The sequence below is a fragment of the Rheinheimera texasensis genome (genome assembly GCF_964031785.1).
GTDB classification, from domain to species: Bacteria; Pseudomonadota; Gammaproteobacteria; order Enterobacterales; family Alteromonadaceae; genus Pararheinheimera; species Pararheinheimera texasensis_A.
Window position 1 is genome coordinate 54,928 of the sequence record NZ_CAXIRE010000014.1, and the last position, 57,671, is coordinate 112,598.

Annotated in this window: 46 protein-coding genes (2 of these 46 only partly in view); 29 read left to right on the plus strand and 17 right to left on the minus strand. The window is 52.6% G+C overall.

The features are described 5' to 3' along the window. Positions 1-252, plus strand: partial view of a UDP-N-acetylglucosamine 1-carboxyvinyltransferase gene (gene murA, locus ABNT34_RS04025; protein ID WP_348729027.1) — the 3' end only. It extends 1,011 nt beyond the left edge of the window; 252 of the gene's 1,263 nt are visible here — the last part of the coding sequence; its start codon lies off the left edge, out of view; the stop codon is at positions 250-252. Positions 253-318: 66 nt separating this feature from the next. Here the strand turns inward: murA and ABNT34_RS04030 are convergent, their stop codons facing one another. The 3 genes from ABNT34_RS04030 to ABNT34_RS04040 form a co-directional block, all read right to left on the minus strand. Further along, positions 319-1,404 carry a trypsin-like peptidase domain-containing protein gene (locus tag ABNT34_RS04030; protein WP_348729029.1) on the minus strand — a complete coding sequence of 362 codons (1,086 nt, stop codon included), beginning with the start codon at positions 1,402-1,404 and terminating at the stop codon, positions 319-321. Between the two features lie 179 nt (positions 1,405-1,583). Further along, positions 1,584-2,945 carry a Do family serine endopeptidase gene (locus ABNT34_RS04035; RefSeq protein WP_348729031.1) on the minus strand — a complete coding sequence of 454 codons (1,362 nt, stop codon included), beginning with the start codon at positions 2,943-2,945 and terminating at the stop codon, positions 1,584-1,586. Between the two features lie 58 nt (positions 2,946-3,003). Further along, entirely contained in the window at positions 3,004-3,447 is a 444-nt protein-coding gene (locus tag ABNT34_RS04040) for a YhcB family protein (RefSeq protein ID WP_348729033.1), read from the minus strand. Positions 3,448-3,577: 130 nt separating this feature from the next. Here ABNT34_RS04040 and zapE (ABNT34_RS04045) point away from each other — a divergent pair, with 130 nt between their 5' ends. The 8 genes from zapE (ABNT34_RS04045) to ABNT34_RS04080 all read left to right on the plus strand — a co-directional run bounded on the left by zapE (ABNT34_RS04045) (position 3,578) and on the right by ABNT34_RS04080 (position 9,840). Beyond that, entirely contained in the window at positions 3,578-4,669 is a 1,092-nt protein-coding gene (gene zapE, locus ABNT34_RS04045) for a cell division protein ZapE (protein WP_348729034.1), read from the plus strand. Positions 4,670-4,866: 197 nt separating this feature from the next. Further along, complete coding sequence (gene rplM / locus ABNT34_RS04050; protein WP_348729036.1) at positions 4,867-5,295, plus strand: 50S ribosomal protein L13; 429 nt, start codon at positions 4,867-4,869, stop codon at positions 5,293-5,295. Between the two features lie 13 nt (positions 5,296-5,308). Beyond that, on the plus strand, positions 5,309-5,701 hold the full coding sequence (gene rpsI / locus ABNT34_RS04055) for a 30S ribosomal protein S9 (RefSeq protein WP_348729038.1): 393 nt from the start codon (positions 5,309-5,311) through the stop codon (positions 5,699-5,701). 380 nt (positions 5,702-6,081) lie between these two features. After that, positions 6,082-6,672 carry a ubiquinol-cytochrome c reductase iron-sulfur subunit gene (gene petA / locus ABNT34_RS04060; protein WP_348729040.1) on the plus strand — a complete coding sequence of 197 codons (591 nt, stop codon included), beginning with the start codon at positions 6,082-6,084 and terminating at the stop codon, positions 6,670-6,672. Further along, the gene (locus tag ABNT34_RS04065; protein WP_348729042.1) at positions 6,672-7,946 is read left to right on the plus strand and encodes a cytochrome bc complex cytochrome b subunit; all 1,275 of its coding nucleotides are present in this window, start codon (positions 6,672-6,674) and stop codon (positions 7,944-7,946) included. The genes petA and ABNT34_RS04065 overlap by 1 nt, the downstream gene beginning before the upstream one ends. Next, positions 7,946-8,686 carry a cytochrome c1 gene (locus ABNT34_RS04070; RefSeq protein WP_348729044.1) on the plus strand — a complete coding sequence of 247 codons (741 nt, stop codon included), beginning with the start codon at positions 7,946-7,948 and terminating at the stop codon, positions 8,684-8,686. The genes ABNT34_RS04065 and ABNT34_RS04070 overlap by 1 nt, the downstream gene beginning before the upstream one ends. Positions 8,687-8,746: 60 nt before the next feature. Continuing rightward, the gene (sspA, locus tag ABNT34_RS04075) at positions 8,747-9,382 is read left to right on the plus strand and encodes a stringent starvation protein SspA (protein WP_348729046.1); all 636 of its coding nucleotides are present in this window, start codon (positions 8,747-8,749) and stop codon (positions 9,380-9,382) included. 23 nt (positions 9,383-9,405) lie between these two features. Next, complete coding sequence (locus ABNT34_RS04080) at positions 9,406-9,840, plus strand: ClpXP protease specificity-enhancing factor (RefSeq protein WP_031566834.1); 435 nt, start codon at positions 9,406-9,408, stop codon at positions 9,838-9,840. A gap of 101 nt (positions 9,841-9,941) precedes the next feature. Here the strand turns inward: ABNT34_RS04080 and ABNT34_RS04085 are convergent, their stop codons facing one another. After that, positions 9,942-10,139, minus strand: coding sequence for a hypothetical protein (locus ABNT34_RS04085; RefSeq protein ID WP_348729048.1), 198 nt, complete (start codon positions 10,137-10,139; stop codon positions 9,942-9,944). Between the two features lie 304 nt (positions 10,140-10,443). Between ABNT34_RS04085 and ABNT34_RS04090 the strand changes: the two genes are divergently transcribed. The 3 genes from ABNT34_RS04090 to ABNT34_RS04100 are packed head-to-tail and all read left to right on the plus strand — an operon-like array spanning position 10,444 to position 14,892. Further along, positions 10,444-11,706: an HlyD family efflux transporter periplasmic adaptor subunit gene (locus ABNT34_RS04090; RefSeq protein ID WP_348729050.1), complete on the plus strand. Its 1,263-nt coding sequence runs from the start codon at positions 10,444-10,446 to the stop codon at positions 11,704-11,706. Next, positions 11,699-12,481 carry an ABC transporter ATP-binding protein gene (locus ABNT34_RS04095; RefSeq protein ID WP_348729052.1) on the plus strand — a complete coding sequence of 261 codons (783 nt, stop codon included), beginning with the start codon at positions 11,699-11,701 and terminating at the stop codon, positions 12,479-12,481. The genes ABNT34_RS04090 and ABNT34_RS04095 overlap by 8 nt, the downstream gene beginning before the upstream one ends. A 5-nt stretch (positions 12,482-12,486) precedes the next feature. Further along, the gene (locus ABNT34_RS04100; protein ID WP_348729054.1) at positions 12,487-14,892 is read left to right on the plus strand and encodes an FtsX-like permease family protein; all 2,406 of its coding nucleotides are present in this window, start codon (positions 12,487-12,489) and stop codon (positions 14,890-14,892) included. Here ABNT34_RS04100 and ilvY read toward each other — a convergent pair. Next, positions 14,866-15,762 (minus strand): HTH-type transcriptional activator IlvY, encoded by an 897-nt coding sequence (gene ilvY, locus ABNT34_RS04105; RefSeq protein ID WP_348729056.1) that lies wholly within the window; start codon positions 15,760-15,762, stop codon positions 14,866-14,868. The genes ABNT34_RS04100 and ilvY overlap by 27 nt on opposite strands. Positions 15,763-15,967: 205 nt before the next feature. On the opposite strand from ilvY, the gene ilvC reads away from it, so the two are divergent. After that, entirely contained in the window at positions 15,968-17,449 is a 1,482-nt protein-coding gene (gene ilvC / locus ABNT34_RS04110; RefSeq protein ID WP_348729058.1) for a ketol-acid reductoisomerase, read from the plus strand. Positions 17,450-17,736: 287 nt separating this feature from the next. Continuing rightward, complete coding sequence (locus ABNT34_RS04115; protein ID WP_031566851.1) at positions 17,737-18,174, plus strand: methylglyoxal synthase; 438 nt, start codon at positions 17,737-17,739, stop codon at positions 18,172-18,174. A gap of 3 nt (positions 18,175-18,177) precedes the next feature. Here the strand turns inward: ABNT34_RS04115 and cueR are convergent, their stop codons facing one another. Together cueR and ABNT34_RS04125 are read right to left on the minus strand one after the other, a co-directional pair. Then, positions 18,178-18,582: a Cu(I)-responsive transcriptional regulator gene (gene cueR / locus ABNT34_RS04120; protein ID WP_348729060.1), complete on the minus strand. Its 405-nt coding sequence runs from the start codon at positions 18,580-18,582 to the stop codon at positions 18,178-18,180. Between the two features lie 13 nt (positions 18,583-18,595). Further along, positions 18,596-20,998 carry a heavy metal translocating P-type ATPase gene (locus ABNT34_RS04125; RefSeq protein ID WP_348729062.1) on the minus strand — a complete coding sequence of 801 codons (2,403 nt, stop codon included), beginning with the start codon at positions 20,996-20,998 and terminating at the stop codon, positions 18,596-18,598. A 158-nt stretch (positions 20,999-21,156) separates the two neighbouring features. Between ABNT34_RS04125 and ABNT34_RS04130 the strand changes: the two genes are divergently transcribed. Further along, on the plus strand, positions 21,157-21,393 hold the full coding sequence (locus ABNT34_RS04130) for a heavy-metal-associated domain-containing protein (protein WP_348729064.1): 237 nt from the start codon (positions 21,157-21,159) through the stop codon (positions 21,391-21,393). Positions 21,394-21,477: 84 nt separating this feature from the next. On the opposite strand, the gene ABNT34_RS04135 is transcribed toward ABNT34_RS04130, so the two are convergent. The 6 genes from ABNT34_RS04135 to ABNT34_RS04160 all read right to left on the minus strand — a co-directional run bounded on the left by ABNT34_RS04135 (position 21,478) and on the right by ABNT34_RS04160 (position 29,587). After that, on the minus strand, positions 21,478-22,464 hold the full coding sequence (locus ABNT34_RS04135) for a TerC family protein (protein WP_348729066.1): 987 nt from the start codon (positions 22,462-22,464) through the stop codon (positions 21,478-21,480). Between the two features lie 233 nt (positions 22,465-22,697). Next, positions 22,698-23,861, minus strand: a complete 1,164-nt coding sequence (zapE, locus tag ABNT34_RS04140) for a cell division protein ZapE (protein ID WP_348729068.1) — start codon at positions 23,859-23,861, stop codon at positions 22,698-22,700. Positions 23,862-23,885: 24 nt separating this feature from the next. After that, positions 23,886-25,916: a S9 family peptidase gene (locus tag ABNT34_RS04145; protein WP_348729070.1), complete on the minus strand. Its 2,031-nt coding sequence runs from the start codon at positions 25,914-25,916 to the stop codon at positions 23,886-23,888. Between the two features lie 123 nt (positions 25,917-26,039). Next, positions 26,040-26,888: an amino acid ABC transporter gene (locus ABNT34_RS04150; RefSeq protein WP_348729072.1), complete on the minus strand. Its 849-nt coding sequence runs from the start codon at positions 26,886-26,888 to the stop codon at positions 26,040-26,042. Positions 26,889-27,041: 153 nt separating this feature from the next. Further along, the gene (locus ABNT34_RS04155; RefSeq protein ID WP_348729074.1) at positions 27,042-28,259 is read right to left on the minus strand and encodes a homoserine O-acetyltransferase; all 1,218 of its coding nucleotides are present in this window, start codon (positions 28,257-28,259) and stop codon (positions 27,042-27,044) included. A gap of 26 nt (positions 28,260-28,285) precedes the next feature. Continuing rightward, a complete protein-coding gene (locus ABNT34_RS04160) occupies positions 28,286-29,587 on the minus strand; it encodes a GntP family permease (protein WP_348729075.1) in 1,302 nt (433 codons plus the stop codon). A 270-nt stretch (positions 29,588-29,857) separates the two neighbouring features. On the opposite strand from ABNT34_RS04160, the gene ABNT34_RS04165 reads away from it, so the two are divergent. From ABNT34_RS04165 to ABNT34_RS04185, 5 genes are all read left to right on the plus strand, one after another. Next, complete coding sequence (locus tag ABNT34_RS04165; RefSeq protein ID WP_348729077.1) at positions 29,858-32,095, plus strand: TonB-dependent receptor; 2,238 nt, start codon at positions 29,858-29,860, stop codon at positions 32,093-32,095. A 154-nt stretch (positions 32,096-32,249) separates the two neighbouring features. Beyond that, positions 32,250-32,897 carry a response regulator transcription factor gene (locus ABNT34_RS04170; RefSeq protein WP_348729079.1) on the plus strand — a complete coding sequence of 216 codons (648 nt, stop codon included), beginning with the start codon at positions 32,250-32,252 and terminating at the stop codon, positions 32,895-32,897. Positions 32,898-32,937: 40 nt separating this feature from the next. After that, positions 32,938-33,516, plus strand: a complete 579-nt coding sequence (locus ABNT34_RS04175; protein ID WP_348729081.1) for a DUF3617 family protein — start codon at positions 32,938-32,940, stop codon at positions 33,514-33,516. 89 nt (positions 33,517-33,605) lie between these two features. Next, a complete protein-coding gene (locus tag ABNT34_RS04180) occupies positions 33,606-34,832 on the plus strand; it encodes a WD40 repeat domain-containing protein (RefSeq protein WP_348729083.1) in 1,227 nt (408 codons plus the stop codon). Beyond that, positions 34,833-36,302 (plus strand): diguanylate cyclase, encoded by a 1,470-nt coding sequence (locus ABNT34_RS04185; RefSeq protein WP_348729085.1) that lies wholly within the window; start codon positions 34,833-34,835, stop codon positions 36,300-36,302. 17 nt (positions 36,303-36,319) lie between these two features. Here ABNT34_RS04185 and ABNT34_RS04190 read toward each other — a convergent pair whose 3' ends face one another. Together ABNT34_RS04190 and ABNT34_RS04195 are read right to left on the minus strand one after the other, a co-directional pair. Then, on the minus strand, positions 36,320-39,811 hold the full coding sequence (locus tag ABNT34_RS04190; protein ID WP_348729087.1) for a PAS domain-containing hybrid sensor histidine kinase/response regulator: 3,492 nt from the start codon (positions 39,809-39,811) through the stop codon (positions 36,320-36,322). A 68-nt stretch (positions 39,812-39,879) separates the two neighbouring features. Further along, positions 39,880-40,632, minus strand: a complete 753-nt coding sequence (locus tag ABNT34_RS04195; RefSeq protein WP_348729089.1) for a 3-hydroxybutyrate dehydrogenase — start codon at positions 40,630-40,632, stop codon at positions 39,880-39,882. 414 nt (positions 40,633-41,046) lie between these two features. Here ABNT34_RS04195 and ABNT34_RS04200 point away from each other — a divergent pair, with 414 nt between their 5' ends. Continuing rightward, positions 41,047-42,297 carry a DUF819 family protein gene (locus tag ABNT34_RS04200; protein WP_348729091.1) on the plus strand — a complete coding sequence of 417 codons (1,251 nt, stop codon included), beginning with the start codon at positions 41,047-41,049 and terminating at the stop codon, positions 42,295-42,297. Positions 42,298-42,382: 85 nt separating this feature from the next. Here ABNT34_RS04200 and ABNT34_RS04205 read toward each other — a convergent pair whose 3' ends face one another. Continuing rightward, positions 42,383-43,411 (minus strand): LacI family DNA-binding transcriptional regulator, encoded by a 1,029-nt coding sequence (locus tag ABNT34_RS04205; RefSeq protein WP_348729093.1) that lies wholly within the window; start codon positions 43,409-43,411, stop codon positions 42,383-42,385. A 456-nt stretch (positions 43,412-43,867) separates the two neighbouring features. On the opposite strand from ABNT34_RS04205, the gene ABNT34_RS04210 reads away from it, so the two are divergent. The 5 genes from ABNT34_RS04210 to ABNT34_RS04230 all read left to right on the plus strand — a co-directional run bounded on the left by ABNT34_RS04210 (position 43,868) and on the right by ABNT34_RS04230 (position 51,954). Continuing rightward, a complete protein-coding gene (locus ABNT34_RS04210) occupies positions 43,868-46,471 on the plus strand; it encodes a TonB-dependent receptor (RefSeq protein ID WP_348729095.1) in 2,604 nt (867 codons plus the stop codon). Between the two features lie 191 nt (positions 46,472-46,662). Then, the gene (locus tag ABNT34_RS04215; protein ID WP_348729097.1) at positions 46,663-47,367 is read left to right on the plus strand and encodes a SapC family protein; all 705 of its coding nucleotides are present in this window, start codon (positions 46,663-46,665) and stop codon (positions 47,365-47,367) included. Positions 47,368-47,378: 11 nt separating this feature from the next. Further along, positions 47,379-48,929, plus strand: a complete 1,551-nt coding sequence (locus tag ABNT34_RS04220; RefSeq protein WP_348729098.1) for a tryptophan halogenase family protein — start codon at positions 47,379-47,381, stop codon at positions 48,927-48,929. A gap of 14 nt (positions 48,930-48,943) precedes the next feature. After that, positions 48,944-50,455 carry a tryptophan halogenase family protein gene (locus ABNT34_RS04225; RefSeq protein WP_348729100.1) on the plus strand — a complete coding sequence of 504 codons (1,512 nt, stop codon included), beginning with the start codon at positions 48,944-48,946 and terminating at the stop codon, positions 50,453-50,455. Between the two features lie 488 nt (positions 50,456-50,943). Beyond that, a complete protein-coding gene (locus ABNT34_RS04230) occupies positions 50,944-51,954 on the plus strand; it encodes a Gfo/Idh/MocA family oxidoreductase (RefSeq protein WP_348729102.1) in 1,011 nt (336 codons plus the stop codon). A 24-nt stretch (positions 51,955-51,978) separates the two neighbouring features. Here the strand turns inward: ABNT34_RS04230 and ABNT34_RS04235 are convergent, their stop codons facing one another. Further along, positions 51,979-54,591: a family 20 glycosylhydrolase gene (locus ABNT34_RS04235; RefSeq protein WP_348729104.1), complete on the minus strand. Its 2,613-nt coding sequence runs from the start codon at positions 54,589-54,591 to the stop codon at positions 51,979-51,981. 313 nt (positions 54,592-54,904) lie between these two features. Here ABNT34_RS04235 and ABNT34_RS04240 point away from each other — a divergent pair, with 313 nt between their 5' ends. The 3 genes from ABNT34_RS04240 to nagA form a co-directional block, all read left to right on the plus strand. Then, positions 54,905-55,831, plus strand: coding sequence for a BadF/BadG/BcrA/BcrD ATPase family protein (locus ABNT34_RS04240; protein ID WP_348729106.1), 927 nt, complete (start codon positions 54,905-54,907; stop codon positions 55,829-55,831). Between the two features lie 12 nt (positions 55,832-55,843). After that, positions 55,844-56,842: an SIS domain-containing protein gene (locus tag ABNT34_RS04245; RefSeq protein WP_348729108.1), complete on the plus strand. Its 999-nt coding sequence runs from the start codon at positions 55,844-55,846 to the stop codon at positions 56,840-56,842. A gap of 110 nt (positions 56,843-56,952) precedes the next feature. Then, positions 56,953-57,671 carry the 5' portion of an N-acetylglucosamine-6-phosphate deacetylase gene (gene nagA, locus ABNT34_RS04250; RefSeq protein WP_348729110.1) on the plus strand. The gene runs 403 nt beyond the window's last position, so the window shows 719 of its 1,122 coding nt (coding positions 1-719); its start codon is at positions 56,953-56,955; its stop codon lies beyond the right edge, outside the window.

The following is a 57,671-nucleotide window of genomic DNA, read 5'->3' on the forward strand; positions in this document are numbered from 1 at the left end:
TTGCAACGGATGGGTGCTTTGATCCAGCTTGAAGGCAACACGGCGGTGTGTCAGCACACGCCACAACTGAATGCTGCTCAGGTGATGGCGACCGACTTACGCGCCTCTGCCAGTCTGGTGATTGCAGGTCTGGTGGCTGAAGGGGATACGGTCGTGGACCGGATTTATCACATTGACCGTGGTTATGAGCAAATCGAATTTAAACTGCAGAATCTGGGCGCCCAGATCTCGCGGATCAATGCACCGGCCTGATAGTGTCCTAGGTATATAGAATGAAAAAGGCCCGCAGTGCGGGCCTTTTGTTTTGCGGTATGGTCATCAATCAGATTCAGGACGCAGGCCGATCTTACATTTCAGCGTTAGCTTTTGGCCCTGACGTTCAATCAGCAGATCTATCTCAGAACCGGGTTCGGTTTCAGCAACAATATCAAGAGCCTGACTGACGCTGGTCAGCACTTTGTTATCCACTTGCAGCAAGACGTCGCCTTGCAGGACACCGGCACTGTCTGCCGGGCCAAAGGGTTCTACCTGATCAATCAACACACCGTAAAACGGCTGGCCGGTAGACACCTGGCGCTCGCCGGCGGCATTAACGACCGGGATGCCGTTCATGCCTAAAGCACCGCGCACCACCCGGCCATGTTTAATCAATTTTTGCATCACAGTCGCGGCCAGGCGATAGGGCACGGCAAAGAAAATACCCTGAACTTCTAAATTCCGCTGGCGCTGAAAAGCTGCGGTATTAATGCCAACTAAGACGCCGTTACTGTTGACCAGTGCACCGCCGGAGTTGCCTTCGTTGATCGCGGCATCCATTTGCATAAAGTCAGTATAAGAATTAGTACTCAGGCCAGCGCGGCCGGTGGCGCTGATGATGCCTTGGGTGATCGATTGCCCCAGATTCAATGGGTTGCCAATCGCCAGCACCAAATCACCTACTTGCGGTGCGATTTCCGGATTTTGTGGGATCACCGGCAAGTCTTCTGCTTCGACTTTCAGTACGGCAAGGTCAGTCATCTGATCCTGGCCAATCAACAGCGCATCCAGCTGACGGCCATCCTGCAACGCGACTACAATTTGGTCCGCGCCATGCACCACATGGTAGTTGGTGACGATGTAACCATCACTACGCATGATCACACCTGAACCTAAAGATTGATTCTGGATCACCCGACGCTCGTATGAACGCTCATCAAGCTGGGTGCTGCGGGTATAGACATTCACCACGGCCGGCGCCGCCGCCCTTACAGCCCGGGCATAGGACACTGCAGCTGGTTCCGCTTCGGTCGGCTGCAATAAATGTGACAGCTGCAACTGCCCGGCCGGGGCGAGTAACAAATACAGCAATGCCAGTGCCAGCCCGTAAGCCACACCTTTTGCAATCATCAGCAGGAAATTAGTCACAGCGGTTTTATCTGAACTGAGGAATGCTTCAGCATAGCATTGAAGCAGCAAAATCTGCAGCAGAAAAAACGTTACTGATCATGAAATTGGCGACAGGGATATCGGTCTGTCGCTGTGAAAAATGGTATTTTGACAGATCAAAAAGGCCGGGTTGCCCCGGCCGGTTTTTTTAAGATGGTTTAGCGGATCAGTGTATAGAACACTGTGTTATCGCGTTGAATTTGCAGCGCAATGACACCACGCGCCTGTTCCAGCACAGATCTGAGCTGGGCAATATTTTCAATGCGGGTCCGGCCGACACCGATAATGACGTCGTTTTTACTGAGGCCAAGGCGGGCAGCTGGTGAACCGTCAGCGACTTCACTGATCAGAACACCTGGTTCGCCATCGGCGGTTTTGCCGTTGGCGAAGTTCGCACCGGCCAACATTTCGTGTAAATTCTCAGCGGTGACATTGGCCTGGTCTGCGGCTGTCAGTTTGACGTCCAGCGTCACTTGTTTGTCTTCGCGCAGAATGCCTATTTTTATCGATTTGCCAACGCCAAGTGTGCCTACTTTGGCGCGCAGCTCAGACATACTCTGGATAGGTTTGCCGTTGACGCTGACGATAGTATCACCGGCTTTGACACCTGCTTTTTGGGCGCCGGAATCTGGCACGACCTTGCCAACAAAGACCCCTTTGTTGGTTTTCACGTTCATATTCTTCGCCAGATCTGCATTGAGATCGCTACCTTCGATACCCAACACACCGCGTTTGACTTCACCAAATTCGATGATTTGACTCACCAGATTTTTCATCATCGTCGATGGGATGGCAAAGCCGATGCCGATATTGCCACCATTTGGCCCCAGGATCGCCGTATTGATACCAATCAGCTCACCTTTTAAGTTCACCAGCGCGCCACCGGAGTTGCCGCTGTTGATAGCTGCATCGGTTTGAATGAAATCTTCATATTTTTCAATGTCGAGGCCGCCGCGCCCCAGCGCGCTGACAATACCAGAGGTAACAGTCTGGCCTAAGCCAAATGGGTTACCGATCGCCACAGTGAAATCGCCGACCCGCAGCGTGTCAGAGTCCGATACGGTAATGGCAGTCAGATTGTCGGCTTTGATTTGTAACAGCGCGATATCGCTGTCTGGGTCTTCACCGATTTTTTTCGCCTCAAAAGTCCGGCCATCTTTTAAAGTGACCTGAATTTCGTCGGCCTGATTAATCACGTGGGAGTTGGTGACGACATAACCTTTGGCCGCATCAATAATGACGCCTGAACCTAAGCCACGGAACGGCTGCGAGCGGCGCATTTCGCCCTGACCAAAAAATTGCTGGAAAGCGTCCGGTACACGCTGTCGCACTTCCCGGTTGCCGGCGACATTGATATTCACAACTGCCGGAGTGACTTTGTCCAGCATCGGCGCCAGGCTCGGCATCTCTGTGCCGGCTTCAGCGCCGAAAAAAGGCAGTTTGGCCGCTGCTGGGGTCGGTTGAGCTAACAAAAAAGCAGCAAGAATGCTTGCGGTGACAACGGATAACTTCATTTTCATAACGCACTTGTCTCCATCGGGTAACTGCCTCTGAAGACCCGTGCGTTTTTAAAAAGTTTCAGGCACCCGAATTTTTTTCTGTTGGAAAGGTTTTCATCAGACCACTGGAATGGCCCGCATAATCAAGTGGTTGCTGAGAATGTGACACTTGTTTGCGCCGGCGTTCGTCAATTTGGCCTAAAGATTTACGAATATGTTCTGCGGTATCGGTCGACAGATAATTCAGATTGGTCGCGCGTTGTACCGGCGCTTTGTCAACCAGTGTCATCTTGGTACTGGCCATGTGCCGGACTATCTGTTCGTAATTGTCTTGTAGCTGGCTCATCAGGCGTTGTGTGGTTTCCAGATGGTCAGACACTTCAGTACGGTAATTTTGTAACTGGGTTTTACTCTCTTCGAGTTCTACCTGTAGTTTGTTCTGATTAAATTGCCGGATACTGAATAAACGCGCAGCGACAGCACCGATCACTAAACCGGCAATCAGCCAAAGGATAGAAGACATCAACATAACAACTCCTGGAACTACGATTTACTGCCAAGTGTAACCGATCTTCTTATCGGTAGTGGTAAGGCATGTTACTATAAGCGCTAACTTTTTCCGGCCCTAACCTGCGCCTGCACTGCATTGTATGATGACGCCACAGCAAAAATATCAACTCGATTTACAACGCCCGGACTTTCAGTTTGATGCTGCCCAGCAACATGCCGTGGAGCAACTGCAGCGTTTGTATGATGACTTTGTCCGTCGTCCGACGCAGAAAGCCTCAATATTCAGTAAGTTATTTAGTAAAAAAACCGAATCAACGCCGCTGCGCGGCCTGTATTTCTGGGGCGGTGTGGGCCGCGGTAAAACCTATCTGGTGGATACTTTCTACGAATGCCTGCCGACCGAGCGCAAGCTGCGGGTGCATTTCCACCGTTTTATGCACAAAGTGCATGATGAATTAAAAGCACTGGCTGGCGCAGCAGATCCGCTGGAAAAAGTCGCCGACCATTTTAAACGGGATTACGACATCATCTGTTTTGATGAGTTCTTTGTCTCGGACATCACTGATGCGATGATTCTCGGCACGCTGATGCAGGCGTTGTTTGCCAGGGGCATCACACTGGTCGCAACTTCGAATATCGAACCGGATGGTTTGTACCGGAACGGTCTGCAACGGGCCCGGTTTTTGCCTGCGATCACGCTGATTAAAGAACATACCGAGGTGGTCAATGTCGACAGTGGCATTGATTACCGTCTGCGGACCTTGCAACAAGCCGAAATCTATCACGCCCCGCTGGATGACAAAGCTGAGCAGAACCTGCAGCAATATTTTCTGGCCTTGTCGGTCGAACCACGTCAGCGGGAGGGCCAGATAGAAATTGCCAGCCGTAAGCTGCAGTACCGCGCGGAAGCAGACGGCATTATCTGGTTTGATTTCAGTGAATTATGCGAGACGATGCGCAGTCAGTATGACTATATGGAACTGTCCAAAATCTATCATACGTTGCTACTCAGTGGCGCGCGACAGATGGGGCAGGGCAACGATGATGTGGCGCGAAGATTTATCGCTTTGGTTGATGAATTTTATGAGCGTAAAGTGAAGCTGATTATCTCGGCCGAAGTACCGATGGAGCAGCTTTATACACAAGGCATTTTGTCGTTTGAGTTCAGGCGTTGTCTGAGCCGGTTACAGGAAATGCAGTCGCAGGATTATCTGGCCCTGGCGCATCTGCCATAAAGCGCTGATTTGATCGAAAAATTCTGCACAAAAATGCTGTTTTTTGTGCAGCCTTCCTTTATAATCCGCCGCCGGCCCACGTTACAGCCTGATACTGCCGTAGCCTGGCAGTTTGCAGTACTCGAAGGGGTACGATAAACGACACAGCCTGAAGGGGTTGTGTAAGGTGTAACAAATTTATTTTTGGGTAGTTTTTGATGAAAACTTTTACTGCTAAACCAGAAAGCGTACAACGCGACTGGTTCGTTGTTGATGCCGCAGGTAAAACCCTGGGTCGTCTTTCAACTGAAATCGCTAGCCGTCTGCGCGGCAAGCACAAGCCAGAATACACACCTCACGTTGACACCGGCGACTACATCATCGTAGTTAACGCTGACAAAGTGACTGTCACTGGCAACAAAGCGAAAAACAAAATGTACTACTCTCACTCTGGTTTCCCAGGTGGCATCAAAGAAATTAACTTTGAAAAGCTGTTGGATAAAAAACCTGAGATGGTACTGGAAGCTGCGATCAAAGGCATGCTGCCAAAAGGTCCACTGGGTCGCGCTATGTTCCGTAAGTTAAAAGTGTATGCAGGCGCCGAGCATCAGCACGCTGCCCAGCAACCACAAGTTTTAGACATCTAACGGGAGCATAGACATGGCACAGAATCAATATTACGGTACTGGTCGTCGCAAGACCTCTACTGCACGTGTATTCCTGAAAGCTGGTGCTGGTAACATCGTTATCAACCAACGCTCAATCACTGAATACTTCGGTCGTGAAACTGCTCGTATGGTTGTAATGCAGCCATTAGAGTTAGTTGAAATGGTTGGCAAGTTTGACATGTACATCACTGTAAAAGGTGGTGGTATTTCTGGTCAGGCTGGCGCAATCCGTCACGGTATCACTCGTGCACTGATGGAATTCGACGAATCTCTGCGTCCTGCACTGCGTAAAGCTGGTTTCGTTACCCGCGACGCTCGTCAGGTTGAACGTAAGAAAGTCGGTCTGCACAAAGCGCGTAAGCGTCCACAGTACTCTAAACGTTAATTCGTTTTACCGAAAAACCCGGCATTTGCCGGGTTTTTTTTATCCGTTACTGTACCGGCAGCGGTGGCAATTCATAAAAGCCCGACAATACTTGTCTGCAACCAGCTGGAAACCGAACTCCGACCTCAGGCTGATGTGGCTGAAATTGTCACTTCATTCCCGTTACTAATTTGTAAAGTAAATTCAGTCTGTTGAATGCGTTGTCCGGGATCAAAAAATTGCGAAAAAAAAGCTGCAGCTGGTCGCAGAGAATCATGGTAAATCCTTGTAACACGCAGGGCTTTTCATTATGATCCGCCGTATTTTTCAACTTATAATAATCGCTGTAATTCAGCCGCTTAAACCGTTCAGGTTTTAAGCGTAAACGTGGAGATGAGTGGATGAGCAATGCGCCAGTTGATCATGGTCGCCGTCGCTTCCTGACCATCGCTACCTCAGTTGTGGGTGGTGTTGGTGCTGTTGGAGCAGCCGTTCCCTTTATTGCGTCCTGGAATCCGAGTGAGAAAGCAAAACAAGCGGGTGCGCCTGTTACTGCGAATATCGGTAAACTCGAGCCAGGCCAGTTAATTCGGGTGGAATGGCGTGGTAAACCGGTATGGGTCGTCAATCGCACACCGGATATGTTAAAAAGTCTGGCGGCCGTAGAAGACAAACTGCGGGATCCGAATTCTGATGAAGAACAGCAGCCGGCTTATGCAAAGAACCAGCATCGTTCTAAAAAGCCAGAAGTTTTTGTTGCTGTCGGGATTTGTACTCACCTCGGTTGTTCTCCGACTTACAAAATGGCTGACTTTGACGCCCACGTTGAAGGCATCGCATCTGGTTTCTTCTGTCCTTGCCATGGTTCTACGTACGACATGGCCGGTCGGGTATTCCAGGGTGTTCCGGCACCAAAAAACCTGATGATCCCACCATATATGTTCACTGATGACACGACGCTGGTGATCGGTGTTGACGAGGGGACTGCCTGATGTTTAAAAATTTCATGAACTGGATTGAATACCGCATGCCATTTATGGAGAAAATGAATCTCCATGTCATGCAGTATCCTGCGCCAAAAAACTTCAACTTCTGGTACTTCTTCGGCTCGCTGGCGATGCTGGTACTGGTAAACCAAATCGTCACTGGTATCTGGCTGACGATGAACTTCGAACCTTCTGCTGAACGTGCTTTCGCCTCAGTTGAATACATCATGCGTGATGTTGACTACGGCTGGTTGCTGCGTTACATGCACTCTACCGGTGCTTCTGCTTTCTTCGTCGTGGTCTATCTGCATATGTTCCGCGGCATGATGTATGGCTCATATCAGAAGCCACGTGAATTGCTGTGGATCTTCGGTATGCTGATTTTTGTCGTGCTGATGGCCGAAGCTTTCATGGGTTACCTGCTGCCTTGGGGCCAGATGTCATTCTGGGGTGCTCAGGTTATTATCTCGATTTTCGGTGTTATTCCGGGCATTGGTGATGATTTAACACTGTGGATCCGTGGTGACTACGTTATCTCCGGCGCTACGCTGAACCGTTTCTTCGCCTTGCACGTCATTGCACTGCCGCTGGTACTGGTGATTCTGGTGTTCCTGCACATCATCGCACTGCATGAAGTAGGTTCGAACAACCCGGATGGTATCGACGTCAAAGTGCCAAACGAAGGTCAGAAGTTCGAAAACAACGTGTCTGACAAATTCACTTTCCATGAATACTTCACCAAAGGCGGTAAGAAAATTATCGTTGATGCGATCCCATTCCATCCGTATTACACGGTGAAAGATATCGTTGGTGTGGTTGGTTTCCTGATTATCTTCTGTGCGGTGATTTTCTTCGCACCTGAAGGTGGTGGTTACCTGCTGGAAGCGCCGAACTTTGAACCGGCTAACCCAATGAAGACCCCTGATCATATTGCACCAGTGTGGTATTTCACACCGTTCTACGCCATTCTGCGCGCGGTACCGGATCAACTGTGGGGCGCGATTTTCATGTTCGCCGCTATTATCCTGCTGGCATTGTTGCCTTGGTTAGATCGTTGCAAAGTGCGTTCAGTGCGTTACCGTTCTACTTTACACAAACTGAATCTGGTCAACTTTGTGATTAGCTTCTCGGTGTTGGGTGTGTTGGGTGTATTACCTGCAACACCAACCTATACGCTGTTTGCGCAAATTGCATCCGTTGCTTATTTCGGCTTCTTCGGTTTGCTGTGGTGGTATAGCAAAAACGAAAAAACCAAGCCATTGCCTGTGAGGTTGTCATAATGCTGAAAAAGTTATTCTCAGTACTGGCACTGGTAACGTCTGCTTCAGTGCTGGCGGCAGGTGGACATGCAGTCCACCTGGATAAAGCGCCAATTAACCTGCATGACAAAGAGTCACTGCAGCGTGGTGCCAAGATGTTCCAGAACTACTGTCTGGGTTGTCACCAGATGGAATATCAGCGCTATTCACGGACTTTCCGTGACCTGGGTATCCCGGATGAAGTCGGCATGAAAGAGCTGGCCTTCACCGCGAACAAAGTCGGTGATTTTATTAAAAATGCCGCACCAAAAGCTGATCTGGCCAGATGGTTTGGTGCACCGCCACCAGATTTAACTAACGTTGCACGGGTGCGTGGTCCGGACTGGATTTACACCTATCTGCGTTCGTTTTATGTCGACCCAACCCGTCCATTTGGCGTGAACAATGAAGTGTTCCCGCTGGTCGGTATGCCGCATGTGTTACAGGAACTGCAAGGTATCCCGTACAAAAAACACGAAACGCAGATGGTCGATGGTGAATCTAAAGAAGTTTATGTAGGTATCGTTGCTGATGGTTCAGGTGAGTTAAGCCCGGATGAATATGACCGTGCTGTGGCTGATCTGGTGAACTATCTGGAATACACCGGTGAACCTTCGAAGTTAGAATCTCATAGCATTGGCATTAAGGTCATGATCTTCCTGTTTATTTTCTTCATCCTGGCATTCCTGTTGAAGAAAGAATACTGGAAAGACGTCCATTAAGCGTCAGCCGCTGTTTGTTTAAGGGGCCGCAAGGCCCCTTTGCCTTTTCCGGAGGAAGCTATGGCGAGCAACGCCAGCAGACGAAATACCATGACTTTATTTAGTGCCGCCGCTGAGATGGACAGTCATCATGTCCGTATCGTGCTGGCAGAAAAGGGCATTACCGCTGATATTCTGATCGCACATCCGGGCAATCTGCCGGAAGATGTCTACGAAGTGAATCCTTATGGCAGCCTGCCGACTTTGATTGACCGTGATCTGGCGCTGTACCAGGCCGACATCATCATGGAATATCTGGACGAGCGTTTCCCACACCCGCCGTTGTTGCCGGTTTATCCGGTGGCCCGTGCCCAGACTCGTCTGATGATGTATCGCATCAAACATGATTGGTATGGTCTGGCGACGAAGATTTTGGCTGATGGCGAAGATGCCGCCGACGCCCGGCATGATTTACGCGAAAGTTTATTATCGACCGCGCCAATTTTTGCAGATACCGCATTTTTCATGAGTGATGAATACAGTCTGCAGGATGTGTATTTGTCGGTGCTGTTATGGCGTTTGCCGCTGCTTGGTATTGAACTGAGCGGCCCTGGCAGCAAACCTATTAAAAACTATATGCTGCGGATGTTCGAACGCGATGCGTTTCAACAGTCGTTGACTGACGCCGAGCGCCGGATCCATCCCGGTATGTATTGAGAGCTGGAGACCAAAAGATGCAAATGACCCCCAATCGGCCTTATCTGTTACGCGCCTTTTATGAATGGATTGTGGACAACAATTGCACACCCTATCTGGTCGTGGACGCAACTATGCCTGGCGTGAAAGTGCCGCTGCAACATGTTAAAGACGGTCAGATAGTGCTGAATATCAGCCCGGGCGCTGTCGGTAACTTGTTGCTGGGTAATGATGCGGTGACCTTTAATGCCCGTTTCAGCGGTAACCCGTTTGCGCTGTATATTCCGCAGCGTTCTGTGCTGGCGATTTATGCCCGCGAAAATGGCGCCGGCACTATGTTTACGCCGGAAGAAGAGTGGCAGGAAGATGAGCTGGACGACACAGAGCTTGAGCTGGATGTGCCGGCCGCAGACCCGACCGAGCCAGGCCCGGACGATGACAAACCGAAAAAAGGCAGTCATTTACGCGTCGTGAAATAATCTGTCCAATTTATCTGTCCAGGTTATCTGCCCAAGCCAATCTACAAAGTTCCAAAGCAAAAAGCCGCATGATGCGGCTTTTTCGTTTTCAGCCCAATCTATTAATGCACCACGACTTTTCGCACCACCACAGGTTTTTTCACCACGACTGCCTGTTTGACCACCACAGTTTTTGTCACCGGTTTTGCTACCACCACATGCCGATGATGTGCCGGATGCACCACACAACCGGACAGCATCAGCAGCGCTATCAAAGCCGTTAATCCAATTTTTAGAGATGAGTCAGCAACCTTGTTCATATGGGCACCTTTTGCGGTTTGGTATCAGATACCACTCAGTCTAGTCATTGCTGCGTCAACACGGCGAAAAGGCAGGTAAAGGTTGGGTAAAGCTTTGGGCAACTCTTTGCTTGGCTGAACAATTTTTCGCGGTACTCCTTCAAATTATCAATTTTTCATTAGGTTTTCGGCGGCATTTTTCTTTAACTTGCGTTAAATATTTACCGCTATATTGCTACAAATATACATTAAAGTTACATTCGTCTTTAAATAACATACTGATCATGCTCAGTTTGTGCAGTTTTTCACAGAGGATGTGACATCAATGCAAATCCCCGCAGAACGTCAGCCATATTGGCAAAGTCGTAATTTATTGCTGCTAGTTGCATGCGTCGTCCTGGTCACCGTCTTGGGTTTGTTGAGCTCAGGCGCGGTGCGGGGTTCCAGTGCCCAGATTTCACAGAGTAGCCCGGTGACACGAGGCAATTTAGACCATCAAATCAGCGCATTTGGCGTTTTAGTGCCACAAAAAGTCCAAAGTCTGATCGCAATGACTGAAGGCCGGGTGCTGCAGCTGGCGCAACGACCCGGTGCTATGCTCGAGGCCGGCCAGCCGATTTTGCAGCTGGTGAATCCAAAATTACAGCGTCAGCTGGAAGAGCAGGAACTGGCATTACAAGCACAACAAGCCGAATTTTTATTGTTGCAGCAGCAGTTAGAACAAGAACAGTTGCAACTGAGGCATGATTTACAGCTGGCCAAGGCTGAACAGCAGTTGTTGCAAAGCCAGCTGGCAGCCAAACAAGAGCTGTTTCGCCAGCAGATTATTTCAGCGCTCGATTTTGCCCAAAGCGAGGCGCTGCTGATGCAAGCCAAACAAAAAGTGCTGCTGGCCGAAGAGAAACTCAAAGGCTTTGCTAAATCCAGCCAAAACCGGCTGGCAGCGGCAGAACTCAACCGGCAACGGGCAGAAAAACAACGTGATATTGCCAAGCAAGATGTGCTGGCGTTGGCCGTCAGCAGTGAGATCAGCGGCCAGCTGATTGCGCTGGATGAAAGTTTAAAACCGGGTAGCCAGGTGGTGGCAGGGCAGGCGCTCGGGCAAGTGGCTGAGCCAGGGCAATTGTTAGCGGATCTGAAAATCGGTGCGGTCGATGCCGCTTTAGTGAAGCCCGGCCAGGCAGTGACGCTGAATATCAAAGGCAAACCCATGCTCGGTGAAGTCAGCTGGGTGTCGCCAAATGTGGTAGACAACTTTTTACGCGTCGATGTGGCGTTATTAAGTGAATTGCCGGATACCGCCCGCGCCAATATTGAAGTCAAAGCCGATATCAATGTCGGGACCCAGGAGCAGACGCTACTCAGTGACCGCGCTTCCTACATTCAAAAACCACAACAACGCCAGGCGCTGTTTGTCTGGGATGCTGCTACTGAACAATATCAGCGCCGCGAAGTGCTGATCGGCAGCCTGACGCCAAAACAAATGCAGCTGTTAGATGGCGTGAAAGCCGGTGAACAGATTTTATTGCAGGTGCCGGCGGCACTGTTAAACAACGAAGTAATTGCACCGGAGGACCTCAATGGCTGAAGCACATAACCCGCAATCCAATCTGGCTGAAACCCTCATCGACATCCGGCAGGCCTCAAAGGTGTTTACTCAGGGCAAGCTGCAACTGCCGGTATTACAGGCTTTAGATTTTAGCGTGACGCGCGGTGAGTTTGTCGCGATTGAAGGCCGCTCCGGTAGTGGTAAATCGACCTTGTTATCGATTATCGGTTTACTCGACAGCTTTTCTGCCGGCCAGTATTTGCTGCTTGGCCAGTCGGTGCCGGGCTTGTCGGCTTATCAGCATAGTGTGCTGCGTAACCGCCATATTGGCTGGATTTTTCAGAACTTTAACCTGATTAGCAGCATGACTGTGGCGGAGAATGTCAGTTTACCACTGCGTTATTTAGCCGGCGTCAAAGCAGCCGACTACCGCAGCCGCGCAGCGCAAGTGCTGGCACAGGTGGAGCTTTCAGACAAGCTGGATGCATATCCCGAGCAGTTATCCGGTGGTCAGCAACAACGGGTAGCGATAGCGCGGGCGCTTATTACTAACCCGAGTTTGTTATTGGCAGATGAACCGACCGGTAACCTGGATTCGCAAAGCGCCGAGATTGTGATGAACCTGCTGAGCAAATTACACCAGGATGGCGCAACCGTGCTGATGGTGACACATGACCCGCAGCTGGCCGCCAGGGCACAGCGCCGTTTGTATCTGGCTGATGGTCAGTTTGTCGCAACAGCGCCAGTCACAGCAAGACAGCCAACTTGTGTTGCGCCAGTAAACTCGTCACTGGCCGAACAGAGGGCAGGCTGATGCAGATGCTGTTCACACTTAAGTTTAGCTGGCGCTTATGGCGCGGACAGCGCCTGCAATGGAGTTTGCTAGCGCTTGGCCTAGGTTGTTTCAGTGCTTTATTGCTGTTACTACTGCAATTAGGGCCACAGCTGCGCACACCGTTGCCGGGCTGGGCGCAGCCGGCAGATTTAGTGGCGACTGTGCACCGCACCGACCCACAAGGCCGTTATCAACCCGTCAGTCATGCTGAGCTGTACCGGTTAAAGCAGCAGCCTGAAGTGAAGGCGCTGGCCATCGCGCAGTTTAGGTCCAGTGAGCTGCGGATTGCCGAACAGAATATCGACCGCACTAAGCTGGTGTATTACAGCGAAAATTTGCCAGCAGTGTTGGGGCTGCAAGCACCTTTTACCCGGCCGGAAGCAGGGCAGGCGCAGCCGGTGTACCTGAGTCATTGGCTCTGGCAGTTATTGGGTAAGCCGGAAGTTCAAGGTTTAGATGTATTGGTCCGTGAAAATGACAAACGTTATGTGATTGCAGCGGTATTACCGCCGGCGCTGGACCGCTTTAGTGAGAAACGTCCGGGTCTGTGGCTGCCGTGGGAAGACCGGTTTATGCCTTTATTGGATATTGACGAAGGCCATGACACCAGCAAAGGCCCTGGCCCCGAAGCATTAGCGATGACTGAAAACCTTCCTGATAGTATTGGTTTTATTCAGCATAAAGCGGAGGCGGATCTCACTGCGCTAGCCAAGAACTATGATGCGACACCGGTTGAATGGCTCGGTCTGCAAGCTTTTAAAATGCTGGAAGATAAACATCAGGCCGATATTATTCCGGGTATTGAGCTGTTTCCTGAGCAACGCGCTGACTTATTGCAGCAATTCTGGTTGCTGTGTTGCCTGACGCTGTTATGCGGCGCCGTGGTTGCTATTAACCTGGTATTTTGCCTGATCGGTCAGTTGGTGCAACGCCAGCATGAAATGGGGATGCGCCAGGTGTTGGGTGCCCGCAGCCTGCAGTTAAGCCGGCAGCTGGCGCTGGAGCAGTTGCCACTTTGGTGCGCAGCTTTGGCCATAGGTGGGATGCTGTATTGGCAGGGGACGACGTTATTATCCGGTTTGCGGGTCTATCAGCAATATTTTGGCAGCGCCGGTGTGCCCTTTGCCTGGGGTTATGCCGCCGTTGCCGTGTTGGGGCTGACTTTGTTTTTGCTGCTGTGCAGCCAGTTGCCCCTGCTGTGGTTGTTGCGCCGCGCCCGGATGTTCCGCAATCGTCAGGGCCAGCGTAACTTGTTACAGCAAAGGCTGGCGTGGGCGCAACAAGTGCTGCAACTGAGTTTTGCTGGTCTGGCGCTGGTATTGGCTTTGTCGTTACAGTTCCAATTACTGCAACAGGAAAAAACCATCAGCCGCTGGTTGCCATTCGAGGAGCTGCAGTTGCGATTAAACCCAGGCATTCAACCTGATGCGAAGCTGCAACATGGTGAATTTGGTCAGTATTCAGCAGCACAAGTGGCGTTTGCCAGCGAATTCACGGAGCCGGTGGAACGTAAACTCACTACCACTGTAGATGGTCACTCGTTGGAGTTGTTTGTCCACAGTACTGAAATGAGCAGCAATTATCTGCAATTTATCGGTGCCGATGTTATTGCAGGCAGTGCCGAAACAGACAGTGACGGCATTGTGATCAACCGGGCGCTGGCCGACCGTTTGCTGGAGCCGGGCCAAACCTATGCGGATTTGCCTGGCAAGACTTTGAGCTACATAGCCCCATTTCCCTTGCAGACACAAATCCGTGGCGTGATTCAAAACCTGCCGCATCGCGGCGTTGCTGCAGCGCCAATGCTGATGATGTATACCCAGCTGAAAGTCAACGGCTGGGGCCCGCATGATGTTCTAACCCTAACCACAAATCCGGCGTTAGTCGATGAAGTGACCACAGCACTGGAAGACTGGGCCGACCGGCAAGGCCAGGATTTAGACATCAGCTACCAAGGCACTTTGGCCACCCAGTTGGAACAAATGAATGAACCTTATTGGATTTTTGCCCGCATCTCGTTGCTGTTGGCTGGGGTGATTAGCCTGCTGGCCGCGTTAAGTTTGTATTATCAGCTGAAAACCCAGTTGCTGTTAGAGCAAAGTGTGCTGGCGACCAAACTTGCGGTCGGTGCCACAGTACCGGGTTTAATCAGCCGCTTATGTGGCCATCAGCTCGGGTTATTACTGTTCAGCCTGCCGGTCTGTGCGCTGTTGGCGGCAGGGCTTTCGCCCTGGCTGAGCGGCAAATTAGGCGCACCGGTATTTCAGCACAGTGCTGTGTTACCGGCGCTGGCACTGCTGCTGGGTCTGGTGCTGCTGGCCACAGTGTTGCCTGCGCTGCGGCTGTTGCAAAAACCAATCGCTTTATTGCTGCAGGGCAGGGCCACCTGAGGCTACTTGCCAGAAAGCACGCATCAGCGGTTCGTGCAGGCGTTTGGATTGCATGCAGATGCCCAAATCAAAAGGGCTGAACTGATAATCCAGCGCCAGCACGCGCACCCGGTCGCGCACCGGGCTGTGCTGCACCACGGGATCGGGCGCAATGGCTACGCCAGTGCCAAGCGCCACCATACTGACCATGGCTTCATGGCCTTCTACTTTGGCGACAATATTCGGTGTGATGCCCTGATGTTTTAACCAGGCATCGAGGCGGCTGCGCGCCGGGCCATGTTCTGGCACAATCAGCGGGATTTTATCCCAGTCTGGTGCAGCTTCACTGAGTAAATCATTGACCTTACAGGGGATCACCGGCGCTATCAGCTGCAGCGGTAATTTGGCGATACTGGCAAAAGCGATATTCAGCGGTAAATTCGGTGGATAAACAGCCAGCGCAATATCGGCTTCGTCGTTTTTCACTTTCTCCAGCGCCAGCGCGGCGTCGCCGGTGGTCAGGCTGATTTCAGCTTTGGGGCACAGCAGGCGGAATTTATCCAGAATGGCCGGTAAATGGCTGTAGCTGGCTGTGACAGTACAAAACAGCCGGATCTCGCCTTGTAAGGCGTCTGAGGTTAATGACAAATCAACCTGCAGCTGATGCCAGTCAGCCAGATATTGCTTCACAAACTGCTGAAAGCGCACACCGGCCGGTGTCAGCCGCACCGACCTTTTGTCGCGGCTGAACAGCTGCACGCCTAAATCATCTTCCAGCCGCTGAATAATGCGCGTCAGCGTCGACGGTGAAACATATAACTGTTCACTGGTTTTACTGAAATTCAGGCTGCTGGCCAGATGCAGAAAAAGCTGCGCGCTGCGGATATCCATCAGATTCCTTCGCTACAATCTGTCGATTGCAGATTCTTAATTGCAAAAAGTGAAATACTGTTTTGAGAATATATCACTTCACGCAATGAAACCAGTGGCCTATGCTGGCTTTATCAAAACAGCGCACAGAGCGTTGTTCTGCCAAAGCTCCCACAGTGCTTGTTGCACCACCGGACCGGCAAATCAGAATTATCAGGATCGACAGATGGCTAATTATTTCAACACACTGAACTTACGCCAGCAGTTAAAGCAGCTGGGCAAATGCCGTTTTATGCAAAAAGAAGAGTTTGCTGACGGTTGTAACTTTATCAAAGGTTGGAAAGTAGTCATCGTTGGCTGTGGTGCTCAGGGTTTAAACCAGGGCCTGAACATGCGCGATTCTGGTGTGAACATTTCTTATGCACTGCGTGCTGACGCCATTGCGCAAAAACGTAAATCTTTCCTGCAGGCCAGCGAAAATGGTTTCACGGTAGGGACTTACGAAGAATTAATTCCAACGGCCGATCTGGTACTGAACCTGACGCCGGACAAACAACATACTTCAGTCGTGAAAGCGGTGATGCCGCTGATGAAACAAGGCGCGACGCTGGCTTATTCGCACGGTTTTAATATCGTCGAAGAAGGCACGCAAATCCGCAAAGACATCACCGTCATCATGGTGGCGCCGAAGTGCCCGGGTACTGAAGTGCGTGAAGAATACAAACGTGGTTTTGGTGTACCGACGCTGATTGCGGTGCATCCGGAAAACGACCCGAACGGCAACGGCCTGGCCATCGCCAAAGCTTATGCTTCAGCCACCGGCGGCGACCGTGCCGGCGTGCTGGAATCCAGCTTCGTCGCTGAAGTGAAATCAGATTTGATGGGTGAGCAGACCATTCTGTGCGGCATGTTACAGACCGGTGCGATCCTGGCCTATGACAAGCTGGTTGCTGATGGTTATGAAGCCGGTTTTGCTGCCAAGCTGATCCAGTTTGGCTGGGAAACGATTACTGAAGCGCTGAAGCACGGTGGCATCACCAACATGATGGACCGCCTGTCGAACCCGGCGAAAATCAAAGCCTATGATTTGGCTGAACAATTAAAAGGCATTCTGCAGCCGCTGTTTGCCAAGCACATGGACGACATCATCTCCGGCAAGTTCTCTGAGACTATGATGGCGGACTGGGCCAACGACGACAAACAATTGCTGGGCTGGCGCGAAGAAACCCGTCAAAGCGGTTTTGAAAATGCACCGGTATCGAGCGAGCAAATTGCTGAACAAGATTATTTCGACCGCGCGATTTTGTTAGTCGCCATGGTGAAAGCGGGTGTTGAACTGGCGTTTGATACCATGGTGGAAGCCGGTATCGTGGAAGAATCAGCCTATTACGAGTCGTTGCATGAGACGCCACTGATTGCGAACACTATTGCCCGTAAACGTCTGTATGAGATGAACGTGGTGATCAGCGACACGGCAGAATACGGTAACTATCTGTTTGCCAACGCCGCAGTACCGATGCTGCGCGACCTGGTGAACAACATCAGCCCTGAACTGTTGGGCAAAGGTTTAGCCTCAGCCAGCAACGGTGTCGATAACGTGCGGTTGATTGAAGTAAACGATGCCATCCGCAATCATCCGGTGGAAATCGTTGGCAAGAAATTACGGGGTTACATGACCGCGATGAAGCGGATTGTAGTAAGCGCTTAATCTGCGCCACTAACCCCACACTGAGTTTTTTACGTGGACCTTGGTTGTTTGCCCGGCTTTGCCGGGCTTTTTTTATGTACAGGAAGTACGGTACAGCGAAGCAGGGATTTCGAAACGCCAACAGTTTGGCGTTTCGCCTGATAAGCACCATTCGCTCTGCGAATGGAAAATGCAGGTACGTGGTACCCAGAGCTTTTCCGTGATGCGCACCATCCATGGCGCTTACCCTACCTACAGCTTTTCGTGATGGTGTATCTTCAATCACAAATGTAGCGCAAAGGAACCTTATGAAATCTATCGCCCTGATTGCCCACGACGGTAAAAAAGCTGAATTGCTGGATTGGGTTGCAACGCATGCGGCTTTTTTCCAGAACAAAACGTTGTACGCCACCGGTACCACCGGGCGCCTCATCAGCGACAAATTACAGCTGCCGGTGCATTGTTTTGCCAGCGGGCCACTCGGTGGTGACCAGCAAATCGGTGCTTTAATCGCAGAACAAAAAATCGACTGGCTGGTATTTTTCTGGGACCCACTCAGTTCCCAGCCGCATGACCCTGATGTCAAAGCGCTGATCCGCCTTGCCGTGGTGTGGAATATCCCGGTAGCCTGTAACAAAGCCACCGCCGATTTTATTGTGCATTCGAGTTTATTTCAGACTGATTATCAGCGCGCGGTGCCGGATTTCAGTGCCCATCAGCGCCGGTTTGAGCCGGGGAAATCTTAGACTTCACGTTGGCTTTGCCAGCTGATTCAGAATATTGCAGTGTGGGCTGCCGTCGCCTTTGCAACTGTCTGCCAGCGCGGTCAGCACTTGCTGCATATGTTGCAGTTCCGCAATTTTGGCGGCGATTTCAGCGAGATGCTGTTGGGCCAGTTGTTTTACGGCCCGGCTTTCGCGCTCGGGGTTTTGCCACAGCTCAAGCAGGGCATGAATATCTGCTAGCGAAAACCCAAGATTACGCGCCTGGCGGATAAAGCGTAACTGATTGATTTGTTCACTGTTATACAAACGATAACCCGCGTCAGTCCGGGCAGATTTTCGCAGCAACCCAGACTGTTCGTAATGGCGAATCATTTTGGCGCTTAAGCCGCTGGCTTTCGCCGCATCGCCGATGGTCAGTAAAGTTGCCATGGTTTTTTCCTTTTTAGAAAGACATGCGTTGCAAACGCAGGGCGTTAGTGACGACGAATACACTGCTACAGGCCATGGCCGCACCGGCAATCACCGGGTTTAAAAAGCCCATGGCGGCGAGTGGGATGCCGACAATATTAAAGGCAAAAGCCCAAAACAGATTTTGCTGAATATTGCGGTAAGTGGCACTGGCGAGCTGCAAGGCGGAGGCGACCAGCGCCGGGTTGCCGCGCATCAGCGTCATCGCCGCAGCGCTGACGGCGACTTCGGTGCCAGTGGCCATCGCAATACCCAAATCGGCCTGCGCCAAAGCCGGCGCATCATTGATGCCATCACCGACCATCGCCACCTGAAAGCCTTGCGCCTGAATATCCGCAATCGCCTGTGCTTTGCCTTGTGGTAACACTTCGGCCTGCACATGATCCAGCCCCAACTGCTCAGCGATGTAGCTGGCGCTTTGTTGAGAATCACCGGTCAGCATCGCGACTTGAATGCCACGCTGCTGCAGTTTTTGCACTGCGGCTTTGGCTTCAGGTTTGGCTTGGTCAGCAAAGCAGAACAACCCAAGCAGTTTGGCCTGACCAGCGCTGGTTTCGGCCAGCCAGGACACGGACGCGCCCGGGATCTGGATTTGCTCGGTCGGCAGTGTTAATCCCAGTTCGCGCATCCAGTGACCAGACCCCAGCACAACAGTGCGCTCGCCGAACTGTGCCTGCACGCCTTTACCGGCCACCACAGTGAACTGGCTGACTTCGTCGAGTGGCACTTGCTGGATTTGGGCATAATGGACCACCGCTTTGGCCAGCGGATGTTCGCTGTGCTGCGACAGCGCGTAGGCTATCCGCAGCACTGTTTGCTTTTCTTCTGCGAAGGCGGTCAATTGCAGCAATTCAGGTTTACCTGCGGTCAGGGTACCGGTTTTATCAAAGACGACATAATCGATTTTGGTCGCCTGCTCGAGTGCAACAGCGTCTTTGACCAGAATGCCGTGCCGGGCGGCGGTGCCGGTACCGGCCATAATAGCGGCTGGCGTGGCAAGGCCTAGTGCACAAGGACAGGCAATCACCAACACCGCCACAGCGTGTAAGATGCCTTGGGTCCAGTCGTTTAGCACCAGCCCCCAAACCAGCAATGTGAGTAGGGCAATCAGCAGCACGACCGGCACAAAAATATTGCTGATCTTATCGACCAGTGCCTGGACCGGTGCTTTGGCGCCTTGGGCTTGCTCGACTAACCGGATGATTTTTGCCAGCGTGGATTCGCTCCCCACAGCCGTGGCTTCGAATTCAAGCAAGCCATCCAGATTAATGGCACCACCGGTCAGGTGATCGCCAACAGTTTTGTGCAGCGGAATACTTTCACCACTGATCAGCGCTTCATCGACATGGCTGCTGCCGCCTATCACAATGCCGTCGGCCGGAATGCGCTCGCCGGGCAAAACTTTGACTCTGTCGTATTTTTTCAACGCCGCGGCAGCAATATTGCGCCAGCTGCCATCGCGCCAGACGGTGGCTGTTGTTGGCTTTAAGTTTTCCAGTGCCTGCAACGCGTCTGTCGTACGTTTTTTCGCGCGTTTTTCTAAGAATTTGCCGAGCAATACCAGCGTCAATACCGCTGCGCTGCTTTCGAAATACAGGTGCGGTGCGCCATGATGACCATCAAAGCTGTACCACAGATAAAGTGACAACCCATAAGCCGCGCTGGTGCCGATCGACACCAATAAATCCATATTGCCGCTTTTTGCTTTTAAGGCGTGCCATCCGGCTTGGTAAAAGCGCGCACCAAAATAAAACTGCACTGGCGTTGCCAGCACCCACTGCCAGAAGGCCGGCAGCATCCAGTCGATGCCAAATAACAGGCCAAACATTGGCAGCACCAGCGGGATGGTCAGCAGCGCCGCGCCGAGCACCGGCCAGCTGTCGGTCTGATAAAACGCCAATGGCTTTGTTGCAGCGCCATTTTCAGCGCCGTTTTCAGCATTATTCCCAGCCCCAGTTTCAGTGGTAGTTGGTGCCAGCACCAATTCATAACCGGCGTTTGTGACAGCTTGCGCCAGACTTTCTTCGCTGACGGCGCTGGTTAAACGCAGGCTGACCTGTTCTGTGGCCAGATTGACGCTGGCGGCCAATACACCAGGCACTTTCAGCAGGCTTTTTTCCACCCGACCGGCGCAGGAGGCGCAAGTCATGCCTTGGACGGCAAACTGTCGCTGCTTGCTCTCGAGCTGATAACCGGCCGCGCTGATGGCGGCTTCTAATGCATCAGTGGCGACCTGACCAGTCACTGTTGCCGTCTCAGTCGCCAGATTCACACTGGCCGCTTCGACGCCAGCGACCGCACTTAAGGCTTTTTCCACCCGGCCGGCACATGAGGCGCAGCTCATCCCATTGATTTTCAACTGCGTGGTCGCTGTCATCGTACTGACTCCTGGTCAACAAGGGTTTTTGATAACATAAGGCTAAACCTTGCCATGGTGGTAAGGTCAAACAGTTTTTTAAAAATAAAATTCTGGCTTGACTCTGCCATAGGGAGAAGCTTCAGTCTGGGTACCGAGTTCAACAGAGGAGATGTAACATGATGAAATTCTACGTCGCAGACATGACCTGCGGTCATTGTGTCAGCCGGATCACCAAAGCAATAGTGCAACTGCAGGCTGATGCCACAGTTGAAGCAGATTTAGCCAATACCACTGTGTCGGTGCATAGCACACTCAGTGCGGACGAGATTATCGACGCCATCACAGACGCCGGTTATACCGCGGCCAGCCAGCAAAGCGATTGCTGTGATCCAGCCAACAGTTGTCACAGCTAAAACGGCTAAATCTGATAAAACCAACCCCGCTTTTGGCGGGGTTGGTGGTTTTGCTGGGGCAGTCAGCTCTTTCACAACCTGCCGCTAGTCAGCCCTATGTTCCTGCTCAGCATCGGTGCTGCGGCTTTGGCGCAGCGATAACACCACGGACGTTGCGATGATGAGGGCGACAACGCTTAAAGAGACCGCAACCGGGATCTTATAGATATCAATCAGCAACATCTTCGCGCCGATAAACACCAGCACTAAAGCCAGGCCGTATTTGAGCAAGCTGAAGCGGTCTGCCATATCAGCCAGCAAAAAGTACATGGCGCGCAGGCCCAGGATCGCAAAGATATTCGAGGTCAGCACGATAAAGGGGTCGGTAGTGATGGCAAAAATCGCCGGGATTGAATCAACGGCAAAAATCACATCAGAAAACTCGACTAACACCAGTACCAAAAATAATGGCGTGGCATAACGTACCCAACGGCCATTGACTTCACGGCGCACAAAAAACTTTTCGCCTTCCAGCTCTTCTGTGACGTTAAAGCGCCGGCGGACCCATAACACCAGTGGATTATTTTGCAGATCAGGCTCTTGGTCTGCTGCCCACCACATTTTAATGCCGGTGAACAGCAGGAAAGCGCCAAACACATACAGTAGCCAGTGGAACTGGGTGATAAGCCAGACGCCGGCAAAAATCATCACAGTGCGCAGCACAATAGCCCCCAGCACGCCTAAAACCAGCACGCGTTTTTGTAATTCCGGCGGGATAGCAAAGACACTGAAAATCATCAGCCAGACAAAGACGTTGTCAATCGCCAGCGATTTTTCAATCAGATAACCGGTAATGAATTCGAGCGTTTTGGCGTTAGCAATTTCAGGCCCGGCAGTGTCACGCAAATACCACCATAAACCGGCAGCAAACAGCATCGACACCGACACCCAAATCACCGACCAGATAGCCGCTTCTTTGACCGAAACTTTGTGTTGTTTACCGCCACCGACCAAAAACAGATCGATAGCGAGCATGATCAGCACCAGGCTGAAAAATACAGCCCAGAGCCAGGGATTGGCGATTGTTTCCATAAATGAACTCCAAACAGGGTGATACAGCCGGTTGCTGCCGGCGTTGTCCGGCCCACGCTGGCCGGATGTCCTGTTTAGAGGGGGATCTTTGCCAGAGTGGCAAAGGTCTTGCTCATCAGCTGGGCTGACCCGGTTACCGGAAACCTGTGGGTTTCGGCATGACGATAAACCGGCGTGGAGCTACTCCCCTTTGGGATGGCGCGACTCTAACAAAAGCTGACGAATTTAGTCAACTATTCGGCGGGTGAAAAATTCGCCGCCGTGTAGCCGGGATGGGCTATTTGCCAGCGCTGCATTTCATAAAGACGCGAGACGGTGCGTTCAAAGGCAAAACTAAGCTGACTGGCCTGATACCAATGCTCCGGCGCGCTGTCGGCAGTGCAGAGCAGCAACACGCCACGCTCATAACATTCGTCGACCAGCGCAATCAGCCGGCGCGCTTCGTTGTCGAGTTTGCTGACAAACACCTCGCTGTGTTCACGCTGATAATTCTCTTCCACGCCATGCAAAATGGCAGTGGCGCTTTCGGGCAAAAACTGCGGAATATTGGCCAGGGCAATAGCGCGGTATTGTCTGCCCTGATCTGGCTGGCACAGCGCCATGTAATCAAGCTGGCTGCGTGGCCCGCTGCAGAGCGCCATAAAGTCAAAGCCGATGACGTGTTGATTGCGCCATAAGGCCAGTATCGGCCTGTTGTGCACCAGCACCTGCTCGCAGGGTTCTACAGCACCAAAATACTGCTGCGCCTGTTGCGCCAGCCAGTCGGCGGGCATGGCAATGCCGAGATAACGCCAGTCGCTGGCCTGCTGGCGGCGATAGTCGATGCCGGCATCCAGGCTCAGCACCTGACAATGTTGCTGCAGTACATCGATAAAAGGCAGGAACCGCGCGCGTTGCAGGCCGTTATTGTACAAATCCTGCGGCGCACAGTTGGACGTTGCTACCAGCACCACACCTTGCGCAAACAGCTGGCGCCATAAAGTGGCCAGTAACATCGCATCACCAATGTCACTGACAAAAAACTCGTCAAAACACAGCAGCTGATATTGTGCTGCCCAGCTGCGCGCGACCTGTACCAGCGGGTCCGGCTCCCCTTGCCGCTGGCGTAATTCCTGATGCACCGCCGCCATAAAATGATGAAAGTGCAGCCGTAATTTACGCGGCGTGGCTGTCGTGTCGAAGAACCAGTCCATCAGCATGGTTTTACCACGGCCAACCGGGCCGTACAGGTAAATCCCTGTGCTGGCCTGGTCCGCGGCTAATTGCTGTTGCAGCTGCGCCAGTGCATTAACCAGATGCTGCTGTGCCGCATCCGGCTGCAACTGGCCAGTGGCGATGGCAGCCTGATAGCGTTGTTGCAGGCTATCAGGCCTTATGTTGTCGGTTAAAGCTGTCACTGAATCAGCTGTTTATTCAGCTTTTTATTCACTGGAACCTTTGCCAATATAACGCTCCAGCCACTGGCCAAATTCGTGGTACCAGTAAATCGAGTTTTGCGGTTTTAAGATCCAGTGATTTTCGTCCGGGAAATACACCAGGCGTGCATCGACGCCTTTGCCTTTGAGCACACCATAAAGCGCTAAACCCTGAGTGACCGGCACGCGATAATCCTGTTCGCCATGAGTGATTAACATCGGTGTATTGAAGTTTTCCGCGAACATGGCCGGACTGGCTTTCAGCACATTGTCTTTATCTTTCCACGGTGAGCCGGCATAGGCATAAGTGCGCATTAAAGTACTGTCGGAGGCAAACTGCGCCATCAGATCATAAACACCGGCATGGTTAACCAGTGCTTTATATTTAGTGCTGTGGCCGGCTATCCAGCTGACCAGATAACCGCCATAACTGCCACCGGCCGCTGCGACGCGGCTTTCGTCGATATAACCGCGGGAAGTCATGTAATCGATGGCGGCTTCGCTGTCAAAAAACGGCTTAGTCGCATGGTCGCCGTGAATGGACGCAGTGAACGCTTCGCCAAAACCGGTCGAACCGTGGAAGTTTGGCATAATCACCACATAGCCCATGGCGGCAAACACTTGCGGGTGCCAGCGCGTACCAAAAGCGTCGTTAAAAGCACCATGTGGGCCGCCATGTAACAGGCTCAGCAGTGGCCAGCGTTTTTTCGCGTCAAAGTTGGGCGGGAAAATCACAAACATCTGGATCGGTTTGTTGTCCGAGCCCGGATACGTCATGTCTTCGACTTTGCCCCATTGGGTGTTTTGCTGCAGCGCCGTGTTGATCTGGCTGATCTGTTTTAAGGTGCGGCTTTTATTGTCGAGCAGGAAAATCTCCGGCAACTGACTGATGCCATGCTGTACCAGTGCAAATTGCGCTGGGCCTGCCACTTGTACTTGCTCATTAGTGGCCTGACGCAGCACTTGTTTCACCGGGCCGCCGGCGGCCGGCACGGAAAATAACGACACCCGCGCTTTGTCTTCGGCGAGGAAATACAACATCTGGCTGTCTTTGCTGAAGAACCACTGCTGTGGCGATAAATCGATATTGCCGGCCAGCACTGTGGCGGTTTTTGCGGCTAAATCAAACCGGGTCAGTTTGACGTTGTCATTGCCAAAATCGGTGCGTTTTTGTGCGCCGTACAGCAGGCTGCGGCCGTCCGGGCTGAATGCCGGTTTGCTGTCGTCGGCCGGATTGGCTTCGGTCAGATTCACTGCTTTACCACTGCCGTCGGTCGGCACTAAATACACGTCATAATTTAAGCTGTTGTAAGGCGGTTTACTGCTGACAGCACTCAAGGCCAGCTGTTTGCCGTCTGGCGATAAATCAAATTCGACACCGCCGTCGAGGCTGGTCCATTGCGCCCAGCCCGGTGTCAGCGCCTGTACGTCGCCAGTTGCAATGTTGTAGGCGAAAAACTGGGTAACTTTGTCGTCGGTGAGGAAATGGTCCCAGTAGCGGTAAATGCGATTTTCGCTGACTTTGGCCGAATGCAGTGGTTTTTTCTCATCTTTTAATAAGTTGAAATCACCGGCAAAACCTGCCGGCACTTCGGCACTGAACAGGATTTTTTTGCCATCCGGGAAAAACCGCGGATTACTGACGCTGACCGACAAATCAGTCAGCTGGCGGGCCTCACCACCGCCTAACGTCAGCAGTTGTAGCTGATTTTTTTCGCCATCGCGTTTGGAAACAAACACCAGCTGACGGCCATCCGGGCTCCAGGCTGGCTGATTGTCGGCGGCCGGATGGAAGGTGAGCTGGGTTTGTCGGCCGGAACCGAGTTCCAGCAGGTGTAAATCGGTATTGCTTTTGTTTTTCGCCAGATCATAGCGGTTCAGGCTAAAGACCGCGCGCTGACCGTCCGGCGATACCTGCATGCCGGTTGGTTTTTGCACCTGATATAAATCAGTGGCGGTCAGTGGCGCGGCTGGCGCCGCCAATACGGCACTCGTAGACAGTGTGAATAACAGAGACAAAGACAAGGATAATTTCATACAGGTTGTCCTGACAGAAGGAAACACAATGCCGGCTAGCATAGGGCAAGCGCGGGCTGGCAGGCAACCAGGTGTTGGTTCAGACCCGACAGTCGGCGGCGCCAGCCTGACCAATGGCAAGTGTCATTGAGTAGGCTGGGCAACAGCAGCTGCGGGGGCTGTTTGCAGATAAGACATCGATAAATAACGCTGATAAATCTCAGTGCCTTTATTGGCCTGCAACTGCTGCCACAAGGCGTCAGCGCTGGCGCGCTGCTGTTGGTAAAATTGCCGGCTGAACAGCAGATAACCGACATTTGAGTGCAAAGCCGGCGTCAGTACTTTCAGGCCTCGCTGCAGAATATTTGGCGACACTACGGATTGGCCGGCGATGTTACACAAAGTCGTGACCGCATGGACCCGTCCGGCCTGCAGCAGTTCTAAATCCATAGTGCCGGATAAGGTGTAGTGCATCAGCACTTGTTTTGGCCCAGGTACCAGCAGCGGCGCATAACCCAGCGGTCTTGCCACCACCAGACTATCGATACCGCTGACTTCATGGCCATTCCAGCGCCAGCTGCTGCCGACTTTTTGTACCAGGCAGGTTTGGTGTTCACTAAACGCACGGTGTGGATCAGGCTGGTTGTTCAGCATCGGATAGACGCCAATGTCTTCACGTTCGGGTCTGTAGCTGGCAACGACGGCGTCGGTTTCGCCTTGGTGCAGTTTGGCGAGGCACCGTTTCCATGGCCGGCGTTCCAGCTGCAGTCGGATACCAGACATTTTGCTGACCAGCAGCTGTAAGTGTTCGATCGTCGCGCCCGGATTGTCTTTAGGGACCAGCGCGCCCTGGCCGCGGTAATAAGGTTCGAGTGGTTTATCTTCGTAGCAAAACCGCAATACCACTGCATTGGTGGCTGTTGTGTCATCTGCCAGCACGTCTATGGCAGTCAGGCTACAAAGCAGGCTCAACACAATTTTTATTCGCAGCACGGCAGTTCATCCATCACGGTCGTGGTTGCAGTATCGCACAGATTTCACACAGAAGAAAAAACCGGGCAAAGAGGCATGACTTTGCCACGGTGGGCCCACGCAACACGCCTCAAATAGCGGCGCCGGGGCAGACAGGACAGGGAAGCAAAAGGTTCATTTCTGCGGTTGTTGTAAAAAGGCCTTTAACTCAGGCGCTATCGTCTGAATATTCAATAATCCATCTAAGTGGCCCATCTGGCCGGGGATCTGCGACAGCTGGTTGGCTGTGCTGCGGGCGCCGTTAGTATCCAGCGCTTGCTGGCTTTGCTGCGCCATCAAAGGTGTCAGCAATAAGTCGCCCGCCGCTGGCAACCACAGTACCGGCGCTTTGATGTTTTTGATGGCTTGTTGCCAGTTGTCGCCCATGCCGGCACGCCATAACTGCGAAGCGCGCACCAGATACAGCAAATGATTGGCGTCCTGCAGCGCGGCGCGCTGAGTGGCGACTGCCAGTAATTGATCAAGCGCAGTGAAACTGGCGCGGATATCCTGATGGGCGGCTTTGTCCAAGCGTAAATCCGGGTACTTCTGGTTAAAACCGGCTGGATTTAACGCATCTAAAGTCACCCAGGCCAGCGCCATGGCAAGCCCTGCAGTGGGTTGTTGCGGTTTGTCGTAATAATCGCCTTGTTGCCAGTGCGGATCGGCTTTAATCGGATAAGCCCAACGTTCTAACTTGATGGCGCTGTAAGCATCGATATAAGCAGTACCGATCACCGGCACCAGCCGCTGCACCCGCTCTGGGTAACGCTGCGCCCATTCAATCGCCTGAAAAGAACCCATCGAAGCACCGACTACTGCGTGTAGCTTGTTGATGCCAAGACTGTCTAACAATGCTTTTTGCACTTCAACAAAATCGGTGATGGTCACCACCGGAAAGCTCAGGCCATATCTTTTACCTGTCGCCGGATTGATGCTGGCAGGGCCTGTGGTGATGACATGTGGATCATTGGCATTGGCATTGGCATTGACCAATGTATCAACGCTAACCACATAAAACTGATTGGTATCAATGGCTTTGCCAGGACCAATGATGGCATCCCAATAACCGGGCGCTGCGTCTGTCGCCTGATAACGGCCGGCTGCATGTGAAGTGCCGGAAAAATAATGCGTAATTAAAATCACATTCGATTTGTCAGTATTCAGCTTGCCATAGGCTTCCCAGCCGACTTGCACTTGCTTTAACTGCGCGCCGTTTTGCGTGATAAAAGTTGGCAGTTCAAAGCGCTGTTTTTGCACCAGCGGCAGTTCGGCGGCCTGACTGGCGGCAGCGCACAGCAGGCCCAACACCAGACTCGATAAAAACCAGCCGTATTTGATGAAATGTCGCATGCGAAACAATCCTGTTTAAAAACCGGTTAAAACCACTGAAACATTAAAATCGCCAGGCCAGTCCCGAGCGCCGGCACTACCACTGTCACTGCCGCGACGGGCCAATAAGCCTGCTGGTGACTTTCGCCACAAATGGCCCGGATGGTGGTGACCACATAACCGTTATGCGGCAGTGAATCCAAAGCACCGGATGAAATCGCCACCACACGGTGTAACTCTTCCGCGTCGACCCCCCGGTCCAGATAGACAGGCGCCAGTTCCGGCAGCGCAATGGCCTGACCGCCGGAGGCAGAGCCGGTAAGGCCAGCAATAGCACTGACCGCGACCGCAGCACCCAAGAGTTCTGGCCCAGGCAGATGGGTCATGGTTTGAACTATGTCGTTAAACGCAGGTGTTAGCTTGGCGACAGCACCAAAACCCACCACAGCCGCCGTGTTGCCGATGGCCAGCAGAGAGCCCAACACGCCTTCGTTAATGGCTTTATCCAGGCTTTGAATAAAACGCCGGTTCAGCACATACAGCGCCAGCACGCCGCCGCTCAGCGCTACGATGAGCGCCGCCTGCTGCAGACTATGATGCAGCCAGTTCGATAAACCCAGCACCACCAACAGCGGAATCAGGCCCATTAACGGATGCGGTAACTTGCGGTCAGTCAGCTGCGGGTCGCTGTCGCGGCCAATAAAGACTTCACCTTGCGCCACGGCTTTGCGAATCATCTGACTTAACCAGGCATAACCAAAAGCGGCCATAAAAATCGCCACCACAATACTGACTTCCCAGCCGGCATAAGGCGAAGTGTGCAGATATTGAATAGGGATCCAGTTCTGGATTTCCGGCGAGCCGGCGGAAGTCATGGTAAAGGTTACTGAACCCAAACCCAGCGCGGCCGGAATAAAACGGCGCGGTAAGTTGGCGTCTTTAAACAAACTGACCGCCATCGGGTAGGCCGAAAACGCCACGACAAACACCGAGACACCACCATAGGTCAACACGGCACAAGCCAGCACCACAGCGGCAACGGCGTGCGCCCTGCCCAGTTTTTGCACAATCCATAAAGCGACAGCATCGGCGGCGCCGCTGTGTTCCATCAGTTTGCCGAACAGCGAACCTAACAAAAACATCAGAAACCAGGCGGCGACAAAACCGGAAAAACCGTTCATGTAAGCGTGGATAAAATCGGTATTACCACTGGCTTGCCAAAACGGAATACCGTTAGTGACAGCGACAAACAAGGCGCACAAAGGCGCCAAAATAAACAGGTTCAGCCCGCGCATCGTCAGCCAAATCAGCAGGCAGAGCCCGAGCAACAAGCCGGTTAAACTCAGCATAAAAAAGTCCTTGCTTCGGTTTTTTCTGAGTCTGAGCCATCAGGCAGCGTATCTCTATAGTACTAAGGTACAGATTAACATTTCATCAGTTCAGCCTAAAGTAAGGCTATCAGTCTGAGCGTTTTGTCACTGATTTGCCTGTGCCCCGATTTTTATGACAGCGGGTATTAAGCGGGTTAGTATCACAGCGAAACGCCCGGAGCAACTATAACAAGTAACTGAAATAATTCAGAAAGATAAGTGATAGCCGAGATCAGCAGGAGATGCCCGATGGCCCAGAATAACTATAAATTAAACCGTACCACTGACAATTCGTTTAAACCGGCGCTGTTGGCGCTGACCATCAGCGCTGTGCTGGCAGGCCCTGTGTATGCACAGGATGCGGCAGCTGGCAAAGATGTCAAAAAAGAAGAAGCAGCACTGGAAGTGATCCAGGTCACGGCGCGACGCACTGCAGAAAACCTGCAATCGGTGCCGGTGGCGGTGACGTCGATTGGCGCCGAAGATTTAAAACAAAAAGGTATCGAAAACCTGACGGCGATTCAACAGCAATCACCGAATACTACGCTGCAGGTGTCGCGCGGCACTAACAGCACTTTAACCGCCTATATTCGCGGTATTGGTCAGCAAGATCCGCTGTGGGGTTTTGAGCCTGGCGTCGGCATCTACATTGATGATGTGTACATGGCGCGTCCACAAGGCGCGGCAATGGATATCTATGATGTCGAGCGCATTGAAGTATTACGCGGCCCGCAAGGTACTTTATACGGCCGTAACACTATCGGTGGCGCGGTGAAATATGTCACTAAGCCTTTGAGCGGTGAAGACGAGTTTGCTATTCGCGGCACTGTCGGCAGCTACCATCAGCGCGACTTAAAACTGTCTGGCCAGAAAGCCATTACTGACAAGCTGTCCATCGGTGGAGCCGGCGCATTTTACGACCGTGATGGTTTTGGTAAATACCTCAATACCGGCGCAGAAAACTACAACAAAGACATCATCACTGGTCGTTTCAGTGCGCAGTATCAGGCGCTGGACAATCTTCGTTTTAACTTTGCCTACGACAAAACCAAAGATGATTCCAATTCCAAAGGCGGCCACCGCTTAACGCCGAGTTTACTGACCAAAGAAACGCCGCCGTCGAATGTCTACGACTCCAACACCAGTATGCCGGCCACTAACATGGTCCGTACCGAAGGCCACTCACTGACAATGGCCTGGGATATCAATGCCGACTGGACGATGAAAGCCATCACTGCCAAGCGTGAAGGCGTCACCGATACCAACATCGACTTTGACTCGACCAAACTGCCTTCGCTCGATGTGCCGGCGTTTTATGAAGATGAACAAACTTCACACGAATTGCAGTTCCTGTATAACAGTGGCCCGTTGAAGTTTGCGTCAGGCCTGTATTCGTTTGAAGGCGACGCCTGTGGTGCCTTTGGTACTGTGCTGGTGTCTGGCCTTGGCGTGACCATCGAAAACGGTGGCTGTGTGCAAACGGATTCTTTTGCCGGTTATGCGCAGGGTACTTATCAGCTGAATGACCAGTGGTCGTTCACTTTGGGTGGTCGGTATACCGAAGACGACAAAGACGCCAACGTGTATCGTTATGTGTATCTTGGCTACAAACTGCCACGCAATACCGCGACCAAAATCGGCACCCAGTCGGATTTTAAAGGCAGTGAAAGTTTCAGCCATTTCTCGCCACGTGTTGGTTTTGAATATCAGGCCAATGACAGCATGATGGTGTATGGCTCTTATACTGACGGCTTTAAATCCGGTGGTTTTGATATGCGTGGTAACCAGTCGGTCAACCCAAATGCCGGCGATCCGTACCAGCCAGAAACGGTCGATACTTATGAGCTGGGTCTGAAAAGCGAATGGCTGGACCGCCGGCTGCGTTTAAATGCCGCAGTGTTTGCCTCAGCTTATGATGATATGCAAGTGACAGTGCAACGTGCGGTGAATAACACTGTGGCATCACAAGTACTGAACGCCGCCAGCGCTGATATCAATGGTATTGAGCTGGAAGCCACGGCGGTGGCCAGCGATGCCCTGCAATTTAACCTGATTGTTGGTTATACCGACGCCAAGTTTAACGAAGTGCTGTTTTATGATGCCGTGACTAAAACCACGTCAGACGTGTCTGGGTTATGGTCCTTTGCCAACACGCCAGAACTGACCGCGACTTTAGGCGGCAAATACACAGTGGCGATGTATGGCGGCGAACTGGTGCTGAATGCGAACTTGTCCCACCGCAGCGAAACGCAGATTTTTGAGCTGCCATCGATGCTGGACTACGGCGGTTACACGTTGTTTAACGCCGGCGCCACCTGGTATTCCGCTGATGGCCACTGGGACGTGTCACTGCAGGGCCGTAACTTAGGCGATAAGATCACCCGCATCGCCGGTTACAACTTCCCGCTGCTGGCGGCCGAACAAACCATCACGGCCTATTATGGTGACCCAAGAACAGTGAGTTTGTCACTGGGTTACCGGTTCTGATGACTAGTTAAAGAAGAAGAGTTGCTGGCGCGGGGCTGTTCAGGCGCTGTGCCTGCCAACTGCGCGACGCCATCAAAGCCGGTGTGAGTGTAATGCTTGCACCGGCTTGTCTGCTCCCGCATCATGGTTGTTCTGCTGTCTGGACCTGTGACTTATGATTGCCATTATTGCTGATGACCACCCGTTATTCCGTATTGCTTTATCGCAGGCACTGCAGACGATTCTTGGCCTTGAGGCCAGCCTGTATCAGGCGCACAGCATGGCGCAGTTGTGGCCTTTATTGCGCGAACATCCGGATACCCAATTAATTCTGCTCGATCTGAAATTGCCGGATGCTGAAGGTTTTGCCGGTTTAACCGCGCTGCGTACTGAATATCCGGATATTTCTATTCTGATGGTGTCGGCGATTGAAGACCCGGCCGTGATTAAACAAGCGTTGCAATTAGGCGCTGCCGCTTATCTGCCCAAATCGGCGCCGCTGGACGTGTTAACCGAAGCGGTGGACGCTGTGCTGGCGGGGGACACCTGGTTGCCGGCGGATTTACAACAAAGTGTGGCGCAGGCGCAGGATTTGATTGACGCCGAATTTGCCGGGCGGCTCGAGCAGCTGACGCCGCAACAATTTCGTGTGTTAAAAATGATTGCCGATGGTTTGCTGAATAAACAAATCGCTTATGAAATGAATGTGCAGGAAACCACCGTCAAGCAGCATGTGTCGGCGATTTTGCGCAAACTCAATGTCAATAATCGTACCCTGGCCGGGATCTTATTTGAAAAACTGAAACTTCCGGATACCCTGTAGCCTCTAACTGCCAGTCTTGAGTCTTCCGGGAGAGCGCCAGATGCGCCGAATCACTTTGTTTGTCCTGTCTTGTTCCACTATGTTCAGTATTTTTCCCAGCCATGCTACTCAGCTGCAGCCGCAAACCGGTCACTGGCGCAGTCAGCATCAGGTGCTGGTCAATGGCCAGGATATTCTGCAGCAGATGAAAGCACTGCAACAACAAATGCTGGCGGCGGTGCCGGCGGAACAACGGGCTTTAGTCGCCGGTATGATGCCGAAAAAAGACTTAAGTACGGCGCAGGAATGTTTAACTGCGGCTGAAGTCGCGTTGTTAAAAACGCCGGAGCAATGGCTGGCCAGAGCCAAACAGCAGTTACCGCGTTGCCAGTTACAACTGACCGGCAGCACGACCAATTCGGTGTCAGTCAAAGGCCAGTGTCAGGATCAGGGCGGCTACACCGGCTCGTTGCAGGGCACTGTCACATTAAAAACACCGCAATGGATGCAGATGAACATGCAGGGCACCGGCCAGTACAAAATGCCGCTGCCGGGCCAGGCACAAAACGGTGACGTGCAGTTTAAACTCGATAGTGACTCGCGTTGGCAAAGTGCCAGCTGCCCGGCCGGTATGCGGTAAGCCGGCGGGACTCGTCTGTTAACCTGATGTTGTGATTGAAATGTGTTTCCTGCATGCTGAAATCTTTCGCAGCAATACAGGACAATCAGATGACAACAGCAACATCAGGCAGCGCCGGCCAGCCCAGCTGGCAAAAAACACCGCAAACCGGTTTACAGGTCAATTCAGTGGCAGTCAGTCCGGATGGTCAACTGACCGTTGGCGGCACCTCCAGCGAATTTGGCAGCGGGCAGTTTAATTTTTATGGCTTTGACGCGACTGGCCAGCAACTCTGGTCGGTGCCGGTTACCGCCGCCAACGTCACGCAGGGCATTTTCTGGGTCGCCGTCAGTGACGATAAACGTTTTGCCGCCTGTGGTGGCGAAACCAGTAAAACCTGTGGTTTTTTGTGTATCCTCGATGCCAGCACTGGCAGTATTCTGTTTCAGGATAACAACTTACCTGCCCGCGTCAATCAACTGACTTTCAGCAGTGACGGCACTTTGCTGCTGGCGGATTTCCAGCACGAATTACGCTTGTATCACTATGCCAGCGGCAGCACCTTGGTGCCGGTCTGGTCACTGAGTGACAGCTTGGCGCTTTCGGCCGACTTTTCCAGTTACAGCGCTGTGCTGGCGCCAAACGGCGGCCGGGTTTGGGTCGGCGCTATCAACTACAACGTGAAACCGGTCTACACCGGGCTGGTGCAGCAGATTGCGCTGGATAACGGCAAATTCGGCGCAGCAACCAGTTATCAGCAAGCACAAGGGGTGATGCGGGTGGTGACGACCACAGATGGCACTTATGCCGCCGCGGCGTTACACGATGGCAGCTGCGCGTTTTTTCAGGCGGTACAGCCCAGCACAGCTTTTGTCTATAAACCGGCGCTGACCGGGCTTAATATCGCCTATGCCATCGCCATCACTGAAACGCCAGCCAAAGAACTGGTGATAGTGGTCGGTGCTAACCAAGGCGAAGCCGGGGTGTTGTACCGGGTGGATGCAGAGCAAACAGCGTCTGAGATCGCCAACTATCCCATCTGGGGGCCAGTGCTGAAATGGAGCAAACCGGTGCAATATGCGGTGAATCCGGGCGTGACTTTAGACGCTGCAGCAACCCTGGTCAGTGTCACTGACGGTAAACCGGATGAAAGCTCCGGCGGCAGCGATCAAAAGGAATCACCGGGTAACTTTTATCTGTTCGACGCTTGCTCTGGGCAGCAACTGTGGCAATATGGCACCAAGCTGATGAACTGGCCAATGATGCTGACGCCGGACGGTAAAACCGCAGTGGGTGGCAGTGATGATGGCAGTATTTATTACTGGAATTTGCAGTAAGTGAAACCTGAAGGTCTGGCCCAAGCGCCGCTGTTTGACCGCCAACGTTGGCAAGACCGGCTGCAGCAATCCTGGTTGCTGCGCAACCTGTTGTTATTGCTGCTGTGGCTGCTGGTGTTTGAGATCGGCTGGCTGGTGGAATATACCCATCACGCCAGTGTCTGGTATCCGGTCGCGGGCCTGACTTTCGCATCGTTGTTATTACTGGGTTTTTCTGTGTTACCGGCCTTGTTGACAGGCTGCGTGCTTATCACTTTTTACACCGCCCGCCACTACAATATTCAGCTGCCGCCGTGGCAAATTCTCGAGGCCGGTTTGTTATTTGGCCTGGCGCATATTTTACCTTATGCCGTCGGTGCTATTGCCTTGCGCACGCTGGCCAAACGCGGCGCCCGCGATATTAGCCGGATCATCGTATCCTTCCTGGTGATTGCAGCCGTCAGTTCATTTTGTGCCACCTGGCTGGTGCTGCCGACTTTGGTGATCACTGACATGATGACGGAAGCTGAGATCGCCTCAACCTGGCTGCCGTTCTGGATTGGTGATATGGCCGGTGTCATGGTGCTGGCGCCGTTTTTTGTTGGCCTGCTGAGTCGGGTTTTACCTGGCGCGCTGTTTCGTCTGACCGATATGGCGGGCCTGCAACAGCAAAAGTTCAGCTCGCGTTATCTGTTGAAACTGTTGCTGAACGGTCTGTTACTGACTGCATGCATGCTGCTGGCGAAAGTGACAGATTCACCAAACAGCGCTTTTGCGATTTTTTTCCTGGTGATCCCGCATATGTGGATCGCCTGTTCCGAATCGGCATTACTTAATGTCAGTAGTGTGGCGCTGTCGAGTTTCCTGATTGCCTTTTGGGTGCATCTGTTTGATTTGATGGACTATGTGATGGTCTATCAGTTTGCGATCAACGTCATTGCCGCGAACACCTTATTTGGCCTCGCCATTCCGACTTTATTGGCAGATAACCTGCAACTGCGCAAAGTGGCTTTTACTGACAGCCTGACACAAGTGGCGTCCCGTGACCGGCTGGAGCAAAGGGCAACGCTTGAGATCAGCCGTAGCCGGCACGAACAGCGGCCTTTGTCGCTGTTGGTGTTTGATATCGATTATTTCAAAAAAATTAATGATGAGTTTGGTCACCATGTTGGCGATCAGGCGCTGCAGCAACTGGCGCGTTTAGCCCAGCTGTCGCTGCGACCGACGGATTTGCTTGGCCGTTTTGGCGGCGATGAATTTGTCGTGTTATTGCCACAAACCGCGCAGCCGGCCGCTTTGTTGATTGCCGAGCGGATTATCAGCGAATTACGCCAGGTCTACATCTGTGATGTCCATCCGCTGACCGCCAGTTTTGGCGTCGCGCAATTACAGCCAGACGAAGATTACGAACGGCTGTTCCGCCGCGCCGACCGGGCTTTGTATCAGGCCAAGCTGGCCGGGCGCAATCAGGCTTGTGTCGCGGCCGACTAAAGATTTAACCCCGGCGCTCAGCGCAGCAGGCGTTGCAGCAACCGCTTCAGATTGGCCGGTTTGAGTGGTTTCAGCATAAAGTGAAAGCCGTTATTCAGTGCATGGTCGCGGGTTTGTTGTTGTTGATCGGCGGAATGGATTAACACCGGCACCTGCAACGCATAATGCTGCTGCAGTTGCATCGCCACTTCGACACCGGTCGCGCCCTGGTCCAGATGATAATCAAACAACAATAAATCCACCGGATGACCTTCGCTGAGCCAATGCAGCGCCTGAGAAGGCTGCTGCGCCACCAGTACCTGACAATCCCAGCTTCTGAGCAATGCCGCGACCGCGCCGGATAATTGCGGGTCGTTATCGAGCAATAAGATTGTTTTACCGCGGAAACTGACCGACTGCTCACGTGGTTGCAGCGCAGGTGCTGCAGTCGCGCCCGATGCACAGACCGGCACTGTCACGGCAAAACAGCTGCCTTTGCCTGGTTCGGAGTGCAAAGTCAGCGCATGCTGCAGCAAATCGCTGATGCGCTGGCTGATGGCAAGACCAATGCCAAGGCCCTGATTATTCGCTTCTTTACCCTGCTGAAATTCCTGAAAAATCCGTTGTTGTTCATCCGGACTGATGCCGACGCCGGTATCCCAGACTTCAATCCGCACCGCCGGCAGCCCTTGCCAGTGGCAGCGCCGGCAGCCCAACAGGATTTTGCCTTGTGGGGTGTACCGCAGGGCGTTGGCGACCAGATTCTGCACCACACGGCGTAGCAGACGGCTGTCAGTATCCACCCAAAGCCGGCTTGGCCGGTAGCGGAAACGAATCGGTTTACCGGTTGAGATTAAGCCGGCTTCGCGGGCGATTTGGTCCAGCAGGCTGGTCATTGCTACCGGCGCTTTTTGCGCTTTAATCACGCCGGCATCCAGTTTGGTCAGTTCCAGAATACCGGCCAGGAGTTCTTCAGCGGAATTTAACGACGCCGCTAAATCTTTCGCCAGTTGCTGCACCTGGCCATCGCTGCTTTTCTCGCGGATCAGCCCGCAAAATAATGCGGCGGCATTAAAGGGTTGCAGCAAATCGTGGCTGGCTGCAGCAAAAAAACGGTTTTTGCTGGCGGTTTGTTCTTCCAGCTGTTGTTTGGCGGCGGCCAATTGTTGATTAAGTTGCTCCAGCTCGGCGGTGCGGCTCATCACCCGTTGCTCCAGCGTGCTGTTACTGGCTTCGAGCTGTTGTTGCACCTCGATAAAAGAGCTGACATCGCTGTAGGTTGTAACAAAACCACCGCCCGGCAGCGGATGGCCCTGCATCTCAAACACCCGGCCGTCGCGCTGGCGGCGCTGAAAACGATAACTGCTGCCCTGGCGTAAAAAATTCAGCCGTTTTTCTACTTCGGCGCTGATTTGCGTGGCATCGGGTAGGGCACTGTCATGGAACCAGCCGCGTTCGGCGTTATAACGAATTAAATCCGCGACCGGCCGGCCTACTTCAATCAGGCCAGGCGGATAAGCAAACATCTGCAGATAACGTTGGTTCCAGGCGATCAGGCGTAAATCGGCGTCCACCACGCTGATGCCCATACTGATATTGTCGATAGTGGCGCGCAGCAGCGCCTGATTAAACAGATAGACCTGACTGGCTTCGTCGACAAAACGCGCGACAGATTCCAGCGGCAGCTGACTGTTTTTGCCGGCGGCGTTCAGTAACAACCGCATCGAAGCACCGCCAACCACAGCTGCCAGCGTACGCTCTGTGCTTTGCTGCAGCGCTTGTGGCGCGCGCGTCTCCAGCTGAGGTGAAACCGATTTAAACTGACGCTGCAGCAATAAGCGCGCTTCACGCTCGCCGGCAAAACGCCGCACCAGCAGATAACAATCCTGTACTGTCAGCTGTGGCGCCACCTGTTGCGGTTTTGACTGGCTCTGGCGGAAAAAACGTGCACTTTCCAGATACTCCGTCAGCCGGGTGTGGCTGAGCTGACTGACCAGCAACAGCAGCAAGGTATTCATGCTCAGACTGACCACCACCCCGAGGCTTATCAGATCAAACTGGCCACCGAGCAAGGCATTGGGCGCCAACGCCTGCCAGCCAAAAGGCCCCTGGCTCAGCCAGTCCCAGCGGATTAAACCGGCGCGGCTTAATTCCGGTAACAACAGAATGTAGGCCCACAAACTGGCGCCGCAGAGTAAACCGGCCAAAGCGCCCTGACGATTGACCCGGCGGTTCAGCAGGCCAAAAATCAGCGCCGGTGCCAGCTGGGCAATTAACGCAAAGGCCATCAGGCCAAGCTGAGCCAGACCGGTTTCAGTGCCAATCAATAAGTAGTACAGATAGCCCAGCGTCAGCACGCTTAACATCGATAAACGGCGCAGCGTCACCATGCGGATCCAGGGTTTGCCGTCGGCCGGTTTCTGCTGCTGGCGGTATATCAGTGGCGTCAGTAAGTCGTTGGTGATCATAATGCCAAGCACCACAGTGGCGACTATCACCATACTGGTGGCAGCAGAAAAACCACCTAAGTAAGCCAGCAGTGCCATATCGGTGCGATTCGCCGACAGCGGCAGCTGCAACACCACTAAATCGATGCTGGCGCTCTGGCCCAGTAACAAAGTACCGGCCAGTGCCACCGGCAATGTAAACAGGCTCATCAGCAGTAAATAGCCGGGGAAGATCCAACGCGCATAGCGCAGATGACCCAAATGCTGGATCTCAACAAAACTGACGTGAAACTGGCGCGGCAGGCATAAAGTCGCGACAAAACCGAGCAAGACGTGGATCCAATACACTGACCAGGGCGCGCCCTGACTTTGCAGCTGCTGGACGTCGGCTGAGACGGCTGCCTTGGCAAAAATATCGCTAAAACCATCAAACAGCCCAAACACGACAAAAAATCCGACGGCCAGCAGTGCTAATAATTTCACCAGCGATTCAAAGGCAATAGCCGTCATCAGGCCGGGATTGGGCTGATGCGCTTTGGCGCTGCGACCGACAAATAACATGGCAAATATCGCCAGCCATAAGCTGACGTAAAGCCCGGTGTCCTGATACCAGGGCCCGCCGCTGCTGCTGCCGACCAAGGCGTTGATACTGGTCGACACCGCCTGTAGCTGCAAAGCGATATAAGGAATAACCGCCATCAACACGATGAGTGTGGTGATCACGGCTAATAAGCGGGAATGCCCATAGCGGGTGGCGATAAAGTCGGCGACTGAAGTGATACGTAAACGCCGGCAGACAATAGCGATGCGGCTAATCAGGCCAAACGCGAACCAGAACAACAACAAAGAACCGATATAAGTCGGCGGGATCCACCAGCCATTGACTGCGGCCTGCGCGGTCACGCCATAAAAGGCCCAGCTGGTACAGTAGATGGCGAGGGCAAAACTAAACACCCAGGGCGCGAGCGGATGGCGGCCAGTCAGACGCCGGCCGAGCAGCCCGACGCTGTACAGTACCGCCAGATACAGCAGCGACAGCACGGCTATGCTGCCAATGCCAATGCTGCCCTGACTCAGAATCATTTCAGAATTTACCGCATTCACCGCGAAGCCTTTGATTGTGCCTCAGATTTTGTTAGCAGGAAAGGGCGCTAGCGCGCCGTCCAGCCACCGTCGAGCACCAGCGTTTGCGCCGTGATATGGCGGGCCGCGGCTGTGGTCAGAAACACTGCGGTTGCGGCAATTTCATCGACGCCAATAAAGGCTTTTTGTGGCATTGGCGCCAGCATGATTTTTTCGATGACTTCGGTTTCGCTGAGCTGATGTTCTTTGCACTGAGCAGCAATTTGCGCATCTACCAATGGCGTACGCACATAAGCCGGGCAGATAGTATTGATAGTGAAATCAATATCAGCGTTCTCCAGTGCTACCACTTTACTAAAGCCAAGCAAACCGTGTTTGGCCGCGACATAAGCCGACTTAAACGGCGAGGCGACTAAGGCGTGAATAGAGCCGATGTTCACAATCCGGCCAAAACCGCGGCTGCGCATGCCTGGCAATAAGGCTTTACTCAGCATCGCCGGGCCGGTCAGCATCACCTGTAACAGCTGCTGCCATTTGTGTTCCGGAAATTCTTCCAGGCGCGCCACGTGCTGGATACCGGCGTTATTGACCAATACATCCACCTGGCCTGCGGCTGCAGCGGTATTTTCAATACTGTCCTGAGAGGTTAAATCCAGCAGCAACGCGCTGGCTTTGGCGCCGCTGGCGATCAGTTCTGCCGCTTTTTGTTCGGCGACGGCCAGATTAATATCGGCCAGGATCACTTCGTCGCCCTGAGCGGCATACGCCTGTGCCACCGCAAAGCCAATACCGCCGCTGCCGCCTGTGATCAGTACCCGCATAACACCCTCTGCTGTTGTTGTGTGCTTTGCTGCAGGGTAGAAGTTTGCGGTCAGGCGGTAAACGGTACTTTAGTGCTATACCGCTGAATGGTTGGCAACAGTCGGTGAAAATAACAACAGCAGTGCAATTAACTCAGACTCTTCACGCATGTAAATTCAAATTAGATAGCAGAGAAACTCAGACACAGCCGTTCATAGCGCTGAGCGCTCAGAAAACCGCACAAGACTTTGCCAGAACCCATATCTATGATATGTTTCGGCACATAATAAAAAAATTATCTTGTGCTTCCCACGCAGTTTAGACCGTAAAAAACTCTTGATAACAATGTGTTGTGCCATTGTTTCGCGTTAAGTCGGAAAAAGTCCTGCTCAGTTGCACTTCATTCTGTAGACCTGTCACGTAAGGAATTCTGCATGCAGACTTCAACCGCATTGATCACCAACGACGCCGTCGTGCTCGGCCTGTTGGCGCTTATTTTAGGCTTTGTGTTTCATACCAGTGCCAGTAACCATCCGTTCTGGCAGAAGTTTTATAAATACGTGCCTTCGGTATTGTTGTGTTATTTCATTCCGTCGTTGTTTAACACTTTCGGCATTATCGATGGCGATACCTCAAAACTCTATGAGATGGCGTCGCGTTATCTGTTACCAGTCTGCTTAGTGCTTTTGACACTGAGCATTGATTTTAAAGCTATTTTAGGACTCGGCCCTAAGGCACTGGCGTTGTTTCTGACCGGTACCGTCGGTGTTGTGCTCGGTGGCCCCATTGCGCTTGCGACTGTGGGTACTTTCTTCCCTGAGCAAATGGGCGGTGAAGGCGCTGATGCGGTCTGGCGTGGTATGGCAACTATCGCTGGTAGCTGGATCGGCGGCAGTGCCAACCAGGCGGCGATGAAAGAAGTGTTTCAGCCGAGTGGCGAAATCTTCTCGGTGATGATCACTGTCGATGTAGTCGTCGCAAATTGCTGGATGGCGATCCTGTTGTGGATGGCGGCCAATGCGTCCCGTATTGATCAGGCCAATGGCGCTGATACCCGTGCCATTGAAGCGTTAAAAAGCAAAATCGAAAAGTACCAGGCGGAAAATTCGCGTAATCCGTCTACGTCAGATTTGATTAAATTACTGGCTGTTGGTTTTGGTTTGGCCGGTGTTGCACATTGGTTGTCAGACTATATCGTGCCATTTATCAAAACCCATGCGCCGGAACTGGCGATGTACAGCCTGACCAGCAGTTTCTTCTGGATTGTGGTGCTTGCGACGACTTTTGGTTTGTTATTGTCCTTTACCAAAGCGCGGGAACTGGAATCAGTCGGCGCGTCTAAAGTCGGCTCTGTGCTGGTGTATGTGCTGGTCGCCAGTATCGGGATGCATATGGATATCACCGCAGTGGTGGATTATCCGGTGATGTTCCTGGCCGGTGTGGTTTGGATTTCGTTCCACGGTTTACTGATGTTTGGCATGTTACGCCTGTTAAAAGCACCGGCGTTTTATATGGCTGTCGGTAGTCAGTCGAATATCGGTGGTGCAGCGTCAGCTCCTATTGTTGCAGCAGCTTTCCATCCGGCGTTAGCGCCTGTTGGTGTGTTGCTGGCGGTATTAGGTTATGCGCTTGGCACTTATGGCGGTTACCTGTCAGCATTAATTATGCAGTCGATTGCGCCTTAAGACCGGACCCTGAAGCTGAACCCATCCTATGAAAAAGGAGCCATTTGGGCTCCTTTTTTCATTTGCCGAACTTTATTTGCCGACCTCAGTGCTGGCAGGGCGCGGTTGATTCGCGTACCAGCAACTCCGGAATAAATACCGGCTGCTGTTCCACAGCGCTGCGGGCATTGCCGGGTCTGGTGTGGCGGAACAACAGCTCAGCGGCCTGTGCAGCGATAGTGCTGTTCGGCTGGTTCGCTGTGGTCAGTGGTGGCCAGGTCTGCCGCGAGAACGGACTGTTTTCAAAGCCGACAATGGACAGCTGCTGTGGGATCTCAACGTGACTGAGCCTGGCGCTAAATAAAGCCCCCGCGGCAATTTCGTCGTTACAGGCGAAGATGGCGGTGGGTTTATGCGCCATCGCCAGCAGATGTTTGGCGCCTTTGACACCGGATTCAAACGAATAACTGCCCGGCACCACAAATTTTGGATTGGCCTGAATGCCGCGTTTGGTCAGGGCTGCCTGAAAACCGGCCAGCCGCTCGCCGCTCGAACTGTGTTCTTCATCACCACATAAAAACGCGATGTCGGTGTGACCCAGTTCCAGCAGGTGATTGGTGATTTTAAAGGCGGCCGTGAAGTCGTCAATCAACACACAGTTGGTCAGCTTCGGCGACGGCGTCGAGCCGGAAATGATCCGGACGAAGTCGACATCAATCCGTTCCAGCGCTTCAGCAATTTCCGGCATTTCGGAAAACGGCGGGGTCAGTACTAAACCGGCAAGGCGTGAATGCTGCACGACGTCTATCACTTCCTGCACTATGTTGGCGGACTTGGCGTTGGTCGGGTGGATCAGCAGTTCATAACCATGCTTGCGGCAGGTATCCAATAAACCCTTTTGCATATCAATCACATAATAAGCATTCGGGTTGTCGTAGATATAACCGATGGTGTAAGAGCGGGTACTGGCAAGATTACGGGCGGCGGCATTGGGCTGATAATTCAGCTGGGCGATGGCTGCCGTGACTTTATCCAGCGTGGCCTTTTTCACCGAAGGTTCGTTGTTCATCACCCGCGACACCGTCTTGATCGACACTCCGGCCAGCTCAGCGACGTCATTAATGGTTACTTTCATAGCGCTTCCAGGCAAATAAGCCGCTGTCAGCAAGCCTGTCCGGTATTCCGAAAACAGGCTGGAAATTTCCCCTGTAAAGCAGGGAATGACAGCGGTAGTCATTTTGTAAGAATTATTGAACTAAGGGATACAACGTTTTGGCCAAAACAGCAATTGTTTATTTATCAAAAAATGAGCAGTAGCGTGACTGATATTTTTCTTAATTAAAAAAGATGAATAAATACATATAGTTATAGTGTGATTGATCTGTGATAGCCTGAAAATACAGCTGTCCTGGTCTAAAATCAGCCATAACTGAGGCCTTGTCTTAAGCGACAAAATCAGTCTAAAAAATCAGCGGATGGGGTTTGCAAAGTAAAAATAATTTGTGTATGTTGAGATTTAATGACAGCGTTGTCATTGCAGGACAAATAAAAATTCATCGCACACGAAGAAAAACAGGAATGGGAGAAGCTTATGTCGCACAATAAAATGAATAAATGTGCCGTAGCGGTCAAACTGGGTCTGATGGTGGGTACTGTGGCGTTTACTGCGCCGGTATTTGCTCAGCAGGCTCCGGCTGATGGCGCGAAGAAAGATCAACAGGTAGAAGTCATTCAGGTGCGCGGTATCCGTGCATCACAGGAAGCCAACTTAAACGCTAAGCGTTTCAGCGATACAATCGTTGACGTCGTGACCGCGGAAGATATCGGTAAGTTTCCGGATAAAAACGTCGCTGAATCTCTGCAACGGGTACCGGGTGTCACTATCCAGCGCCAGTTCGGTGAAGGCGCCGGTGTGTCTATCCGTGGTTCAGGCCAGGATTTAACTCTGACGACCCTGAACGGTCAGAACGTGGCTTCTACCGGCTGGTTCGTACTGGAACCTGCCCGCCGCAGCTTCAACTATGAATTACTGCCATCTGAACTGGTGGGTAACCTGGAAGTGTATAAAGCTTCTCAGGCTGATCTGAGTGAAGGTGGTATCGGTGGTACTGTGGTGGTTCATACCCGTAAACCACTGGATTTGGATGCCAACACCGCATACGCCTCTATTGAAAGCACTTATCAGAGCGATTCAGGCAGCAACGACCCACAGTTGTCGGGCATGTACAGCTGGAAAAACGACGCTGAAACTTTTGGTGCTTTAGTATCGTTAGTGGCGCAAGAGCGTAGCCTGCAACGTCAGGGTAACGAAGCATTCTGGGAATGGGGTGCTGGCCCAGTTGGTTTTGAACAGGACCGTAAACGTTCTGCTTATACTGCGACTTTACAGTTTGCACCAAGTGATAACCTGAATATCGTGTTCAATGCCTTAGATATGCAAATGGACGCGGATAACACCAACTATGCATTATGGCTGACACAAGCGGACACTACCTGGGGTACAGGCGGTACTGAAGCCTGGATTGGCGGTGACGGTAAAACGCCTGGCAAACAAGGTACACAAGCCAAAGGCCCGTTGAACGTGGCTTATTATCAGGCTCGTCCACGCGAAGCTACGATGAACTCAGAAGTGTACGATCTGAAGTTTGAATACGAAGGTGACGGCTACAAGTGGGCCACCCAGATTGGTGATACTTCATCAACTGGCGGTACTGACTTTGAAATGGTGGTGGACGATGGTACCGGCGGTACGCCAATCGTCGGTGGTAAGTATGACTTCACCGGTGGTGGTCAGAGCTGGGCACCAGGTAACCTGAACATCGGCACTTATGACCCGGGTTCACTGGCCATGGGTACAGGTCCGAACTTCAACAAAACACCAAAAACTGATGGCGAAAGTTATATCCAGTCTGATTTGACCTTCCCATCAACACTGGGTCCAATCACTGAATTCAAAACTGGTTTCCGTTATGCGGATCACAACACCACCAGCCGTCGTTTTGAATTTATTCAGAAAGCTGGTTTTAACCCGGTCATCTCTACCAAAGACATTCAGGCTGGTTCAATTGATGTTGGTGCCGGTAACTACAGCATCAAGAAATTTGACGTAAACGCGCTGAAAGCCTGGGCAAAAGCCAGCATCACCGGTGAAACCGAAGATTTAGGTGCTTACTCAGAAATCACGGAGAAAAATGCGGCGCTGTATGGTATGGCCATCTACAGCACTGACAAAGTGCGCGGTAACTTCGGTGTGCGTTATGTCACCACTGATGCGACCTCAACTTACTACGTGAACAAAAAGCAAACAGAATCAGACGCAGATTATTCTGAGTTCCTGCCAAGCTTCAACATGGTCGTTGACCTGGCGGATGACAAAATCCTGCGTGCTTCTGCCGCCCGTGCACTGGCGCGTCCACAGTATGTCGATATGTACGTCAACCCGAACGTGATGGGCACCAACGATGACACGCCAAACAACCAGCGCTGGATTGTTGGTAACATCGGTCTGAAACCATTTATTTCTGACCAGTTCGATTTAGGTGTCGAGTGGTACTACGATGCCAACTCTATGGTGTCTGCTGCACTGTTCCTGAAAGATGTGAAGAACTTCGTGAACATCGCGCAGGGCACTGCAACTGCTGCAGAAATTCCATTCCCGCTGACGCGTCCGGATGAAGCCGCCAACGGCTGGATCACTGAACAGAAAGGCAACGGTAAAGATGCTTCTATCAGCGGTATCGAGTTACAGCATCAGGCGTATTACGGCAATGGTTTCGGTACCATCGTCAACTATACCTACACTGATACTGAAACAGACAAAGACACCTTCACTGACATGAACCCAATCCTGAGCGACAGTTCACGTCATTCATACAACCTGACCGGTTACTATGAAAACGATCTGTTCCAGGTCCGTGTTGCTTACAACTGGCGTAGTGAGTACATGATCCGTGAATCAGGTTCTTACGGTAACCGTCTGCATGACGACTTCGGTTCTCTGGACCTGAGCGCTGTGTATCATGCGACTGATTACCTGGACGTGAAGCTGGACGTGAACAACCTGCTGGAAGAGAGTTCTAAACAGTTTGGTCATAACAACAAACAAACCAACTACTCGGGCTTTGCCAAAGGCTTCCCGCTGTATGAATATGAAATGGCCCGCCGTATTTCTTTAGGCGCCAGCTTCAAGTTCTAAGTGGTTGATTGAATGAAAAAAAGGGAAGGAAACTTCCCTTTTTCTTTCTGCAAAAGTGCTGGTCAAAACGCTGTGCAACACAGTTTCCAGTGTTTTGACCAACACTTCTGCCCGGCACGGAACTGCACCCTTCGCAAAGGGAACAATCCCTGTCATGCTGCTGTTTTCACCATTTACCGAGGAGCCGAAGTATGAGCCAACCTGTGGTCGCGCTGCATCCTGATGTCCATGCCCATGTACGTCTGACTGAATCCCGTAGTTTTGCGCCTTTTGCCCGACAACATTTATTCCCGCTGTCGGTGCATGAGTTTGTTCGCGCCAGTACTGAGTTTGCGCTGGTATTTGTTAAAGACAGTGAAACCGGTCAATTCCGTGCCGTCGCTTTAACCGGCCTGGTGCCGGGGGAGAATCTGTATGCAACAGCTTCTGTCAGCCCCAACTACCTGCCGCACGCAGTTACTAACTACCCGTTGGTGCTGCTGGCCAATCCGCAGCAACCGGATCAATTCAGTATTGGCCTGAATACCGCAGCCTCTCAGGTACAGGTCAATGACGGTGAAGCCTTGTTCAGTGGCGGACAGGAAACCCCTTACCTGAGCAAACGCAAACAACAGTTGCTGCAAAGCTTTGAGCAGTTGCAGGTCACTGCCGCTTTTGTTGAACTGCTGCAACAACATGAACTGCTGGTGCCGCAAGGCTTTCAGTTTGATTTAAAAGGTCAGCAGCATCAGCTGAACGGCATTTATATCATCAGCGAGGCCAAACTGAATCAGTTGCCAACGGACGTATTCGCCGATTTGCGTCAGCGCGGGTTTTTACCGGCGATTTATGCGCAACTGACATCATTGCATCAGCTGAACCGGCTGGCGGCGCTGAAAATCAGTCAGCTGGCGTAATGGAGGCGAAGATGCAGCAGATCCGCAAAGTATTGATCGTCGGTGGCGGCACCGCCGGCTGGTTAGCCGCCTGCCACCTGGCGAAAAAGCTGCACAGGCCAGACGGCACAGGTGTTGAGATTTGCCTGATTGAATCGGCAGATATTCCGACCATCGGCGTGGGTGAGGGCACGGTGCCGGCTATCCGCCAAAGTTTGCAATATCTGGGCATCAGCGAAACCGAATTTATCCGCGACTGCGACGTCACTTTTAAGCAAAGCATTAAGTTTGTCGACTGGGTCAAAGCGCCAGGGCAAGCCAGCCCGAATTATTACCATCATGTGTTTGATTATCCGGATCTGGCTACGCTGGACCTGACGCCGTATTGGCTGCAGGGCCTGGCCGGGGACTGTTCATATGCAGATGCAGTGTCCGTGCAGGGGCGGGTGGCTGACGCCGGCTTTGGGCCAAAAACCATACTGCAGCCCGAGTTTCAGGGCCTGACTAATTACGCTTACCACCTTGATGCCGCCAAGTTTGCCGCCTTATTAACTAAACATGCGACGCAAAAACTGGGTGTACGCCATTTGTTTGGTAATGTCGGCGCAGTACGTTTTGCTGACAACGGCGATATTGCCGCCATCCAGACTGACAGCCACGGTGAGCTGACAGCCGACATTTTTGTTGATTGCACCGGGTTTCGCGCTTTATTAATTGGCGACGCCTGTCAGGTACCTTTTATCCCGAAAAACGATGTGATGTTTGTTGACCGCGCTTTGGCGGTGCAAGTGCCATATCGCGACCCGGCAGCGCCTATTCCCTGTTACACCATCGCGACGGCACAACCGGCCGGCTGGATCTGGGATATCGGTCTGACCGAGCGGCGCGGCACTGGTTATGTCTACTCGAGCCGTTATACCTCAGACGATGAAGCGCTGGCGGTACTTAAGCAGTATCTGCAAGGCGATGCTGATCATCTAACGCCGCGCCGGATTGAGATGCAGGTCGGTTACCGCGAGAAATTCTGGCATCGCAACTGTATTGCGCTGGGGTTGTCGCAGGGTTTTGTTGAACCGCTGGAGGCCACCGGTTTGTTGGTCTACGACGCCACAGCACGCATGCTGGCGGATTCATTTCCGGCCCACACTGCCGTGATGCCATTGCTGGCAGAGCGGTTTAATCAACGGGTGCGCACTGCCTGGGATAAGGTCATCGACTTTATCAAACTGCATTATTTCCTGTCGCAGCGTGACGATTCGGCGTTTTGGCGCGATAACCGCGACCCGGCCAGTTGCCCGCAAAGTTTGCTGGATAATCTGGCGTTATGGGCGCATCAGGTGCCCACGCCTTATGATTTCCATAGCAAGTTAGAAATTTTTAACCTGGAAAATTATCTCTATGTGCTGTACGGCATGCAGTTCGGCACTGATTTGAGCCAGCAGCAATATCGCTTCAGTCAGCCGGAACTCGCCGCGCAAATGTTTGGTTTTTACCGGCATAAAGCCGCGCAATTACAGTCGCAATTGCTGCCACACCGTGAATTGCTCAATCGTATCCGCCAGTTTGGTTTACAAAAAGTCTGAAGAGGTCGGCAAAAATGATGAAATCTATCTGTATTGTTGGCGGTGGTTCTTCCGGCTGGATGACCGCTATTTATCTGAACCGCTATTTTAATCAGCAACAAGCACGTGTGCAGGTGCGGGTCGTTGAAAGCGAAGACATCGGCATCATTGGTGTTGGCGAAGCAACAGTACACAGCATCCGTTATTTCTTTGCGGCTATGGGGCTGGACGAAGCTGAGTTGCTGGAAGCGACCAATGCCACTTTTAAAACCGGCATTATGTTCAGAAACTGGATGAAACCGGTCGACGGCCAGATGCATCAGTATTTCCATCCGTTTGACCATCTGAAACCGCCGCTGGATTTGGATATCTCCACCAGCTGGCTGCTGGACCGGCGCTTTGAACTGGAGCGTTTTGACCAGGGCGCCAGTCTGTCGTCGCACCTGGTTGCCAGCGGTCATAGCCCCAAAACGCCGCAGTCGCCGCCGTATCAGGGCGTGGTGCCTTATGGTTACCACTTAGATGCCGTCAAAATGGCGCGTTTCCTGCGCAAAAAAGCTATCGAAGCCGGTGTGCTGCACAGTGTCGCGACTGTGACAGATGTAACGGTAGCCGATGGCAATATCCGCGCGGTGCAAACCGATCAGGGCGAATTCAGCGCCGATGTGTTTATTGACTGTACCGGTTTCCGTGGGCTGTTAATGGAAGCGTTAAAAGCCGATAACTGGCAGTCCTTTACTGATGCCCTGCCTTGTAACAAAGCGGTGGCAATTCAGCGCGAACTGCCGGGCGAGCCGAAGCCGTATACCACAGCCACCGCGTTAACCAACGGCTGGGTCTGGGAGATTGACCTCGTTGACCGCCAGGGCACAGGTTATGTCTATGACGGCGAACGCCTGAGCCGCGAACAGGCCGAGCAGGAGCTGCGGGACTATTTGGGCCCGGCTGCGGCAGTGCTCAAATGCACCCATTTGGATATGAAAGTGGGCTGTCGCAAAGAATTCTGGGTCGGTAACTGCATCGCGGTTGGCCTGGCTGGCGGTTTTATCGAACCGCTGGAATCGACCGGCCTGCATCTGATTAACCTTGGCGTGCGGCTGTTATCGACACATCTGGCCGGCAGCGAGCTGACGCAACCGGTGCGGGACTCCTACAATCGGCTGATGAATGGTTTTTACACTGATTTAAAACAGTTTATTGTGCTGCATTATTGCCTGACCGACCGCGATGACTCTGCCTTTTGGCGCGACGCAGCGGCAAAAGCCGCTTATTGCCCGGGCTTAGAAACGCAGCTGGCGGCCTGGCGTTATAAAGTCTGTGAGTACATGGATCTAGCCGGCACTTTCTCGACAACCTTCACCGATGAAAACTATCGGTTTATTTTGTACGGCATGGGCCATTATCCGCAGTTACAAGCGACGGCGACTGGGCGACAGTTTGATGAGCTGTTTAGCAAAGTCGCCCAGCAAGCCAAGCATGCGGTTTTCAGCACTTTGCCGTTACAAGCCTGGATCCGCCAGCTGCATAGCAGCAAAAACAGCGCCTGAATTATAGGGCTCAGCACCCGATTAAACGCCGGCCTTTTCAGGCCGGCGTTGTTATTTTGGCGGCAGAGAGCGTGGCAACCATAAAGCTGAAAAAATGTCTGAAAATTCGGCAAATAACTAATGACAGCGTTGTCATTAGTTGGTAGGATGTTTTTAACCTGAACACAAAGTCAGTGGTACTTGTGTGCAGACTAGCCGGAATAAGCGGACGCGTTGCGACCTTATGCCGGTGCACGATAGCGGCCCGACTGGTAGCTGCTGTTGTCTCCCTTGTCGCAGTCGGTAACATTGGTAGTTGGTGTTACAGGCTGACCAGTCACACGGATGTTGTGTTTTATTTGCCAATCCTTATCCAAGGGTATTTGCAGGATACTGTGTTCAGTGTCCTGCTTTTTTATTGCCGCAAAGGTTTCCTGCTGCGTAAACTCTCCATGACTGCAGATACGTGAACCTGTCAATTTCCGAAATAGATCAACAAGAGCTGTCTGATGAACAACACAATTCGCTGGGGCATTTTAGGTTGTGGCAACGTCACTGAAGTTAAAAGTGGTCCGGCTTATCAGCAAACGCCGGGTTTTGTTGTCCAGGCCGTGATGCGCCGCGATGCCGGCAAAGCCGCCGATTATGCCAGTCGCCATCAGGTACCGGTGTGGTACAGCGATGCTGATACGCTCATTAATGACCCGGATATCGATGCGGTGTATATCGCCACGCCGCCGGACAGCCATCTGTTTTATGCGCTGAAAGTCGCAGCCGCCGGCAAAATCTGTTGTGTTGAAAAGCCGATGGCGCTTGATGCAGAAGAGTGCGCACAAATGAATGCGGCTTTTGCTGCGGCGGGTGTGCCGCTGTTTGTCGCTTATTACCGGCGCAGTCTGCCGCGTTTTTTACAAGTCAAACAATGGCTGGATGCCGGCCTGATTGGCACTGTGCGACATGTACAGTGGAATTTCAGCCGCAGCCCGAATCCGCTCGATTTATCCGGCGCCGCGAACTGGCGCACCGATCCGGCTCAGGCTGGTGGTGGTTATTTTGTTGATCTGGCCAGTCACGGCCTGGATCTATTGATGTATTTACTCGGTGACATGCAACAGGTGCAAGGGCAGGCACTGAATCAGCAAGGCTTGTACCAGGCCGAAGACGCGGTCACAGCGCAGTGGTTGTTTGCACCGGATGCCAGGGGGCATGTCGCGACCGGTAGCGGTTTCTGGCATTTTGGTACGGACGGCCGGCGCGATGCGGTGGAAATCATCGGCAGTTTGGGCCACATCCGTTTTTCGGTATTTCAGGAAGACCCATTGCAGTTAACTGTGAACGGTGTGACAGAATCGGTGTTTATCGAGCATCCGGCGCATATTCAGCACTATCATGTCGCCAATATTGCCGCGCATTTACGCGGTGAACTACAACATCCGTCAACCGGTGACAGCGCTTTACGCGCGACCGCGGTGATGGAGCAGATCCTGCAGAAAAAATCAGGCCGGAATGAACCGGCCTGAACGCTTGTCACTCACAGCTGCTCATCAGGGCTGAGTCTCTGGTAATTTAGTCAGGCGGCTGTTGCGGCCATCAACAGCCCGGCTGCGTAACCAGACTTCAGCGCCGGCACGCACCGGTACTGCTTCCTGATAACGTAACCAGCTTTTGCCCTGATCCAGACTGTATTCAATAGTGAGACCCGGATAGGCGATATTGGCAACCAGTTGCCCGGCCTGGATCTCTGCCCCTACCGGCGGCAGATAGTAGTGCACACCGGCCTGACTTAGCTTCGGCAGTTCTTTTTCACTCATGGCCCGCGCAAAACGCTGCCAGGATTGATCTCTGGCTTTCATCCGCTCTGTTGCACTGACAGTCGCAGCTTCCCAGTCGGCTTTGTGCCAGGCGCGTTCGGCGATAGGGAGCAACCGTGGATAGACCATTTCTTCCAGTTGCGTCGCAGTGCGGATGGTTTCGGTCCAGACCTGGCCCTGCACACCGAGAATATTTTCTGGTTTTTCCAGCTTCGGCAAGGCGCGGCCAACTAGTTGCTCCAAATCGTCGATCACAGCACCAGTACGGGTTTTGTCGGCGTTGGCGTAGACATCGTCCGGCATATAACCAAAGATCTTTTTCGCGTCGGTATACCGCGCAGCCCAGTAATAACCGCGCTCATCCGGATGGGTTTCATTCGGGTGATCCAGATATAAATGGGTGCCGTGTGACATGACCACCTGATAACCGGCATTGGCCAGCCGGTAAGCACGGTCGGCCACACCCCATTCCCAGATGTTGTCCCAGACGTTGGCATACACGTTTTTGTTGGCAAATTGTTCACGGTTAAACGGATTGACCGCATCGTACATCAGACCATCTTCCCAGCCACCCAATGCCAGTTGGCGGCTGTGTAATAAGGCCGCAACTTTACTGACAAAATAGGGTTTAAGGTCAGCGACGCCGGCAACACCAGGCACGCCTTTGGCAAACAGCGCCTGACATTGCGGTGACGCTGTCCAGCTGCCGGCACCCACTTCATCGCCACCCATATGATAAGTCGACAGTTTTAAGCCGGCAGCGCGGTACATTTGCTGCAGTTCGTACACCACTTTATCAATAAAGGCGTAGCTGGAATCCATACAGACGTTGACCGAGTTGTCGGTGTAGTTCTGCACTGTCATGTATTTAGACTTATCCGCGGGATCACTAAGTAGATATTGCTCTGCTTCTGCTTTTTTACCTTGTTTCAGCAAACGCTGATAACGCGCCTGCATGGCCACAATCGCTGCACGGGCGTGGCCCGGCATATCAATTTCCGGGATCACTTCAATATGGCGGGCGTTGGCGTATTTCAGAATTTCAATAAAATCGTCACGCGTGTAAAAACCGTTGCCGGAGCCGGATTTGTGTGGCCCAGTGCCAAGCTGAGTCAGCAGACAACGTTGTTCAGTTAAATCAAAACAGCGCTGCGCGCCGATGTCGGTCAGCTCCGGCAAGCCTGGGATCTCCAGTCGCCAGCCTTCATCTTCGGTCAGATGCAGATGCAGTTTGTTCATTTTGTACCGCGCCATCTGCTCAATCAGCCGCAGTGTGACCGCTTTGCCATGGAAATTGCGCGCCATGTCGTAATGCATGCCGCGCCAGCGATAACGTGGGCTGTCCTGAATTTCCTGCTGCGCCAGACTGATGCTGCTGAACTGCGCCGGTGTCAGCGCCAGTAAGGATTGCAGACCGTAAAACACACCGGCATTGTCGGCCGCGCTGACTTCAATGCGGTTATCCGCGATGCGCAGCCGATAGCTTTCCGCCGTGGTCAGCGCCGGGTCAACCCGCAGCTGGATTTGTCTGGCGCTGTTATCGGCAAGCCCAGGCACAGTTTTCAGCGCGAGACCGGCGAGGCCCAACCGGTCCTGCAAATAAGCGGCTTCGGCCTTTAACCGGCCCTGAAAACGGATAGTCCACTGCTGATCTAACAGCAGTTTGCCGCCGAGCAATTTTTGCTGTTGCGGTGTCGGAATGATCTGGTCGGCGATGCTGCTATCGTCAGCAAGTGGCGCGTTGACGGCCAGATTGTCCTGAAAACGGCTTTGGGCTGTAGCCACTTTATATAAATCCGGTTCAGGCTGCTGATAGCGGTACAGCTGTTCCGGGCGGCGCAACGGCGCGACAAACTGACTGAAATCCTCTGAATCTGTATTGCTGAATACTTCCGGCTGTAGCTTGCCGGCAACAATAAAAGCGCGTGGCATAAAATCGCTGTAGGTCACCAGATAAGGCGCGCCGCTGACTTCAACCGTCAAAGCGGCACCTGCCGCCAATCCTTTAAAGGCTTTGGTTGGCGCCAGCCGGTGCAAGTCGCCTTGTACATGTTCAAGAGTCAGTCCGGCCGGTGCGGTCAGCTGCAATCTGCGAATGGAGTGAAAATAAATCTGCCAGTTACCGCTGCCGGCAGCGAGGGCTTGCGCTGATTTGTTGTTGAGCTGGAGCTGCCCGGAGAAAGTGCCGGCTTTGGCGGCAAAATTACTGACAACAGCCATTTCAAAGCGGGCATTGCTGGCAAATGTCTGCAGTTCTGTCTGCTGATTAAACTGATGCGCCTGCAGTGGTGCCGCCGACAACAAGGCTGCGCTGAATATGACTGGAATGACCTGCGTGTTCTTCATTATTAATCCTGTTGCAAAAGATGGTACATTAGTACCACAGTTCCTTTTTAAAGCGATGCTGCTCAGTCGTTACAACAGGATGACTGGTCTAACTCGCTGATTTTTATTTTGTTTTACTGGAAGCAGCAGCTGCTGCGTGAATTTCCAGTCTGATTTTTAATCAGGGGTCTTGTTATTTGTCAAAATTATTATATGCTGAACTGAAAAAATGACAACGCTGTCATAAATAAAAATGCCGGTTTTTTCAACAGCGCTGAAAATGGGGCTGGGAACAGGGCACTGACAGCCGCAAGGTGTGCAACGAGGGTGCTTGATGAGTAGCGAAGCAGGGCAGCACAGCCCATTGTATTTAGGCATAGACGGCGGTGGCAGCAAATGCCGGGTCGTGATCGTTGACGCCGCGGACCGGTTGTTGGGCGAAGGGCTCGGTGGGCCAGCCAATCCACTGCGCGGCATGAAAGTCGCCACTGATTCTATTTTGACCGCCACTCAGCAAGCGCTGCAGGCTGCTGGCATGACCTTTAATGACATGTCGCGTCTGATCGCCGGTGCTGGCCTTGCCGGTGTCAACATGCCGCAGTATTTCCAGTTGTTTTCTGAATGGCAGCATCCGTTTGCCGAATTTCATCTGACCACAGATTTACATACTGCCTGCATTGGTGCGCACAAAGGCGCCGACGGTGCGGTCATTATTATCGGCACCGGTTCCTGTGGCCTCGCCGATGTGGATGGTCAGTGTCTGGATGTCGGCGGTCATGGTTTTCCGTATGGCGACAATGGCAGCGGCGCCTGGTTTGGCAATCAGCTGGTGCATCATGTATTGCTGGATAAAGACCAGATTGGCGCACCGACGCTGATGACGTCGTTACTCTGTGAAGCGCTCGGCGTCAGCGGCACTTTAGAAATTGTCAGTCAGTTTATGCATGCCACACCGACAGTGTTTGCCCGTTATGCGCCGCTGGTCTTTACCGCCGCCGAGCAAGGCGATGCAGTTGCTGCCGAGATTATTCAGGCCGGCGCCCGCCATATCGATAATATCGCGCTGCGGCTTTTAAGTATTAAACCGAAGCAGTTGTCGTTAATTGGCGGCCTTGCTTACAAAGTTCAGCCTTATTTATCAGCGCCGGTGCAAGCTTTGCTGGCGCCCGCGCAGGCCGCACCGGAATTTGGTGCCGTCTGGTTCGCCCGTGCCCGGCAGGCAAAACGCCAGGCCGCAGTATTATCCGTGTCTAATCAATGAAGTGAGATTCGCATGACCAGCACTATCATGGCGCAAGAAGCCGCAGAAGCCCCAGTCCGTATCCGCGAACAGTTGCAAACCAATGCAGCCGTGATCGCGGCCGTTGTGGCGCAGATCCGTCAGCGTCAGCCGAAATATGTTTATATGGTGGGCCGCGGTTCGTCAGACCACGCCGGCGTGTTTGGCAAATACCTGATTGAAAGTGTCATTGGTCTGCCGGTGGCACCGGCTGCGCCTTCAATTGCCAGCGTTTACAACAAACAACTGCAGCTGACCGACGCGCTGGTGATTTGTATTTCGCAAAGCGGCCGCAGCCCGGACATCCTGGCCCAGGTGGCGATGGCGAAAAATGCCGGTGCTTTAGTGGTGGCGCTGGTCAACGACACCACATCGCCACTGGCGGAACAAGCTGATTTTGTCGTGCCGCTGTTTGTTGGCCCGGAAAAAGCAGTTGCCGCGACCAAAAGTTATCTGGCGACATTAAGTGCTTTGTTGCAGCTGGTCGCAGTCTGGTCAGCGGATTCCGATTTACAGGCGGCGGTCAATCAATTACCGGAATTGCTGCTGCAGGCGCAACAGCTGCCAGCGCAGCTGACTGCAGAAGCTGTCACCAGTGTTCAGCATTGCGTGGTGCTGGGTCGTGGCCCGGGTTATGCCATTTCGCGTGAAATCGCGCTGAAACTCAAAGAAGTTTGTGGCATTCATGCTGAGGCTTTCTCCAGCGCTGAATTCCTGCATGGCCCTGTGACTTTGGTCAAAGATCAGTTCGCCATTATTGATGTGTCCATCCAGGACGAAGCTTATCAGGCGCACAAAGCGCAAATCGCCGAGGTGCAAAGCCGGGGCGCCAGCCTGGTGCATCTGCATCACGGCCAGCTCGCCAGCCATCCACGGGTGCTGCCACTCTTGTTATTACAGCGTTTTTACCTCGATGTTGAAGCGGTAGCGCGTAGTCGGGGCGTCAATCCTGATGCACCGCCGGGCCTGAATAAAGTGACAAAAACAGTTTAACGAAAATAAACGAAACCATTTTTTAGATCCGAATGGTTTCGTTTTTTCTGAGCCTGACGTAGTATGGCGTGACAGCGCCTCAACGGGTGAAGAATAAAGGAGCGGTTTTAATGCAACAACAACAGTGGGCCGTTGCGCGGTTATTTGATGGTGAGCAGTGGCATTCATCTGTGCGGGTCAGTGCGCTTGATGGCGTGATCAGCCGGATTGAAAGCTGCGCACCGGCTGAATGTGCTGATCTGACGCTGGCACCAGGTTTTATTGATGTGCAGGTCAACGGCGGCGGCGGTGCTTTATTTAATACAGCACCCACCATCGACAGCCTGCGCACTATGCTCAAAGCGCATGCCGGTTTTGGCACCACGGCGATGTTACCGACTGTGATCACAGATTCAGTTGAGACTATGCAGCACTGCGCCGACGCTATCGCTGCCGCCATCGCTGCCGGTGAACCTGGTATTCTCGGCGTGCATTTTGAAGGCCCACATTTGTCGGTGCCCAAACGTGGTGTGCATCCGACTGAGCATATCCGTGGTTTATCTGCCGAAGAACTGGCGCTGTACGGCCGTACAGATCTGGGTATTAAGCTCGTCACTGTCGCGCCGGAGAATGTTTCACCGGAGCAAATCCGTCAGTTAGTGGCGTTAAATGTCATTGTGTGTTTGGGCCATTCCAACGCCGATGGCGCGACGGTTGAAGCTGCGCTCGCGGCCGGAGCGACCGGTTTTACTCACTTATATAATGCGATGTCGCCATTGACCTCCCGCGAACCGGGTATGGTCGGCGTGGCATTGGCCGATCGCAACAGCTGGTGCGGTATTATTTTTGA

Excerpts from the sequence above, each read along its gene's own strand:
- ABNT34_RS04035 (WP_348729031.1), bottom strand. The coding sequence starts at position 2,945 with ATGAAAATGAAGTTATCCGTTGTCACCGCAAGCATTCTTGCTGCTTTT.
- ABNT34_RS04040 (WP_348729033.1), bottom strand. The coding sequence starts at position 3,447 with ATGTCTTCTATCCTTTGGCTGATTGCCGGTTTAGTGATCGGTGCTGTC.
- zapE (WP_348729034.1), top strand. The coding sequence starts at position 3,578 with ATGACGCCACAGCAAAAATATCAACTCGATTTACAACGCCCGGACTTT.
- rplM (WP_348729036.1), top strand. The coding sequence starts at position 4,867 with ATGAAAACTTTTACTGCTAAACCAGAAAGCGTACAACGCGACTGGTTC.
- rpsI (WP_348729038.1), top strand. The coding sequence starts at position 5,309 with ATGGCACAGAATCAATATTACGGTACTGGTCGTCGCAAGACCTCTACT.
- petA (WP_348729040.1), top strand. The coding sequence starts at position 6,082 with ATGAGCAATGCGCCAGTTGATCATGGTCGCCGTCGCTTCCTGACCATC.
- ABNT34_RS04065 (WP_348729042.1), top strand. The coding sequence starts at position 6,672 with ATGTTTAAAAATTTCATGAACTGGATTGAATACCGCATGCCATTTATG.
- ABNT34_RS04070 (WP_348729044.1), top strand. The coding sequence starts at position 7,946 with ATGCTGAAAAAGTTATTCTCAGTACTGGCACTGGTAACGTCTGCTTCA.
- sspA (WP_348729046.1), top strand. The coding sequence starts at position 8,747 with ATGGCGAGCAACGCCAGCAGACGAAATACCATGACTTTATTTAGTGCC.
- ABNT34_RS04080 (WP_031566834.1), top strand. The coding sequence starts at position 9,406 with ATGACCCCCAATCGGCCTTATCTGTTACGCGCCTTTTATGAATGGATT.
- ABNT34_RS04085 (WP_348729048.1), bottom strand. The coding sequence starts at position 10,139 with ATGAACAAGGTTGCTGACTCATCTCTAAAAATTGGATTAACGGCTTTG.
- ABNT34_RS04090 (WP_348729050.1), top strand. The coding sequence starts at position 10,444 with ATGCAAATCCCCGCAGAACGTCAGCCATATTGGCAAAGTCGTAATTTA.
- ABNT34_RS04095 (WP_348729052.1), top strand. The coding sequence starts at position 11,699 with ATGGCTGAAGCACATAACCCGCAATCCAATCTGGCTGAAACCCTCATC.
- ABNT34_RS04100 (WP_348729054.1), top strand. The coding sequence starts at position 12,487 with ATGCTGTTCACACTTAAGTTTAGCTGGCGCTTATGGCGCGGACAGCGC.
- ilvY (WP_348729056.1), bottom strand. The coding sequence starts at position 15,762 with ATGGATATCCGCAGCGCGCAGCTTTTTCTGCATCTGGCCAGCAGCCTG.
- ilvC (WP_348729058.1), top strand. The coding sequence starts at position 15,968 with ATGGCTAATTATTTCAACACACTGAACTTACGCCAGCAGTTAAAGCAG.
- ABNT34_RS04115 (WP_031566851.1), top strand. The coding sequence starts at position 17,737 with ATGAAATCTATCGCCCTGATTGCCCACGACGGTAAAAAAGCTGAATTG.
- cueR (WP_348729060.1), bottom strand. The coding sequence starts at position 18,582 with ATGGCAACTTTACTGACCATCGGCGATGCGGCGAAAGCCAGCGGCTTA.
- ABNT34_RS04125 (WP_348729062.1), bottom strand. The coding sequence starts at position 20,998 with ATGACAGCGACCACGCAGTTGAAAATCAATGGGATGAGCTGCGCCTCA.
- ABNT34_RS04130 (WP_348729064.1), top strand. The coding sequence starts at position 21,157 with ATGATGAAATTCTACGTCGCAGACATGACCTGCGGTCATTGTGTCAGC.
- ABNT34_RS04135 (WP_348729066.1), bottom strand. The coding sequence starts at position 22,464 with ATGGAAACAATCGCCAATCCCTGGCTCTGGGCTGTATTTTTCAGCCTG.
- ABNT34_RS04145 (WP_348729070.1), bottom strand. The coding sequence starts at position 25,916 with ATGAAATTATCCTTGTCTTTGTCTCTGTTATTCACACTGTCTACGAGT.
- ABNT34_RS04155 (WP_348729074.1), bottom strand. The coding sequence starts at position 28,259 with ATGCGACATTTCATCAAATACGGCTGGTTTTTATCGAGTCTGGTGTTG.
- ABNT34_RS04160 (WP_348729075.1), bottom strand. The coding sequence starts at position 29,587 with ATGCTGAGTTTAACCGGCTTGTTGCTCGGGCTCTGCCTGCTGATTTGG.
- ABNT34_RS04165 (WP_348729077.1), top strand. The coding sequence starts at position 29,858 with ATGGCCCAGAATAACTATAAATTAAACCGTACCACTGACAATTCGTTT.
- ABNT34_RS04170 (WP_348729079.1), top strand. The coding sequence starts at position 32,250 with ATGATTGCCATTATTGCTGATGACCACCCGTTATTCCGTATTGCTTTA.
- ABNT34_RS04175 (WP_348729081.1), top strand. The coding sequence starts at position 32,938 with ATGCGCCGAATCACTTTGTTTGTCCTGTCTTGTTCCACTATGTTCAGT.
- ABNT34_RS04180 (WP_348729083.1), top strand. The coding sequence starts at position 33,606 with ATGACAACAGCAACATCAGGCAGCGCCGGCCAGCCCAGCTGGCAAAAA.
- ABNT34_RS04190 (WP_348729087.1), bottom strand. The coding sequence starts at position 39,811 with ATGATTCTGAGTCAGGGCAGCATTGGCATTGGCAGCATAGCCGTGCTG.
- ABNT34_RS04195 (WP_348729089.1), bottom strand. The coding sequence starts at position 40,632 with ATGCGGGTACTGATCACAGGCGGCAGCGGCGGTATTGGCTTTGCGGTG.
- ABNT34_RS04200 (WP_348729091.1), top strand. The coding sequence starts at position 41,047 with ATGCAGACTTCAACCGCATTGATCACCAACGACGCCGTCGTGCTCGGC.
- ABNT34_RS04205 (WP_348729093.1), bottom strand. The coding sequence starts at position 43,411 with ATGAAAGTAACCATTAATGACGTCGCTGAGCTGGCCGGAGTGTCGATC.
- ABNT34_RS04210 (WP_348729095.1), top strand. The coding sequence starts at position 43,868 with ATGTCGCACAATAAAATGAATAAATGTGCCGTAGCGGTCAAACTGGGT.
- ABNT34_RS04215 (WP_348729097.1), top strand. The coding sequence starts at position 46,663 with ATGAGCCAACCTGTGGTCGCGCTGCATCCTGATGTCCATGCCCATGTA.
- ABNT34_RS04220 (WP_348729098.1), top strand. The coding sequence starts at position 47,379 with ATGCAGCAGATCCGCAAAGTATTGATCGTCGGTGGCGGCACCGCCGGC.
- ABNT34_RS04225 (WP_348729100.1), top strand. The coding sequence starts at position 48,944 with ATGATGAAATCTATCTGTATTGTTGGCGGTGGTTCTTCCGGCTGGATG.
- ABNT34_RS04230 (WP_348729102.1), top strand. The coding sequence starts at position 50,944 with ATGAACAACACAATTCGCTGGGGCATTTTAGGTTGTGGCAACGTCACT.
- ABNT34_RS04235 (WP_348729104.1), bottom strand. The coding sequence starts at position 54,591 with ATGAAGAACACGCAGGTCATTCCAGTCATATTCAGCGCAGCCTTGTTG.
- ABNT34_RS04240 (WP_348729106.1), top strand. The coding sequence starts at position 54,905 with ATGAGTAGCGAAGCAGGGCAGCACAGCCCATTGTATTTAGGCATAGAC.
- ABNT34_RS04245 (WP_348729108.1), top strand. The coding sequence starts at position 55,844 with ATGACCAGCACTATCATGGCGCAAGAAGCCGCAGAAGCCCCAGTCCGT.